Below are 57,671 nucleotides of genomic sequence, written 5' to 3' on the forward strand. Positions count from 1 at the left end.
GCCTACGGCTGGTCCCTGTGGGCCCTCTTCCTCGGCGACGCCGGCGCGCCCGGGGCGCGCCACGGCTTCGACCTCGCTGTGGACCGCGCCGACGGCACCTCCGCGATCTACCTGGAGGTCGCCGCCGGCGTCACCGTCTTCATCCTCCTCGGCCGCTACCTGGAGGCCCGCGCCAAGCGGAAGGCCGGCGCCGCCCTCCGCGCCCTGATGGAGCTCGGCGCGAAGGACGTGGCCGTCCTGCGAGGAGGGGTGGAGGTACGGGTGCCGGTGGCCGCGCTGCGGACCGGCGAGCTCTTCGTCGTACGCCCCGGGGAGAAGATCGCCACCGACGGCACCGCCACCGAGGGCGCCTCCGCCGTCGACACCTCGATGCTCACCGGCGAGTCCCTGCCCGTGGACGTCACCCCGGGCACCGCCGTCACCGGCGGCTGCCTCAACGTCTCCGGCCGGCTCGTCGTGCGGGCCGAGCGGGTCGGCGCCGACACCCTGCTCGCCCGGATGGCGAAGCTCGTCGAGGAGGCCCAGAGCGGCAAGGCCGAGGTGCAGCGGCTCGCCGACCGGGTCTCGGCCGTCTTCGTCCCGATCGTCATCGCGCTCGCACTCGGCACCCTCGGCTTCTGGCTCGGCACCGGCGCGGGCGCGACCGCCGCGTTCACCGCCGCCGTCGCCGTCCTGATCATCGCCTGCCCCTGCGCGCTCGGCCTCGCGACCCCGACCGCGCTGCTCGTCGGCACCGGCCGGGGCGCCCAGCTCGGCATCCTGATCAAGGGCCCCGAGGTCCTGGAGTCCACCCGCCGGGTCGACACCGTCGTCCTGGACAAGACCGGCACGGTCACCACCGGCCGGATGACCCTCCTGAAGGTCCACACCGCCGCCGGTACGGACGAGACCGACCTCCTGCGGCTCGCCGGCGCCCTGGAGCACTCCTCCGAGCACCCGGTCGCCCGGGCCGTCGCCACCGGCGCCGCCGAGCGCCTCGGGATCGCGGTCGGCGAGCTGCCCGTCCCCAAAGGCTTCGAGAACGTGCCCGGCCTCGGCGTGCGCGGCTCCGTCGACGGGCATCTCGTCCTCGTCGGCCGGGCCGCGCTGCTCGCCGCCGAGGACGTGGCGGTGCCGGCGGACGCGGAGGCCGGGGCCGTACTGGTCGCCTGGGACGGCGTCTTCCGCGGCTCCCTCGCCGTCGCCGACGCCGTCAAGGACACCAGCGCCGAGGCCGTCGCCCGGCTCCGCGCCCTCGGGCTGCGGCCCGTGCTGCTCACCGGCGACCGGCGGGCCGTCGCGGAGGCGGTGGCGGCCGAGGTCGGCATCGACGAGGTGATCGCCGAGGTGCTGCCGGAGGAGAAGGCGGGCGTGGTCCGGCGGCTCCGGGCCGAGGGCCGTACGGTCGCGATGGTCGGCGACGGCGTGAACGACGCCGCCGCCCTCGCCACCGCCGACCTGGGCCTGGCGATGGGCACCGGCACGGACGCGGCGATCGAGGCGGGCGACCTCACCCTCGTCCGGGGCGACCTGCGGGCCGCCGCCGACGCGATCCGGCTCTCCCGGCGGACCCTGGCGACGATCAAGGGCAATCTGGCGTGGGCCTTCGGCTACAACGTCGCCGCGCTGCCGCTGGCCGCGGCCGGTCTGCTCAACCCGATGATCGCGGGCCTGACCATGGCTTTCTCGTCCGTGTTCGTGGTGACGAACAGCCTGCGGCTGCGGCGGTTCCGTTGATTTCACCTACACGTGACGCACAAGTCCTTCACAAAGAGACCTAGATCACAGATATTGGGGGGTAACCATCTGGGCTGTTCGCGAGTCTAAGTGGGCGATGCCAGAACGTCTTGGGGGACGTTCGCCGGGAGGTCTTGGGGGACGTCCCGACAGGCAAGCGCGGCCGGGGCACGTGCACCGGGGAGCTTTGAGCGGCCCTCCCGTACGTACCCCGGCAGACCGCGCGCCAGACGCCCGGCCCGGATCCCGTGGGGGGAATCCGCACCGGGGATATGGGAAGCGCCCCGCTCGCCGACCCGTGGGGGGATCGGAGAGCGGGGCGCTTCTGTTTCGAGGCTCTCGCGGAACCTCCGAGGCTCTTACGAGACCGGCTCAGCGCTCGTCGACCGGGACGAAGTCGCGGAGGACCTCGCCGGTGTAGATCTGGCGCGGGCGGCCGATGCGGGAACCCGGCTCCTTGATCATCTCGTGCCACTGGGCGATCCAGCCCGGAAGGCGGCCGAGGGCGAAGAGCACGGTGAACATCTCGGTCGGGAAGCCCATCGCGCGGTAGATGAGGCCCGTGTAGAAGTCCACGTTCGGGTAGAGGTTGCGCGAGACGAAGTACTCGTCGGAGAGCGCGTGCTCCTCCAGCTTGAGCGCGATGTCCAGGAGCTCGTCGGACTTGCCGAGGGCCGAGAGGACGTCGTGCGCCGCCGCCTTGATGATCTTGGCGCGCGGGTCGAAGGACTTGTACACCCGGTGGCCGAAGCCCATCAGGCGGACGCCGTCCTCCTTGTTCTTCACCTTGCGGATGAAGGAGTCGACATCGCCGCCGTTGGCCTGGATGCCCTCCAGCATCTCCAGGACCGACTGGTTGGCGCCGCCGTGCAGGGGGCCCCAGAGCGCCGAGATGCCGGCCGAGATCGAGGCGAACATGTTCGCCTGCGAGGAGCCGACCAGACGCACGGTCGAGGTCGAGCAGTTCTGCTCGTGGTCCGCGTGCAGGATCAGCAGCTTGTCAAGGGCCGAGACAACGACCGGGTCGAGCTCGTAGTCCTGGGCCGGCACCGAGAACGTCATCCGCAGGAAGTTCTCGACGTAGCCGAGGTCGTTGCGCGGGTAGACGAACGGGTGGCCGACCGACTTCTTGTACGCGTACGCCGCGATCGTCGGCAGCTTCGCGAGCAGCCGGATCGTCGACAGGTGGCGCTGCCGCTCGTCGAACGGGTTGTGGCTGTCCTGGTAGAAGGTGGACAGCGCGGAGACCACCGAGGACAGCATCGCCATCGGGTGGGCGTCCCGCGGGAAGCCGCGGAAGAAGTTCTTGACGTCCTCGTGGACCAGCGTGTGCTGGGTGATCTCGTTCTGGAAGACGGCGAGCTCGTCCGCCTTCGGCAGCTCGCCGTTGATCAGCAGGTAGGCCACCTCCAGGAAGGTGGACTGCTCGGCCAGCTGCTCGATGGGGTAACCGCGGTACCGCAGGATGCCCTGCTCACCATCGAGGTAGGTGATGGCGGATTTGTAGGCGGCGGTGTTGCCGTATCCGCTGTCCAGGGTGACCAGACCGGTCTGGGCTCGCAGCTTTCCGATGTCGAAGCCCTTGTCGCCGACGGTGCTCTCGACCACCGGGTAGGTGTATTCACCGTCCGCGTACCGCAGTACTACAGAGTTGTCGCTCACGTCATCCCTCACCGACGTAGTGCCTCTTCTTCGAGGTGCCCTGACTGTCTCTACCATCCCTCACTTGGCTCAGGAGAGTGCACTCGGGGTCGCCATTGGGCCAATCGGCGGCACTCAGTGCCGCCAACCTGCTCATCCTGCCCCCTTCGCCCCGGTTCCGGTACCCCCTCGTGATCTTTCACACGAGGGCGCCCTCTGTCAGCCGGTGGGCCAGTGCGGTAAAGCGCCGGCCCGCCGAGACCGTACGGACCGCCTGGGCGATCGCGCGCCGCGAACCGACCAGGACGACGAGCTTCCGCGCCCGGGTCACGGCCGTGTAGAGCAGGTTGCGCTGGAGCATCATCCACGCACTCATGGTGACCGGGATCACCACCGCCGGATACTCACTGCCCTGCGAACGGTGGATGGTGACCGCGTACGCGTGGGACAGCTCGTCCAGCTCGTCGAAGCCGTACGGCACCTCCTCGTCCTCGTCCGTCCGGACGGTCAGGCGCTGCTCCACGAGGTCAAGCGCCGTCACCACGCCGACCGTGCCGTTGAAGACCCCGTTCGCCCCCTTCTCGTAGTTGTTCCGGATCTGGGTGACCTTGTCCCCGACGCGGAAGACCCGGCCGCCGAACCGCTTCTCCGGGAGGTCCGGGCGGGCGGGGGTGATCGCCTGCTGGAGCAGCCCGTTCAGCGCGCCCGCGCCGGCCGGGCCGCGGTGCATCGGGGCCAGGACCTGCACGTCCCGGCGCGGATCGAGGCCGAATCTGGCCGGAATGCGCCGGGCCGCGACCTCGACGGCGACCCGGGCGGCGTCCTCCGTCTCCTCCTCCGCGAAGAGGAAGAAGTCCGGCAGGCCCTCGGTCCTGGGCGGGGTGCCCGCGTTGATCCGGTGCGCGTTGGTCACGACGCCGGACTGCTGCGCCTGGCGGAAGATCCGGGTCAGCCGGACGGCGGGGACGGGGCTGCCGGGGGCCAGGAGATCGCCCAGGACCTCGCCGGCGCCGACCGAGGGCAGCTGGTCCACGTCCCCCACGAGGAGCAGGTGGGCGCCCGGGGCGACCGCCTTGACCAGCTTGTTCGCGAGCAGCAGGTCGAGCATGGACGCCTCGTCGACCACGACGAGGTCGGCGTCGAGCGGCCGGTCCCGGTCGTACGCCGCGTCCCCGCCCGGCTTCAGTTCGAGCAGCCGGTGCACGGTGGAGGCCTCGGCGCCGGTCAGCTCGGCGAGCCGCTTGGCGGCGCGGCCGGTGGGCGCCGCGAGCACCACCTTGGCCTTCTTGGCCCGGGCCAGCTCCACGACGGACCGGACGGTGAAGGACTTGCCGCAGCCGGGCCCGCCGGTGAGGACCGCGACCTTCTCCGTCAGCGCGAGCCGTACCGCCTGCTCCTGCTCGGGCGCCAGGGTCGCCCCCGTACGCTCCGCGAGCCACGCCAGCGCCCTGTCCCAGGGCACGTCGCGGAAGGCGGGCATGCGGTCCTCGGGCGTGCGCAGGAGGCGGCGGAGCTGCCCGGCGAGGGAGAGCTCCGCCCGGTGGAAGGGGATCAGGTAGACGGCGGTGACCGGCTGCCCCTCCGGCCCCGGGACCGTCTCCCGCACGACCCCCTCGGGGTCCTGGGCCAGTTCGGCGAGGCACTCGATGACGAGCCCGGTGTCCACCTGGAGGAGCTTCACGGCGTCGGCGATCAGCCGCTCCTCGGGGAGGAAGCAGTGCCCCTGGTCGGCGGACTGGGAGAGCGCGTACTGGAGCCCGGCCTTCACCCGGTCGGGGCTGTCGTGCGGGATGCCGACGGCCTGGGCGATCCGGTCGGCGGTGAGGAAGCCGATGCCCCAGACGTCGGAGGCGAGCCGGTAGGGCTGGTTCTTCACGACGGAGATCGAGGCGTCCCCGTACTGCTTGTAGATCCGCACGGCGATGGAGGTCGAGACGCCGACCTCCTGGAGGAAGACCATGACCTCCTTGATCGCCTTCTGCTCCTCCCACGCGGCCGTGATGTTCTTGGTCCGCTTGGGGCCGAGCCCCGGGACCTCGATCAGGCGGGCGGGCGCCTCGTCGAGGATGTCGAGGGTGTCGAGCCCGAAGTGCTGCGTGATGCGGTCGGCGAAGACGGGGCCGATGCCCTTGACGAGCCCGGAGCCGAGATAGCGCCGGATGCCCTGGATGGTGGCGGGCAGCACGGTCGTGTAGTTGTCGACGACGAACTGCCGCCCGTACTGCGGATGGGACCCCCAGCGCCCCTCCATCCGCAGCGACTCCCCCGGCTGGGCGCCGAGCAGCGCGCCGACGACGGTGAGCAGGTCCCCGGCGCCCCGGCCGGTGTCGACCCGGGCGACCGTGTACCCCGTCTCCTCGTTGGCGTACGTGATCCTCTCAAGCACCCCCTCGACGACGGCGGGACGGTGCGGCTGACCCTCGTTGGACATGCCTCGACCGTAGCGAAGAACACCGACAGTGCGGGCGGGGCTGTGGACAACTCCCGATCCGGGGCCTGGGCCAGGCGGGGCGGGGCCGGGTGGGGACGGGGCCGGGTGGGGCGGGGCCGCACGCCCCGGGTCCCTCCCGGCCCCGGCGGGAAGAAGGGCCGCACCCCTTCGGGCTCAGATCTTGAGGAAGGCGTTCACCGTCTCCTCCAGGACCTCGACGCCGTCCCTCGCCCACAGGGCGTCGTTGAAGAGTTCGACCTCGACCGGGCCCGTGTAGCCGGCCCCGTCCAGGAGGGACGCCCACCAGGAGAGGTCGATGGCGCCGGTGCCGAGCTGGCCCCGGCCGTTGAGGACGCCTTCCGGGAGGGGGGTGGTCCAGTCGGCGAGCTGGAAGGAGTGGACGCGGCCCTCCGCACCCGCGCGTTCCACCGCCGCCGGGGCCCGGTCGTCCCACCAGAGGTGGTACGTGTCGACGGTGACGCCGACCTGGTCGGCCGGGAAGCGTTCGGCGATGTCCAGGGCCTGGTCCAGGGTGGAGATCGCGCAGCGGTCGGAGGCGTACATGGGGTGGAGGGGCTCGATGGCGAGGCGGATCCCGCGCGCGCCCGCGTAGGGGGCGAGCACGCCGATCGCGTCCGCTATGCGCGCGCGTGCCCCGGGCAGGTCGCGGCTGCCGGGGGGCAGGCCGCCGGAGACCAGGACCAGGGTGTCGGTGCCGAGGGCCGCCGCCTCGTCGATGGCCGCGCGGTTGTCGGCCTCCCAGCCGTCGGTGGTGAAGAAGCCGCCCCGGCAGAGGGTGGTGACCTTCAGGCCGGCCTCCTGGACCAGGGCCGCGGTCTCCTCGACGCCGTACTCCTTGACCGGGTCGCGCCACAGGCCGATGCCGGGGACGCCCAGGCGTACGCACTCCGCCACCAGGACGGGGAGGGGGAGTTGACGGACCGTCATCTGGTTGATGCTGAAGCGGTCTGGGTTCACTGGGGGACTCCGTGAACGGTGAGGAGGGCGCGCATGCGGGCCTCCGCACGGGCAGGGTCCGGGAACAGGCCGAGGCCGTCGGCGAGTTCGTAGGCGCGGGCCAGGTGCGGCAGGGAGCGGGCGGAGTGGAGGCCGCCGACCATCGTGAAGTGGTCCTGGTGGCCCGCGAGCCAGGCGAGGAGGACCACGCCCGTCTTGTAGTAGCGGGTGGGGGGCTCGAAGAGGTGGCGGGAGAGTCCGACCGTCGGGTCGAGCGTCTTCCGGAAGCCGGCCGTGTCGCCGGTGTCGAGGGTGCGTACCGCCTCGGCCGCCAGCGGGCCCAGCGGGTCGAAGACGCCGAGCAGGGCGTGGCTGAAGCCCTGGTCGTCGCCCGCGATCAGCTCCGGGTAGTGGAAGTCGTCGCCGGTGTAGCAGCGGACGCCTTCCGGGAGGCGGCGGCGGAGCGCGATCTCGCGGCCCGCGTCGAGGAGGGAGACCTTGACGCCGTCGACCTTGTCGGGGTGGGCGGCGATGACCTCCAGGAAGGTCTCGGTGGCCGCGTCGAGGTCGGCCGAGCCCCAGTAGCCCTCCAGGGCCGGGTCGAACATGGGGCCGAGCCAGTGGAGGATCACCGGTTCGGCGGCCTGGCGGAGGAGGTGGCCGTAGAGGTCGAGGTACTCCTCGGGCCCTGTGGCAGTGGCGGCGAGGGCGCGGGAGGCCATGAGGACGGCCCGGGCGCCGGACTCCTCGACGACGGCGAACTGCTCCTCGTACGCCGCGCGGATCGCGGCGGGGGTGGCGGGGCCGGTGAGCTGGTCGGTGCCGGCGCCGCAGGCGATCCGGCCGCCGACGGCCTTCGCCTCGGCGCCCGACCTGCGGATCAGTTCGGCCGCGCCCGTCCAGTCGAGGCCCATGCCGCGCTGGGCGGTGTCCATGGCCTCCGCGACGCCGAGGCCGTGGGACCACAGGTGGCGGCGGAAGGCGAGGGTGGCGTCCCAGTCGACGGCGGCGGGGCCGTCGGGGGTGGAGTCGGCGTACGGGTCGGCGACGACGTGTGCGGCGGAGAAGACCGTACGGGAGGCCGGCGGGCGGCCGGTCGTGGAGAGCGCGAGCGGTTCGGTACGGGGGTCGTACGCGCGCGTGCCGCCGCCGGGGATCGGGAGGCGGAGGGTCACAGGGTCACCTCCGGCACGTCCAGGCGGCGGCCCTCCGCGGCGGACCTCAGGCCCAGTTCGGCGAGCTGGACGCCGCGGGCGCCGGCGAGGAGGTCCCAGTGGTACGGCTCGTCGAGGACCACATGGCGCAGGAACAGCTCCCACTGGGCCTTGAAGCCGTTGTCGAACTCGGTGTTGTCGGGGACCTCCTGCCACTGGTCGCGGAAGGAGTAGGTGGCGGGGATGTCCGGGTTCCAGACCGGCTTGGGGGTGGCGCTGCGGTGCTGGACGCGGCAGTTGCGCAGGCCCGCCACGGCGGAGCCCTCGGTGCCGTCGACCTGGAACTCGACGAGCTCGTCGCGGTGGACGCGTACCGTCCAGGAGGAGTTGATCTGGGCGACGGCGCCGCCCTCCAGCTCGAAGGTGCCGTAGGCGGCGTCGTCGGCGGTCGCCTCGTACGGCTTGCCCTGCTCGTCCCAGCGGCGCGGGACGTGGGTGGCGGTCTGGGCGGAGACCGAGGTGACCCGGCCGAAGAGCTCGTGGAGCACGTACTCCCAGTGCGGGAACATGTCGACGACGATGCCGCCGCCGTCCTCGGAGCGGTAGTTCCAGCTGGGGCGCTGGGCCTCCTGCCAGTCGCCCTCGAAGACCCAGTAGCCGAACTCGCCGCGCACGGAGAGGATCTCGCCGAAGAAGCCGCCGTCGACGAGCCGCTTGAGCTTGAGCAGGCCCGGCAGGAAGAGCTTGTCCTGGACGACGCCGTGCTTGACGCCCTTCTCGGTGGCGAGGCGGGCGAGGCCGAGGGCGCCGGCGAAGTCGGCGGCGGTGGGCTTCTCGGTGTAGACGTGCCTGCCGGCGGCGATCGCCTTGGTGAGGGCGTCGGCGCGGGCCGAGGTGACCTGGGCGTCGAAGTAGACGTCGATCGAGTCGTCGGCGAGGACGGCGTCGAGGCCGGTGGACCACTCGGTGAGGCCGTGCTTCTCGGCGAGGGCGCGCAGGGCGTGCTCGCGGCGGCCGACAAGGACGGGTTCGGGCCACAGGACCCGGCCGTCGCCGAGGTCGAGGCCGCCCTGCTCGCGCAGCGCGAGGATCGAGCGGACGAGGTGCTGGCGGTAGCCCATGCGTCCGGTGACGCCGTTCATGGCGATGCGGATGGTCCTGCGTGTCACGGAATGGTCCTCTCCCCGACGGGCCTGGGCCCTCGTTCGCTGCGTGGAAGCACGGCAGGAAAGCGCCTTCGCGATGGAGATAGAAAGCGCTTTCTGTCATGGATGACGCTAGCCTGCCGACAACACGCCGGACAAGGGCCTTGGAGGTACGTACGCGATGACGGAGGTACGCACGCGATGACCGTCACCCTGGCGGACGTGGCCGCCCGCGCCCAGGTCTCCCCCGCGACCGTCTCCCGCGTCCTGAACGGCAACTACCCGGTCGCCGCCTCGACCCGCGAGCGGGTCCTCAGGGCGGTCGAGGAGCTGGACTACGTCCTCAACGGGCCCGCCAGCTCACTCGCCGCCGCCACATCCGACCTGGTCGGGGTGCTGGTCAACGACATCGCGGACCCCTTCTTCGGGATCATGGCGAGCGCGGCGCAGAGCGCGATCGGCGAGGGCGGGTCGGGCCGGGCGGGCGGCGAGAAGCTCGCCGTCGTCTGCAACACCGGCGGCTCCCCCGAGCGCGAGCTCACCTACCTCACGCTGCTCCAGCGGCAGCGCGCCGCCGCCGTGATCCTCATGGGCGGCTCCCTGGAGGACCCCGAGCACCTGGCGGCGACGGCCGCGAAGCTCTCCCGGATGGCCGAGGCGGGGACGCGGGTCGTGCTGTGCGGCCGGCCGCCCGCGCCCGGCGACGCGCACACCGCCGCGCTCGTCTTCGACAACCGCACCGGGGGCCGCCGGCTCACCGAGCACCTGCTCGGCCTCGGCCACCGGCGGATCGGTTACGTCGCGGGCCCCGCCGACCGCACCACCACCCGGCACCGCCTGGAGGGCCACCGGGAGGCCCTGGCGGCGGCGGGCGTCCCCGAGGGCCCGACCGTGCACGGCCTCTACGACCGCGCCTCCGGCCACGCCGCCGTCACGGACCTCCTCGCCCGCGACCCCGGCCTCACGGCGATCGTCGCCGCCAACGACACGGTGGCCCTCGGTGTCTGCGCGGCCCTGCGGGAACGGGGCCTGTCGATCCCCGGCGACGTCTCGGTCGCCGGCTTCGACGGCCTCCCCTTCTCGATCGACGCGGTCCCCGCCCTCACCACCGTCCACCTCCCCCTCCACGAGTCCGGCATCCGCGCGGGCCGTCTGGCGATGGGTACGGAGGAGGCCCCGGAGGGTGGTCTGGAGACGGTCCGGGGCGAGCTGGTGGTACGGGATTCGACGGCGGCACCGCGGGGGTAAAGGCGGCTATCGTGGGAATCGACGGCATACGGAGGTCCTCATGACGACGACAGAGATGGACGTTCGGAGCGCATGGGACGCGCTGGAGGACGCCAAGCTGCCCAGCGGTTACCACGTCGAGATCACAGACGGGAAGATCATCATGACGCCGCAGGGCAGGGATCAGTGGAAGGTGATCCTCAAGGCCGCGCCCCAGATCGAGCAGCAGCTCGCAGGCCACGGCGAGATCCTCTCGGACGTCATGATCGACTTTCCGTCGAGCCTGTACGGTTACGCGCCCGACCTCGCCGTCGTCGCACCCGGCTCCGAGCTCAACAGCCGCGGCCGCTTCGAGTGGCACGACCTCGAAGCCGTCCTGGAAGTGATCTCTGAGAGCACGCGGGACAACGACTTCGAGAAGAAGTTCTGGATGTACGCCCGGTGCGCGATCCCGCTCTACGTGATCATCGACCCGTCTGACCAGACCTGCACCATCCATAGCCGCCCCACTGACGCCGGCACCTACACCCAGCAGGAGAAGATCGCCTTCGGCGAGGACCTGGTCCTCCCCCTCGAAGGCCGCGAGATCGTCGTGAAGACGGACGGGTTCCCGCGCGCGGAGGGCTGAGGCTCAGGAAGGCGTGAGACCCGTCGCGGCGAGGACCGCGTCGACCGTCTCGGCCACCGTCTGGTCGGCGTTGTCGATCCAGACGGCCTGGTCGGCGAGTTCGGCGCGCATGGCTTCGTCGAGGAAGGCCCAGTTGGTGGTGAGGCGCTTGTGGCGGGCGTTGTTGCGCTCCCATGCCTTGTCGGGGCCGGGGGCCAGGACCACCACGTGGAGCGGGACCGTGGTGAGCCGGGCGCGGTAGTGGTCCAGGTGGGAGCGGCGTACGACGACGTCGTCCATGACCGGGAGGAAGCCGGCGGCGGCGAAACTGCCCGCCAGGAGACAGGCGTTGCGGGCGCGGAGGAGGATCTGGCGGTCCGCCTCCGGGTCGCCGTCGGGGGTGGGCCAGTGGCCGCCGCTGACGATCAGCTCCTGGAGGCGGTCGACCTCGATGTGCGCGGCGCGGGGGAAGCGGGCGGCGAGGGCGGCCGAGACCGTCGACTTGCCGCTGCCGGGGATTCCGGCGAGGAGCAGGGCGCCGGGCGCGGGGACGGGGGCGTCGACGGTCACGTTCTCGAAGGTCATGCGGGCCTTTCCTCGCCGGTGGGACCCATGGACGATACGGGGGCCGGGGCCTCCCGCACCAGGGATTTCGGGGTCCCCCCGGTGCGCCGCGGGGTCAGGGACGTGAGGGCCACCCCGCCGACGAGGAGCACCGCCGCCGCCCACCGCGGCGGGCTCACCGACTCGCCGAGGAAGAGCGCCGCCGAGGACATGCCGAAGACGGGGACGAGGAGGGAGAAGGGGGCGACGGAGGAGGCGGGATGGCGGCGGAGCAGCCAGCCCCAGGCGCCGAAGCCGAAGACGGTGGTGATCCAGGCGACGTAGACGATGACCCCGGCGCCGGTCCAGTCGAGGGCGCGCAGCGCGGCCAGGTCCCGCTCGGGGCCCTCCAGGAGGAGGGAGAGGGCGAGCAGCGGCAGGACGGGCACGGTGCTGACCCAGACCATCCAGTTGAGCGGGTCGGGCGGGGCGGCCTTGCGGGTGAGGACGTTGGAGACGCCCCAGCAGGCGGCGGCCGCGACGACCAGGACGAAGCCGGTGACCGGCCCCGAGGTCCCCTCGTCGACGGCGGCGACGCCGATGCCCGCGAGGGCCACGCCCATGCCGAGCACGGCGCGCCGGGACGGGCGTTCGCCGAGGGCGGCGAAGGCGAAGAGGGCGGTGAAGACGGCCTGCACCTGGAGGACGAGGGAGGAGAGCCCGGCCGGGGCGCCGAGGTCCATGCCGGTGAAGAGGAGCCCGAACTTGGCCACGCCCAGGGCGAGTCCGACGGCGACGATCCACTTCCAGGCGACCTTGGGGCGGCCGACGAGGAAGACGGCGGGGAGGGCCGCGACGAGGAAGCGGAGGGCGGAGAAGAGCAGCGGGGGGAAGTGGTCGAGACCGATCTCGATGACGACGAAGTTGACCCCCCAGACCGCGGCGACGAGCGCGGCGAGGGCGATGTGTGCGGGGCGCATGCGGACGAGCATGGCGGGCCCCGACCGTGTAGCACCAGCACAGGTCTCTTCATGGTTGGATGAAGCAACACTGAATCCATGGGGGTTCCCGTGCTCGATCTCGGCCGTCTGCGTGCCCTGCACGCCGTCTCCGTCCACGGCAGCGTGGGCGCCGCCGCGGCGGCCCTCGGCTACACCCCGTCGGCGGTCTCCCAGCAGATCGCGAAGCTGGAGCGGGAGACCCGTACGACCCTGCTCGAACGGAGCGGGCGGGGTGTCCGACTCACCGACGAGGCCCACCAGCTCGCCGTCACCGCACGCCAGTTGCTCGCACTGGTGGAGGAGGCGGAGGTACGGCTCGAAGAGCGGCGGGGGCTGCCCGCCGGGCGGCTCTCGATCGGCTGCTTCGCGAGCGCGGCGCGCGGTCTGATGCCTCGGGTGCTCGCGGACCTGGCGCTGCGCCACCCCGGCCTGGACGCCCGGCTGACCGAGGTGGACCCGCACCTGTCGGTGGACCTGGTGGCGCGCGGGGTGCTCGACCTGGCGGTGGCGCACGACTGGGACATCGCGCCGCTGCCGGCGCCGCCCGGGGTGGAGCAGGCGGTGATCGGCGACGACGGCTGCGACATCCTGGTCCACCGGGACCATCCGCTGGCGGCGCGGCGGTCGGTGCGGCGGGAGGAGCTCGCGGACGAGCGGTGGATCTCGCAGCCGCCGGGGACGGTGTGCCACGACTGGCTGGCGCGGACCCTGCGGGCGACCGGCGTCGAGCCGCTGATCGTCCATCAGGCGGAGGAGAACCACACGCAGGTCGCGCTGGTAGCGGCCGGTCTCGGCATCGCGCTCGTCCCCCGCCTCGGGCGCGGCGCGCTGCCGCCGGAGGTGGCGCCGCTGCGGCTCGACCCGGCACCGACGCGGCGGCTGCACGCGCTGTGGCGGACGGGTGCGGCGCGCCGCCCGGCGATCGTGGAGACGGTCCGTACGCTCCAGGAACTGTGGCCCTCGATCGCGGCGGGGACCTGAGGCCGGGGCGGGCGGCGACCTTCGGAGCCGTACCCCCGAACCGAACCACCCTTCTCGGCGATTCGTGCGGGAGTCCTTGACCTGGCAGTTACTTTCAGGCTATCCGTGCACCTTGGCAGTTTCCTTCACCCCTGCGTGACCGGAAGGAGAACCAGTGCCCCACCCCACCCGCCGCACCCTCCTCACCGCCGCGGCCGCCGCGGCCGTCACCGGCGCCGCCGCCCCCGCCGCCCTCGCCTCCCCCGCCACCGACGCCCGGACCGACGCCCGGACCGAGGAGCGGCTGCGCCGGATCGTCCGGCGGATGTCGCTGGAGGAGAAGGTCGGCCAGCTCTTCGTCACGCGGGTGTACGGCCATTCGGCCACCTCCCCCGACCAGGCCGACGCCGACGCCAACCTCCGCGAGTTCGGCGTCCGCACCGCCGCCGAGCTGGTCGAGCGCTACCACGTCGGCGGGATCATCTACTTCTCCTGGGCGCACAACACCCGCGATCCGCACCAGATCGCCGGGCTGTCCGACGGCATCCAGGCCGCCGCGCTCGCCTCCCGCACCCCGGTCCCCGTCCTGATCTCCACCGACCAGGAGCACGGCATCGTCTGCCGGGTCGGCAGGCCCGCCACCCTCCTGCCGGGCGCGATGGCGCTCGGCGCGGGCGGCTCCCCGGCCGACACCCGCAAGGCGGCGCGGATCGCGGGCGCCGAGCTGGCCGCCCTTGGCATCCGGCAGAACTACGCGCCGGTCGCCGACGTCAACGTCAACCCGGCCAACCCGGTCATCGGCATCCGCTCCTTCGGTTCGGACCCGGGCGCGGTGTCCGAGCTCGTCACCGCGCAGATCCGCGGCTACCAGGGCGCCGGGGTCGCGGCCACCGCCAAGCACTTCCCCGGCCACGGCGACACCGCCGTGGACAGCCACTACGGCCTGCCGGTCATCACCCACACCCGCGAGCAGTGGGCCGAGCTGGACGCCCCGCCGTTCCGGGCCGCGATCGCCGCCGGCATCGACGCGATCATGACGGCGCACCTCGTCGTCCCGGCGCTCGACCCGTCCGAGGACCCGGCGACGCTCTCCCGCCCGATCCTCACCGGTGTGCTGCGCGAACAGCTCGGCTACGACGGGGTGGTGGTGACGGACGCCCTCGACATGCAGGGCGTGCGCACCAAGTACGGCGACGACCGGGTGCCGGTGCTCGCCCTCAAGGCCGGTGTGGACCAGCTGCTCAACCCGCCGAAGCTCGACCTCGCCTGGAACGCGGTGCTCGGAGCCGTACGGGGCGGGGAGCTGACGGAGGAGCGGATCGACGAGTCGGTCCTGCGGATCCTGCGGCTGAAGGCCCGGCGGGGCCTGTTCTCCGCTCCGTACACGAGCCGGGAGGAGGTGGCCGGGACCGTCGGCGCCGCCCGGCACCTCGCCGAGGCCGACCGGATCGCCGAGCGGACCACGACCCTGCTGGTCGACGAGGGCGGTCTCCTGCCGCTGAGCCCGGTCTCGCACGGCAGGGTCCTGGTCGTCGGCGCCGACCCGGTCTCCCCGTCCGGTACGACGGGACCGCCGACGGCCACCCTCGGCGGGGCCCTGCGCGAACTGGGCTTCACCGCCACCGTGCTGTCCACCGGCATCTCCCCGACGGCCGCCCGCATCGACGAGGCGGTGGCCGCCGCCGAGGGTCAGGACGTGGTCGTGGTGGGCACGTACAACCTCTCCGCGGCCAGTCCCCAGCGAACGCTGGTGGCGCGGCTCGTGGCGACCGGGGTGCCGGTGGTGACGGTCGCGATCCGCAACCCGTACGACGTCGCCCATGTCACCGGGCAGCGGGCCACGCTCGCCGCCTACTCCTGGACCGACGTCGAACTCCGCGCCGCCGTCCGGGTGATGGCCGGACTCGCGGAGCCGCGCGGACGCCTTCCGGTGCCGGTGCGGAGCGCGGAGGACCCGTCGGTGACGCTCTACCCGGTCGGGTACGGGCTCTCGTACGCCTGACGGGTGGGGGTGCGCCCGGTCGGGCGCACCCCCCGGGGGTCACGGCCGCAGGCCGTGCTCCCGCGTCACGTCCTCGTCCACCGGCCGGTCGAGGCGGGCGTCGAAGCGGGCGAGCGGCTTGGCCGCGTCGACGGCGGGGGCGTCGACACCGGCCCAGGCCAGGATGCGGGCGGTGGCCTTCTCCCGGTCGGCGTCGGTGAGTCCGGCGACGTTGGCGCCGTGGTTGCCGCCGGGCGCGACGAAGACGTGGCTGTCGCGGGCGCCCTTGCCGAGGCGGAAGGGCTCGGCACCCCACGGGTCGTTCTCTCCGTAGACGAAGAGCATCTGGTTCGCGTTCTTGCGGACCCAGTTGTCGACGTCCCGCATCACCTGCGGCTTGAACTTCATGGGGATCTCGCGCGGCACGAAGCTGCTGGCCGGCTGGTAGCCGTAGCGGCTGAGGCCGTCGAGGTGCGGCTGCCTGATGGTGGGCGAGCCGAGTTCGGTGGCCGCCTGGTAGTAGTACGGCGTGTAGTACTCCAGGCCCTGGTCGGTGTAGAAGGACCAGCCGGAGTACTCGTCGATCGTGTTGTAGACCTCGTCGTCGCTCGCGGTCGCCGCGTTCGGGATCTTGTCGCAGACGGACTCGCCGTAGTACTGCCAGAAGCCCCACACGAAGTCGAGGACGACGGCCTCGTACGCCTTGTCGAGCGAACCGACCGTGTTGAAGGTGGCGCCCTCGGTCTCGGCCCACTCCTCGTACTTCTTCTGCAGCGGCTCGCGGCGGATCAGGGCCTCGCGCTGGAGGGAGTTGAGGCGGTCGCGGCACTCCTTGGTGCCGACGTTCTCGAAGAACCGGTCGTAGGCCGAGTCCTCCTTGTTCACCACGTCGTTGGGGGCCACGTAGGCGACGACGCCGTCCATGTCGCGCGGGTAGAAGCGCTCGTAGTAGGTGGCGGTCATGCCGCCCTTCGAGCCGCCGGTGGAGAGCCAGTTCTTGCCGTAGATCTTCTTCAGGGCGGTGAAGATGCGGTGCTGGTCGCTGGCGGCCTGCCAGATGTCGAGCTTGGACCAGTCGGCGGGCTGCGGCCGCGACGGCGTGAAGAAGCGGTACTCCATGGAGATCTGGTTGCCGTCGACGATCCGGGTCGGCTCCGACCGGCCGGGGTTGGTGCTCAGGCCGTAGCCGCTGGTCCGGAAGACGGTGGGGCGGTCGGTGCCCTTGTGGAGGACCGAGATCCGCTGCTGGAACGTGCCGGCCCACGGGCGCCGGTGGTCGACCGGCTGCGCGTAGTTCAGGACGAAGAAGCGGTAGCCGGCGTACGGCTTCTCCTCGATCAGGCTCATCCCCGGGATCGCCAGGAGGCGGTCCTTGATGTCCGAGCTCTGCGCGTCCGCGACCGTGCTGCGGGACTCCGTGTCGGCGGCGGTGGCGGTGGCCACGCCGGTGGAGCCCACGGTGCCTATGAGCACCGAAAGCGACAGCATCAGTCTCAGCGACTTACGCATGCACCCTCCCCATGATTCACAACGGTGTCGTGAACCTAGCGGGGTCAACGTGCGGGCCGCCAGACCCGGTTGGGCCTTACCTCCGTATCAGCACAGGATCCAGCCGGTGGCGGCCGACCGTCCGGAGACCGTCGCGGTGGCGCGGACGCACCGGTTGAGCGCGTGCACGGTCACCGGTCCGGCCTGCCGCCCCCATGTCCCGCCGACGACCGCGGCCCGCCCGCCGCGCGGCTGCAGCGTGACCTTCATGGGCCGCGGCGCGCCCGGCCGCTTGGCGAGGACCAGCGCGCAGGCGTACTGCCGGGTCCGGTAGACACGCAGCTCGCCGGTGGCGAAGGAGACCGTACGGGCGGGCCGCCCCTGGCAGACCGAGACCGCGTCGGCGCTGCCGGTCCCCGGGCCGGCCAGGACGAGCAGCCCGGCGGTGCAGGCGAGGACGAGGGCGTACGCGACGGGGTGCACGCGCGCGCGTGCGAGGAACCGGCGGAGGACCCCTTGGCCGTACGCGCGCGTGCGCGAGGGGCTCTGGTCGTACGCGCGCGTGCGCCCGGTGAACCGTCGGACCGCCGTACCTCCGGGCATGCCCGTTCCTCCCCCGCTCTCCCCTGCCGACCTTCCGCCGGTCTTCCCCCGGCCCGTACAGGCTTACGACGCCTCCGACGCCCGTACGGTTGCCTCCGTGAGGCGGGTCACCCGGCGGGGCACCCCCGTGTTCAGAGGGTGACGGGCGCCTCCTCCGGCTCCGCCTCCGGGTCCGCCTCGCCGATGAAGGTGCGCCACAGGGCCGCGTACCGGCCGTCCAGGGCGAGGAGCTCGTCGTGGCTGCCGTCCTCGGCGATCCGGCCGTGGTCCATGACGACGACCCGGTCGGCGCGGGCCGCCGTGGTGAGGCGGTGGGCCACGATCAGGGTCGTACGGCGGCCGGAGAGGCGGTCGGTGGCGGCGTTCACCTGGGCCTCGGTGGCCAGGTCGAGGGCGGCGGTGGCCTCGTCGAGGAGCAGGACGTCCGGGCCGACCAGCTCGGCGCGGGCCAGGGCGATCAGCTGGCGCTGGCCCGCCGACAGGTTCCGGCCTCGTTCGGCGACCTCGTGGAGGTAGCCGCCGTCGAGGGTGGCGATCATGTCGTGGGCGCCGGCCGCGCGGGCCGCCGCCTCCACCTCGGCGTCGGTCGCGTCCGGGCGCCCGTACGCGATGGCGTCGCGGATCGTCCCGGCGAAGAGGTACGCCTCCTGGGGGACGACGCCGAGCCGGTGCCGGTACGCGGTGAGGTCGAGCTCCCGCAGGTCGGTGCCGTCCGCCGTGACCCGGCCCGAGGTCGGGTCGTAGAACCGGGCGACCAGCTTGACCAGGGTGGACTTGCCGGCGCCGGTCTCGCCGACGAAGGCGACGGTCTGCCCGGCCGGGATGCGCAGGTCGATGCCGCTGAGGGCCGCCTCCTCCGTGCCGTAGGCGAAGGACACGTCCTCGAAGGCGATCTCGCCGCGCAGGGACGGCACCGCGCGGGGCTCGTCGGCGGCGGCCGTGGAGGCCGGCTCCCGGAGCAGTTCCTGCATGCGGCCGAGGGAGACGGCGGCCTGCTGGTAGCCGTCGAAGACCTGGGAGAGCTGCTGGACGGGGGCGAAGAACAGCTCGATGTAGAGGAGGTAGGCGACGAGGGCGCCGGTGGTGAGGGTGCCCGCCTCGATCCGGTTCGCGCCGACGATCATGACGGCCGCGGCGGCGCCCGAGGACAGCAGGGTGACGAACGGGAAGTAGACGGAGATCAGCCACTGGCCGTGCACGCGCGCGTCCCGGTAGGCGTCGCCCCGCTCCGCGAACCGCGCGGCCCCCGCCCGCTGCCGGCCGAAGGCCTGCACGATCCGCAGCCCGGCGACGGACTCCTGGAGGTCGGCGTTGACGACGCCGATCCGCTCGCGGGCCAGCTCGTACGCCTTCACGCTGGAGCGGCGGAAGTAGTACGTGGCGACGGCGAGGACCGGCAGGGTCGCGAAGACCACCAGGGCCAGCTGGAGGTCGAGGACGAGCAGCGCCACCATGATCCCGAAGAAGGTGACGACCGAGACGAAGGCGGTGACCAAACCCGTCTGGAGGAAGGTCGACATGGCGTCGACGTCCGTCGTCATCCGGGTCATGATCCGGCCGGTCAGCTCGCGCTCGTAGTAGTCCAGGCCGAGCCGCTGGAGCTGGGCGAAGATCTTCAGGCGGAGCGCGTAGAGCACCCGCTCGCCGGTGCGGCCGGTCATCCGGATCTCGGCGGTCTGCGCCACCCACTGCACGAGGACGGTGACCAGCGCGAGCGCGGAGGCGGCCCAGACGGCGCCGATCGCCAGCTGGTTCACGCCCTCGTCGATGCCGTGCCGGATGAGGACCGGGAGCAGCAGACCCGCGCCGGCGTCGAGGGCGACCAGGCCGAGGCTGATGAGGAGCGGCAGGCCGAAGCCGCGCAGCAGCCTGCGCAGCCCGTAGCTGTCCTCCGGCCGCACGGCCCGCCTCTCGTCGACGTCCGGGGTGTCGGCGGCGGGCGGCAGGGCGGCGACGGCGGCGAGCAGCTCGGGGGTGGCACCGGCCGCCTTCGCCTCGCCGCGGCCGGCGGTCTCGTCCCGCACCCACAGGGCGGGGGTGATGCCCCGCTCGGCGTCGAACTCGGCGTCCAGCTCGGCCCGCAGTCCGTCGTCCCCCTCGGGGGCCTCGGCGGTCTTCAGGAGGTGGCCCGGCGAGACGCCGCCCAGCTCGTCAGGGTCGGTGAGGAGACGGCGGTAGAGCGCGGAACGTTCCTGGAGCTCCTCGTGGGTGCCGAGGTCGGCGAGCCGGCCGCCGTCGAGGACGGCGATCCGGTCGGCGAGCCCGAGGGTGGAGCGGCGGTGGGCGATGAGCAGGGTCGTGCGGCCCGCCATGACGGCCTTCAGGGCCTCGTGGATCTCGTGCTCGACCTTGGCGTCCACGGCGGAGGTGGCGTCGTCGAGGACGAGGAGCCGGGGGTCGGTGAGGATCGCGCGGGCCAGGGCGATCCGCTGGCGCTGCCCGCCGGAGAGGGTGAGGCCGTGCTCGCCGACCTTGGTGGCGTAGCCGTCCGGCAGCTCGGCGATGAACCGGTCGGCGCGGGCGGCCCGGGCGGCGGCCTCGATCTGCTCGTCGGTGGCGTCGGGGAGCCCGTACGCGATGTTGGCGCGGACGGTGTCGGAGAAGAGGAAGGAGTCCTCGGGGACGAGCCCGATCGCGGCCCGCAGCGACTCCAGGGTCAGCTCGCGCACGTCGTGGCCGCCGACGAGGACGGCGCCGCGGGACACGTCGTAGAAGCGGGGCAGGAGGAGGGAGACGGTGGACTTCCCGGAGCCGGAGGAGCCGACGAGGGCGACGGTCTCCCCGGCCCGCAGCTCCAGCGAGAACCCGTCGAGGACGGGCTTCCCGCCGCCGTCCCCGTACGCGAACGACACGTCGTCGAACTCGACGGTCGCGGGCGCGTCGGCGGGCAGCTCCTTCGTGCCGTCCTCGATGGCCGGCTCGGTGTCGATCAGCTCGACGACCCGCTCCACGCCCGCGCGTGCCTGCTGGCCGACGGTGAGGACCATGGCGAGCATCCGGACGGGGCCGACGAGGGAGGCCAGGTAGGCGGAGAAGGCGACGAAGGTGCCGAGGGTGATCTGGCCCCGGGCGGCGAGCCAGCCGCCGAGCGCGAGGACGCCGACCTGCCCGAGGGCGGGGACGGCCTGGAGGGCGGGGGTGTAGAGGGAGTTCAGACGGATGGTCCGCAGCCGGGCGGCGAACAGCTTCCGCCCCGCCTCCCGGATCTTCCCGGTCTCCTGCTCCTCCTGCCCGAAGCCCTTCACGACCCGGACCCCGGTGACGGCCCCGTCGACGACCCCGGCGACCCCGGCGGCCTCCTGCTGGGCGGCCCAGGTGGCCGGGTGCAGCCGGGTACGGCTGCGCTTGGCGATCCACCAGAGGGCGGGCGCGACGGCGAGGGCGACGAGCGTCAGCGGGATCGACAGCCAGGCCATGACGGCCAGCGAGATGAGGAACAGCAGGACGTTCCCGATGGTCATCGGGAGCATGAAGAGCAGGCCCTGGATGAGCTGGAGGTCGCTGGTGGCCCGCCCGACGACCTGCCCGGTGGAGAGCTCGTCCTGCCGCCGCCCGTCGAGCCGCAGGATCGTGCCGTACATGTCCTCCCGGAGGTCCCGCTGCACGTCGAGCGCGAGCCGCCCGCCGTAGTAGCGCCGGATGTACGTGAGGACGTACACGAGCACGGCGGCGCCGAGCAGCAGCCCGGTCCACACGGCGAGGGACCGCGAACCGGTCCCGATCACGTCGTCGATGATCACCTTGGTGATCAGCGGCACCAGGGCGAGCAGCGCCATGCCGGCCAGCGAAGAGCCCAGCGCGAGCACGACGTCCGCCTTGTACCGCCAGGCGTACGCCCACAAGCGCCGCGCCCACCCCTGTTCCCGCTGCTGCCCCACCACCGCCACGTGGCGCCTCCCGTTCGTCCTGCCTGGTCTACCGGAAGGCTGCAACGTGTCCGACGTGGGTTTTCATCCCGGGGCGGGGATCCGGGGCAGAGATCGGTCCGAGGTCGTAGGACCTCGGACCGGGGGCAGCAGGTGCCCTACAAGGTCGTGGAGACGCCGTTGGTGACGTCGGTGACCACGATGTTGCTCCACACCAGCTTCATGGACTTGGTGCAGTCGGGCTGGAGGTTGGCGGTGACCGTGACGCTGAAGTTGGCCTTGCCGTTCTGGGCGGGCACGTCCTCGCCCGCGCCGAAGGACTGCTTGTTGTCGGCCTGCGGCTTGTTACCGCCCTTGTTGACGCACTGGGCGTCGGCGGTGACCTCGATGCGGACCTGGTCCAGGTTGCCGAGACCGGCTTCCTTTCCCGTGACGGTCAGGGTGTTGCCGGAGGTACTGGCCGACACCGTGACGAAGTGCGCGCTCCCCGCCTGGGCTGCGGGAGCGAGGAACCCGACGAGACCGAGTGCCACCCCCGCGGGCAGCAGGAATGCGGAGTGACGACGACGCATGAGAGTTCGCCTCTTCGGGTACATGTTGAGCGTATGCGGGCGGTTATCCGAGAGAGCGTGCGTACTTTCCTCAGGCTATGCCCGCATATGCCAATATGCCCACGCCTACTGATGAGTCGGTGCGAACATGCGTACCCGGGCGGGGAGCACCAGCAGGGAAGGCCCCGGCGTCCCCAGGGCCTTCTTCAGGTCCGTGACCAGCGTTTCCGGGCTCGTGCGGACCGCCGGGACGCCGAAGGACTCCGCGAGGGCGGCGAAGTCGGGGCGGGTGAGTTCCGTGGCCGCGGCCGTGGTCTCGCCGTACGCGTCGGTCATGTACTCGCGGAGGATGCCGTAGCCGCCGTCGTCCACGACGAGCCAGGTGACGTCGAGGTCGTACTGCTTCGCCGTGGCCAGTTCCGCGAGGCCGTACATGGCGCCGCCGTCGCCTGACACCGCGAGGACCGGGGTGCCCGGTTCGGCGACGGCCGCGCCGAGGGCGGCCGGGAAGGCGTAGCCGAGGCCGCCGGCGCCCTGGGCGGAGTGCATGGTGTTGGGGTGGCGGGCGTCGAAGGCGGCCCAGGCCCAGTAGCCGAGGATCGTCATGTCCCAGAAGGACGGCGACCTGGCCGGCAGGGCGGCGCGGACGGCGGCGAGCAGGTTCTGCTCCAGCTCTCTCCCCTGGGAGTCGATGCGGGCCCGTACCTTCGCAAGGACTTCCCCGACCCGCTCCGCCGCCTTCTCGTCCTCGCGCTCCCCCGCCGTCTCCAGGAGGGCCTGCAGGGCCAGGCGGGCGTCCGCGTGGATGCCGAGGGCCGGGTGGTTGGCCTCCAGCTTGCCGGGGTCCGCCTCGATCTGCACGATCCGGCCGCGCGGGGCGAAGGTGTGGTAGTTCGAGGACAGCTCGCCCAGGCCGCTGCCCACCACCAACAGGACGTCCGCGTCCTCCAGGAAGTCCGTGACGTGGCGGTCCTCCATCCAGGACTGGAGGGAGAGCGGGTGCGTCCACGGGAACGCGCCCTTCCCGCCGTACGTGGTGACCACGGGCGCGTCAAGGCGTTCCGCCAGCTGCCGCAGCTTGCCCGCCGCGTCGGCGCGGACCACCCCGCCGCCCGCGACGATCACCGGCCGCTCCGCCGTGGTGAGCCAGTGCGCGGCGAGGGCGGTCAGCTCGGGGCGCGGCGGCAGCTCGGGCGGGGTCGCGTCCATGCCCGTGACCTGCGGCAGCATCGTCTCCGCGCGCAGCACGTCCTCGGGGATCTCCACCCAGACCGGCCCGTGCGGGGCCGTCAGCGCCGACTGCCAGGCGGCGGCGATCGCGGACGGGATCTGGGAGGGCGTACGGGCCGTGTGGACGGACTTCACGACGTCCCGGAACGACGCCTGCTGGTCCCGCAGCTCGTGGAGGTAGCCGTGCCGGCCGCCGCCGAGCCCGGCGGCGGGGACCTGGCTGCCGATGGCGAGGACCGGCGCGGAGGCGGCGGCCGCCTCCTGGAGCGCGGCGAGCGACATGAGGGCGCCGGGGCCGGTGGAGAGCAGGAGGGGGGCGGCCTCGCCGGTGACGCGGCCGTACGCGTCGGCGGCGAAGCCCGCGTTGTTCTCGACGCGCAGGCCGACGTACCGCAGCGTCGAGCGGCGCAGGGCGTCGAACATGCCGAGGGCGTGCTGGCCGGGGAGGCCGAAGACCGTGGTGGCGCCGAGTCCGGCGAGGGTCTCGACGACGAGGTCGCCTCCGGTGCGGCCCGCGGGCGGGTTCAGCGCGGCCTCGGTCTGCGCGGCGGTCGGTCGCAGGACCAGGTCGTGGTCGTGGGTCATGGGCCGGCTTCCTCCGGGCGTCGACGGTCGGGCGTGTACGGTCTCGTACGGTCCCGTACGGTCCCGTACACGAGAATGCCCGGCCCGCCCCGTGCGGGCGGACCGGGCACCCCCGGGAATTATCGGCCCGGGATCAGCGGCTCGCCGCGATCTGGCGGGACATGATCGTCGTCAGCTCGTACGCCGTGTGGGAGGCGGCGACCGAGGTGATCTCGGCGTGGTCGTAGGCGGGGGCGACCTCGACGACGTCGGCGGAGACCAGGTTGCAGGAGGAGAGGCCGCGCAGGATCTCCAGGAGCTCGCGGGAGGTCATGCCGCCCGCCTCGGGGGTGCCGGTGCCGGGGGCGTGGGCCGGGTCGAGGCAGTCGATGTCGATGGAGATGTACAGCGGGCGGTCGCCGATGCGCTGGCGGAGCTGGTCGGCGACCTCGTCGGCGCCGCGGCGGTAGACGTCCGCCGAGGTGACGATGCCGAAGCCCATCTTCTCGTCGTCGGTCAGGTCCTGCTTGCCGTAGAGCGGGCCGCGGGTGCCGACGTGCGACAGGGCCTCGGTGTCGAGGATGCCCTCCTCGACGGCGCGGCGGAACGGGGTGCCGTGGGTGTACTCGGCGCCGAAGTAGGTGTCCCAGGTGTCGAGGTGGGCGTCGAAGTGGAGCAGGGCGACCGGGCCGTGCTTCTTGGCGACCGAGCGGAGCAGCGGGAGGGCGATGGTGTGGTCGCCGCCGAGGGTCATCATGCGGGCGCCGGTGCCGAGGAGCTCGTCGGCGGCGGCCTCGATGGTCTCCACGGCCTCGTTGATGTTGAAGGGGTTGACGGCGATGTCGCCGCCGTCGGCGACCTGGGCGAGGGCGAACGGGGAGGCGTCCTGCGCCGGGTTGTACGGGCGGAGCAGGCGGGAGGCCTCGCGGATCGCGTTGCCGCCGAAGCGGGCGCCGGGCCGGTAGGAGACGCCGGAGTCGAAGGGGACGCCGACCACGGCGATGTCGGCGGTGCCGACCTCGTCGAGCCGCGGCAGCCGCGCGAACGTCGCGGGACCGGCGTACCGCGGGACGCGGGACGAGTCGATCGGGCCGCGCGGGGTGCTCTGGTCGCTGCTGCTCATGGTCGGTGCCTCCTGGGGGGTGTCGTCGGTCCGACCTCGGGGTCGGGCATCGGGGTGCGGCTCGACCGTAAGTCGCCCGAAAGCCACATTGAAGTGTACGTTTCCTCCACTGTCGGGGCGCGAGATGTACGAAGGGACCACACCCGTGACGCTCTCGGAACCGGGCTCCACTCCCCCGACCCCTCCGACTCCCCCGGTCCCGCTCGCCGCGCTGCTCGCCCGCCGGGAGCTGGGCCTGCGGCTGCTCACCGGCCCGGACGAGGTGGCGCTGCACTGGGTGCACACCTCGGAGATGGCCGACCCGTACCCGTACCTGCTCGGCGGCGAGCTGCTGCTGACGGCGGGCGTGCAGCTGACGGACCCGGCGCGGTTCGTGGAGCGGGTGGTGGAGGCGGGGGCGGCGGCGCTCGGCTTCGGGGTGACGCCGGTGTACGACACGGTGCCGGCGGAGCTGGTGGAGGCGTGCGCGCGGTACGGGCTGCCGCTGATCGAGGTGCCGCCCGAGACGCCGTTCACGGCGGTGGCGCGGGCGCTGTGGCGGCTGATGGCGGAGGCCCGCCTGTACGAGCTGCGCCGGGTGACGGAGGCCCAGCAGTCCCTCGCCACGGCCGCCGCCCGCCCGGCGCCGGTCCCGGCGGTCCTCGGCGCGCTGGCCTCCCGGCTCGGCGGCCGGGCGGTCCTCTTCGGCGCGGACGGCACCGAGTCGGCGGCGGCGGGCCGCGCGATCCCGCAGGAGGCGGCCCGGGCACTCGCGGACCTCGCCGGGATCGTCGGCCCCCGGCCGGGCGGCCCGGCCTCGGCGAGCGGCGAGGGCGGCGGGCTGCGGCTCGCGGCGTACGCGCTCGGCGGCGGCGACGGCCTCGCCCTCGGGGTGGCCACGGAGCGGCGCGACCCCGGCGACCACACGGTCGCCGGGGTCGCGGTGGTGCTGCTCTCCCTGCTGACCGCCCCGCACCGGGCCGCCGACGTGTCGCTGCGGGACGGCGCCCTGACCCGGCTGCTGCTCGGCGCGCCCCCGGCGGAGGCGGCGGCCTCCCTCTCCCCCGGCCCGTGGACGGTGGTCCACGCCCGGGGCGGCGACGGCACCCCCTTCGCGGCGGCGACCCTGGCGGCGGCCCTGGGCACGGCCCTGGTGGACGACGGCGAGACGGTACGGCTCCTGCTGCCGCCGGACGCGACGCCGACCGCCCGCCCCGGCTGGACGCTCGGCGTGAGCGCCCCCGCCGCCCCCGACGCCCTCCCCGCGGCGGACGCCCAGGCGGCGAGGGCGCTGCGCCGGGCGGAGGCGACCCGCACCCCCCTGGTCCGCCACCACGCGAACGGCCTCGCCGGGCTCGTCGACCCGGACGAGGCCGCCGCCCACGCGCGCGTGCTGCTCGCTCCCCTCAGCGAGCCCCAGGCCGAGACCCTCCGCACCTGGCTCTCCCTGCACGGCAGCTGGGACCGCACCGCCACCGCCCTCGGCGTCCACCGCAACACGGTCCGCCAGCGGATCGCCCGCTGCGCGGTCCTCCTCGACCGGGACCTGGACGACCCGGACGTGCGGATGGAGCTGTGGTTCGCCCTCAGGTGAGGACGGGTCAGTACAGCTTGTTGACGGCGGTCTTCGTCGTGGTGCGGAAGGCGGTCAGCGGGGCGTCCTTCAGGTCGCCCATCTGGCCCCAGCGGACGAGGGTGACGGTGCGGCCGTCGCGGCCGACGGAGAAGAGGTGGATGTCGGTGTTGCCGATCTGCGTGTCGGCGGTGTCCAGGCTGTAGACCCAGGCGCCCTCCTCGACGGCGAGCTTGCCGTGGTAGGCGCTGACGGCCTTCAGGCCCGGGTTCTGCCGCTCAAGGAGGGGGCCGCAGCCGGCGAGGGCCTTGCGGAGGGTGTCGACCAGCTTCACGGCGTCGGCCTCGGTGCGGGCGACGGTGGTGACCTGGACGCCGTTGGTGTCGAGCTCGGTGTGGAACTCGCGGTAGCGGGTGTTCTGCGCCGGGATCTTGTACGGGGCGCAGAGGACGCCGCCGTTCTCCGGGACGCCGGTGAAGATCCGGGTGGCGGTCCACGGCGTCGACGACGGCGGCATCTGGGAGGCGGCGAGGAAGGCCGGCTGGGCGGCGGCCTGCGCCGGGGCCGTGGCGAGGGCCGCGAGGCCCAGGGCGGCAGCGGCGGCGGTGGCGAGTGCGGTGCGGAGCTTGTTCATGGTGGTGGATCCCCCGTCGGGTCGTTCGGTCAGTGCTCGACCAGCGTCGGGGCCGGCGCCCGCCGTCCGCAACGGTGACGCGCCCACCATCCGTCCCGGAACCATTCCACCCCCGCTGACGTGCAGGGATGTGAAGGGTGGGACGCAGGGTCGAGGGGGATGGAATGCCGAAGGACGCCGCCGTCGAGGAGTTCGCGCGGCTCGTGCGCGCGCTGAAGGCGCGGGACGGGAGGAGTTACGAGGCGCTGGGCCGGCGCCTGAGCGTCAGCGCGTCCACCCTCCACCGCTACTGCTCCGGCGCGACCGTCCCGGAGGAGTTCGCCGTGGTCGACCGCCTCGCCCTGCTGTGCGGGGCGGACGAGGAGGAGCGGCGGGCCCTGGAGGCGGCCTGGACCCGAGCGGACGGCGCCCGCCGCCCTCCGGCACCGGAGCCCGGCGGGGAGCCGGCGCCCGCGCCCGGCCCGAAGTCGGCGCCCGAACCCGGCGCGGCGCCCGCGCCCGGTCCGGAGCCGGAGCCGGCTCAGGAGCCCGCGCCGGTCCCGGAGGCGGCGCCCGAGCCCGAGCCGGTAACCGAGCTGGCACCCGTGCACGCGCGCGTGCCGGGCCTCCCGTCCGAGCGGCGGCGGCGCCGGTGGGGGTGGGCGGGCGTGGTCGGAGGGGCGCTGGCGGTCGTGGTGACGATGACGCTCGGAGCCGTACTCCTGCCCGGAAAGAGCCGGGAGGGGGCCGCCGAACCACCGGCGCCGCTGACGTGGACGGTCGCCTCGCACATCTGGAAGAACGGGTGTGGGCACACCTACCTCGTGGAGCGGACGCCCCCTCCCCCGCCGGAGGCGGCCGACGCGCGGAGCTGGGCGGCGGCGCAGGGGGCCGTGGACGGCGGGGAGACGCTGGTGCGGGTGTCGGTGCAGGGGAAGGGCGCGGCGGCGGTGGTGCTCCAGGCGCTGCACGTGCGGGTGGTGGAGCGGGGCGCGCCGCTGCCGTGGGCGGCGTACCGGACGGACGACGGGTGCGGCGGGGCGGTGACGCCGCGCAGTTTCGAGGTGGACCTGGACCGGCCGCGGCCGGTGGCGCGGGCGCTGGACGGGTACGACGCCTCCGGACAGGAGGGGCGGACGATCCCGGCGGTCTCCTTCCCGTACGCGGTCACCGCCGCCGAGCCGGAGGAGCTGCTGGTGTCGGCGCGGACGGCGGGCTGCGACTGCCGCTGGTACCTGGAGCTGGAGTGGAGCTCGGAGGGGCACCGGGGCACGGTGCGGATCGGGGACGAGGACGGGGAACCCTTTCGGACGAGCGGGGCGAAGGGGCGGGCGGTGTACGGGTACGACTCCGGGGGACGGGCCTGGATCACAGGCCCGGAGTCTGGACAGGGCGGGTGACCGCTGGGTAACTTCGACCCGGACAGGGCTGAGCAAGCGCTTAGACAACTGGCAGCAGACACCCGGCAGCAGACGACCGACAGTCGGACGACCGGCAGCGACGAAGGAGGCGGCTCGTGCGCCGTACCGTATTCAACGAGGACCACGAGGCGTTCCGGGAGACCATCCGGGCCTTCATCGAGGCCGAGGTCGTGCCCGTCTACGACGAGTGGTTCGCGGCCGGCCAGGCGCCGCGCGACTTCTACTACAAGCTCGGCGAGCTGGGCATCTTCGGCATCAACGTGCCGGAGGAGTTCGGCGGCGCCGGTCTCGACACCCACAAGTTCGAGGCCGTCCTGTACGAGGAGACCTCCCGCGCCGGCGTGCAGTTCGGCGGCTCCGGCGTGCACGTGCTGCTCGCCCTGCCGTACATCAAGATGCTCGCCACCCAGGACCAGAAGAAGCGCTACCTGCCGAAGTTCGTCTCCGGCGAGGAGATGTGGGCCCTGGCGATGACCGAGCCGGGCACCGGCTCCGACGTCGCGGGCATGAAGACCACCGCCAAGCTCTCCGAGGACGGCACCCACTACGTCCTCAACGGCGCCAAGACCTTCATCACCGGCGGCGTCCACGCCGACCGCGTGATCGTCTGCGCCCGCACCTCCGCCCCGTCCGAGGACGACCGCCGCTTCGGCATCTCGCTCTTCGCCGTCGACACCAAGTCCGAGGGCTACTCCATCGGCCGCAAGCTCGACAAGCTCGGCCTGAAGACCTCCGACACCGCCGAGCTCGCCTTCGTCGACGTCAAGGTCCCCGTCGAGGACCTCCTCGGCGAGGAGGGCAAGGGCTTCTCCTACCTCGGCCACAACCTCGCCTCCGAGCGCTGGGGCATCGCCTTCGGCGCCTACGCGCAGGCCAAGGCCGCGGTCCGGTTCGCCAAGCAGTACGTGCAGGAGCGCACCGTCTTCGGCAAGCCGGTCGCGCACTTCCAGAACACCAAGTTCGAGCTGGCCGCCTGCCAGGCCGAGGTGGACGCCGCCGAGGCCGTCGCCGACCGCGCCCTGGAGGCCCTGGACGCGGGCGAGCTGACCCCGGCCGAGGCCGCCTCCGCCAAGCTCTTCTGCACCGAGGTCGCGCACCGCGTCATCGACCGCTGCCTCCAGCTGCACGGCGGCTACGGCTACATGAACGAGTACCCGATCGCCCGCCTGTACGCCGACAACCGCGTCAACCGCATCTACGGCGGCACCAGCGAGATCATGAAGTCGATCATCGCGAAGTCGATGGGCCTCTAAGTGCCCGAAGCGCACTCCGCACTGGATGACCTGCTCGCCCTGCTCGACCTGGAGCGGATCGAGCAGGACATCTTCCGGGGCGAGTCCCGGTCCGCGATCGTCCCCCGCGTCTTCGGCGGCCAGGTGGCCGCCCAGGCGCTGGTGGCCGCGGGCCGGACCGTCCCCGGTGACAGGCTCGCCCACTCGCTCCACGCGTACTTCCTGGTGCCCGGCGACCCGGGCGCGCCGATCGTCTACGAGGTCGACCGGATCCGGGACGGCCGCTCCTTCACCACCCGCCGGGTGGTGGCGATCCAGCACGGGCAGCCGATCTTCCACCTCTCCGCCTCCTTCCAGGCGTACGAGGAGGGGCTCGACCACCAGGCCGACATGCCGGCCGCACCCGACCCGGAGTCGCTGCCGACCGCCGAGGAGATGCTGCCCCGGCACCTCCCGGAGCACATCGCCCGGCGCCTGATCGAGGCCCGCGCGGCCGTCGACCTGCGGTACGCCGAGGCTCCGCCGTGGGGTTCCGTCGGGGAGCCGCGCGAGCCGCGCTCGCAGGTGTGGTTCCGCACCAACGGCAAACTCGCCGACGACCCGCTGCTGCACGTCGTGCTCGCCACGTACGTCTCCGACATGACGCTGCTCGACTCGGTGCTGCTCGCCCACGGGCGGGGCGGCTGGGCCGTCGGGGACGTGGTCGGCGCCTCGCTCGACCACGCCATGTGGTTCCACCGCCCCTTCCGGGCCGACGAGTGGCTCCTGTACGACCAGGAGTCCCCGTCCTCCTCCGGCGGCCGCGGCCTCGGCCAGGCCCGGATCTGGACCCAGGACAGCCGGCTCGCGATCTCCGTCATCCAGGAGGGCGTGGTCCGCGTCCCGCGCGGCTGAGGTCAGCCCGTACAGCCGAGGCCGGCCGCGGCCAGCAGGTACGCCGTCACCGGCTCGTAGAAGCGCGGGTCGACGACGTGGTCGTCGAGCGGGACCGCGACCTTCAGCGTCCCCTCCGCCTCGGCGAGGAAGAGCGCCGGGTCGTTGCAGTCCGCGTAGCCGACGGAGTCGATCCCGCGCTGCGCGGCGCGCCCGGCCCAGCCGTGGTCGGCGACGACGAGGTCCGGCGCGGGCTCGCCGAGCAGCCGGAGCCCGTCGAGGATCGCGTTCATCGGCTCCGGCGAGTGCGTGTGCCAGAGGCTCGCGCCCCGCTCGAACACGGCGACGTCCGCGAACTGCACGACGTACCCCTCGTCGGCGGTCAGCCCGCCCGGGATCCGCACGATGTCGCAGCCCTGCGCCCGGAGCGCGGCGGCGACCCGGCTGTGCGCGTCGATCAGCGAACCGGGGTGCCCGGTCGCGAACAGCACCCGCTCCCGCCCGGCCGCCGCCTGCTTCAGCCGCTCCGCCATCCGGTCGAGGGCGTCGACGGTCAGCTCGGGGTCGATGGTGTCCTGCCCGGCCCGGTGCGCGGGATCGTCGACGACCCCGCACCGCTCGGCCATCACCGCCAGCACGTCCTGCTCGTCCGCCCACCGGTCGCCGAGTTCGAGCCCGAGCCAGTAGTACCGGTCGCCGTTGGCGAGCTTCCGGTAGTGGTCCAGGTTGTTCTCGCGGGGCGTGGCCACGTCCCCCGCGATCCGGCTGCGGAGGAGGTGCTCGACGAGGGCGTCACGGCTGAGTATCGGCATGGGGCTCATTCTGCCGGGCCCGGGGTGCCGAGGGAGGGGTGTCTCAGGAGAGGTGTCCCGGGAGGGGTGCCTCGGAGGCCAGGGCGCCCAGGGCGCCGTGGGCCAGGTTCCTCAGCAGGCGTTCCATCTCGGTGCGGCCCAGGGGGGCGCCGAGGTGGGGGGTGGAGTTGAGGAGGCCGAAGACGGCGTGGACGGCGGCCCGGACCTCCGGTTCGGCGGCTTCCGGGTGCAGTTCCCGGACCACGGAGACCCACAGTTCGACGTACTGGCGCTGGAGCTGGCGGACCCGCTTGCGGTCCTCGTCCTTGAGGCGGTCGAGCTCGCGGTCGTGGAGGGTGATGAGCGGGCGGTCGTCCAGGGCGAAGTCGATGTGGCCGTCGATGAGGGAGCCGAGCAGGGCCCTCGGGTCACCGTCGGACTCGGCGGCCCGCAGCCGTCCGCCGTCGAGGAGCCGCTCGCTGATGCCGACGAGGAGCTCCGCGAGCATCGCGTCCTTGCCGGGGAAGTGGCGGTAGAGGCCGGGGCCGCTGATGCCGACGGCGGCTCCTATCTCGTCCACGCCCACGCCGTGGAACCCGCGCTCGGCGAAGAGGCGCGCGGCCTCCCTGAGAATCTGCTCGCGACGCGTCGAGGCATCGGTTCTGCCGAAAGCGGTCGGGGTCGTGGCCATGGATTCGATTCTAAGACTCGTCCCGTCCGCCCGAAGGGCGGGCTGCGGGCTGCGGCCGGGACGGTGACCTGGCTTTCCGGCGTGGTCGCGCGGGCGTGACTCATCCGGGATCGCTCGGTGCCGTCGTCCGGCGGTTCGGGGAGCAGAGGTCTCACGGCGTCGCCGTGACACTGCCACGTGACCCGCCCGCCGGAGCGGTGTCGGGCCCGGTGTGGTTGACTCCCGCAGCGCTTCTTCCAGCGCTTGCGCGTAGGTGATCTGAGCGTTCCTGGAAGCGTCGGTGTCCAGGAACGCGGTCTTCGGGTCGTCCACGTCGTGGAAGCGGACGAAGGTGGCCAGGGCGGCGGATACGAGGTCGCGCTTGCCGACGAGGCCGCAGGCGGAGCACTTGTGCTCTCGGTCACGCAGGGCCTTGTTGACGCGCGCCCCGCACAGGCAATGCTGGGACAGTGCCGTCGACCGGGTGGAGACCCTCACGAGACTGCCCCCGGCCGCCTCACATTCTGCCGCGAGCGCGGAGATCAGCATGCCGGGTGTGGCCTGAGGGAGACGCCTACCCCACAGCCGGTACCAGGTGCGGATGTCGCAGTCCTCGACCACGAGCACAGGACCATGGGCGGCAATGATCTCTCGAGCCACTCGGCGGGCTCGATGGCGGCGGCGCTCAGCGATCGAGGCAGCATGCTCGGCTTGACGGGCGCGCTGCTCACGGTAGTTGGCGGAGAGCCGGTCACAGCGGAACGCTTGCTTCGGTACCCCATCCGTACGGGCTTCCCGGGCGCCACCGGGAACGATCACCGTCTTGGGCGGGAGTGCTTTGTCGGCGCGCCGAGCGGCACGCACGGCCTGCTTCTTCGACAACCTGTACTGCGCTGCGTTCGTCGCCCGGCGGGAACGCTCCAGCGCCCTGGCACGGTCCCGCCGCTTCTTCGCTTCCTTCTCCAGCCAAGCGCGTTCGGTTTCAGTGAGCGTGATCTCGGTGGAGACAGGCGTACCGGTGGCGGGGTCGGCGGGGAAGGAGACGATCGAGAGATTGGAGACGTTGGCGTCCACACCGCCGACGCGGTCGAGCTGGGCGGAGCGCTCACGCATGGCCCGTACGGTCGGAGACGAGTATCCCGGGCCGAGAATCATGAGGTGTGCCTCGTAGACCCAGCCGCCCGGAGCGGATGCCTTCCGGCGGCGCACGAGATCCACCTTGTGCCAGCGGCCGGAATCTCCGAGGAAATGCCGCACTCGTGCCCACTGACCAGGCTGCTGGGGGATACGGACGGGGAGTACAAGGTCACCGCGCTTGCCGGTGGGACCGCCGGTGAACACCACGGCGAGTGGGCCGGCATGGTCCCACCACGTCGCCTTGCGCATGCTCATCACGCCCGAGGCCGTCACCTTCCCCGACGGCACCCGCCCCTCGGGCGCAGTGGGCTTCGGCATCCGCCGCGGCTGCGCCAGCGGGTGCCGACCACCGTCGGTGTAAGCCATGGAGTGACCGGTCAAGGTGCCGACGAGGCGGAAGGTCTCCCACTTGTTGGCAGTGGTGTGCGAGCGGGCACGTCCGGGGATGCGGGTGAAGTCGTACCAGTTGCCGACCTTGGGGCAGCCGGACCGGCGGCCGGTCGAATCGGGAAACAGGTGGAGGGAGACTCCGTTCCACACTTCGTCGGCGATATGCATGGCCAGGGCCTTGGAGGCGTGGTGCTTGAGGTGTCCGGAGGATTCGAGATGCTTGTACGCACAGCGTTCCAGCCCCTCACGGGACAGGCCCAGGCGCTGCCGCACCGCCTTCGCCCCCTGCGCCTCCCGCTCACGCCTCGCGATCCGACAGGCGCCCACCTTGGCGTATGCGTCACGCTGGACGGCCCGCTTGATCGACCACATCGCCCTGTACAAGCGGCTCAGACGGGCGAGATCGGCAGGATCGGTGACGGCCAGGGGCAGCACCATGACCGACACGATCCCGTCGCCGGGCTTCGTCCACTTCGGAACTCTGCCCTTACCACGAGACCTGCGGGTATTCCCCATGACCATCACCTCCTTCGAGGCAGCGACTTCCCGCAAGACATCACAGGAAGTCAGTTCCCGTAACTCCGATACGGTTTCACTCATGACAGCGACGATGCCCGGATATCTCACCGCTCGGCAGGCCGCCGACCTGCTCGGCGTCAGCATCAAGACCATCTACAACCTCAACGTCCAGCGGAACGACTTCCCCACCGCGTTTTACGTGGGCCGAACCCCACTCTGGCCGGCCGACCGGCTGGACGCCTGGCGAGAGCGTCACCCTGCGCGCAGAAAGCCGTAACGTTCCGCCACCCACTCCCTCCTTGCCACCTCCCCCCGAAGGAAGCCGCCTCACAGGGATCGAAGCCACCCCGGCCTGCGCCTCTCCTCGAACCTGGACGATGGACAACCCGGTTAGCGGTCGTTAACCTGAGAGGCGTACGTTAACGCTCATTAACCGGACAAGGGAGATCGGTCGATGCAGCAGGCACCTGTGCTGTCGAGTGCGGCGGATCCCGCCTCGCCGGCCTGGCGGGCCAACGAGGCGGCGCATCAGGAGCTGGCGGCCACCCTGCGCGCCAAGCTGGCCGAGGCCGCGCTCGGGGGCGGTGAGAAGGCCCGGGCCCGGCACACCGCGCGCGGGAAGCTGCTGCCGCGCGACCGGGTGGACACCCTCCTGGACCCGGGGTCGCCGTTCCTGGAGCTGGCGCCGCTGGCGGCGCACGGGATGTACGACGGGCAGGCCCCGGCGGCCGGTGTGATCGCGGGCGTCGGGCGGGTGAGCGGGCGCGAGTGCGTGATCGTCGCCAACGACGCGACCGTCAAGGGCGGCACCTACTACCCGATGACGGTGAAGAAGCACCTCCGGGCCCAGGAGGTGGCGCTGGAGAACCGTCTCCCCTGCCTCTACCTCGTCGACTCCGGCGGCGCCTTCCTGCCCCTCCAGGACGAGGTCTTCCCGGACCGCGAGCACTTCGGGCGCATCTTCTTCAACCAGGCCCGCATGTCCGGCGCCGGCATCCCGCAGATCGCGGCGGTCATGGGCTCCTGCACGGCCGGCGGCGCGTACGTGCCGGCGATGAGCGACGAGGCCGTGATCGTCCGGAACCAGGGGACGATCTTCCTCGGCGGGCCGCCGCTGGTGAAGGCGGCGACCGGCGAGGTCGTCACGGCCGAGGAGCTGGGCGGCGGCGAGGTCCACTCGCGGATCTCCGGCGTCACCGACCACCTCGCGGAGGACGACGCGCACGCGCTGCGGATCGTGCGGAACATCGTGGCGACCCTGCCCGAGCGGGGCCCGCTGCCGTGGTCCGTCGAGCCGGTCGAGGAGCCGAAGGTCGACCCGTACGGCCTGTACGGCGCGGTGCCGGTGGACTCCCGCACCCCGTACGACGTGCGCGAGGTGATCGCCCGCGTGGTGGACGGCTCCCGGTTCCAGGAGTTCAAGTCCGAGTACGGGCAGACGCTGGTCACCGGATTCGCCCGGATCCACGGCCACCCGGTCGGGATCGTCGCCAACAACGGCATCCTGTTCGCCGAGTCCGCCCAGAAGGGCGCGCACTTCATCGAGCTGTGCGACCAGCGCGGCATCCCGCTGGTCTTCCTCCAGAACATCACCGGCTTCATGGTCGGCAAGGCGTACGAGCACGGCGGCATCGCCAAGCACGGCGCGAAGATGGTCACGGCGGTCGCCACCACGCGCGTGCCGAAGCTGACGGTCGTCGTCGGCGGCTCCTTCGGCGCGGGCAACTACTCGATGTGCGGCCGGGCCTACTCCCCCCGCTTCCTGTGGATGTGGCCCAACGCCAAGATCTCCGTCATGGGCGGCGAGCAGGCCGCCTCGGTGCTCGCCACGGTCAAGCGCGACCAGCTCGGCGACGCGTGGAGCGCCGAGGAGGAAGAGGCGTTCAAGGCGCCGATCCGCGAGCAGTACGAGACGCAGGGCAGCGCGTACCACGCGACCGCCCGGCTCTGGGACGACGGGGTGATCGACCCGCTGGAGACCCGGCAGGTGCTGGGCCTCGCGCTGACCGCCTGTGCCAACGCGCCCCTGGGTGACCCCCAGTTCGGCGTCTTCCGGATGTGAGGACCCTGACGATGCAGCAGATGTTCGACACCGTCCTGGTCGCCAACCGGGGCGAGATCGCGGTCCGGGTCATCCGGACCCTGCGGGCGCTCGGCGTCCGCTCGGTGGCGGTGTACAGCGACGCGGACGCCGACGCCCGGCACGTGCGGGAGGCGGACACGGCGGTACGGATCGGGCCCGCGCCGGCCTCGGAGTCGTACCTCTCCGTCCCCGCCCTCCTGGACGCGGCCCACCGCACCGGCGCCCAGGCCGTCCACCCTGGCTACGGCTTCCTCGCGGAGAACGCGGCCTTCGCGCGCGCCTGCGCCGAGGCGGGGCTCGTCTTCATCGGGCCGTCCGCCGAGGCGATCGCCCTGATGGGCGACAAGATCCGGGCGAAGGAGACCGTGAAGGCGGCGGGCGTGCCCGTCGTCCCTGGCGACGCCGACCCCCGGGTGGCCGAGGCCGCGCGGGAGATGGGCGCTCCGGTCCTCCTCAAGCCCAGCGCGGGCGGCGGCGGCAAGGGCATGCGTCTGGTGCGGGACCTGGCGGTCCTGGACGAGGAGATCGCGGCGGCCCGCCGGGAGGCGCGCGCCTCCTTCGGGGACGACACGCTGCTCGTGGAGCGGTGGATCGACCGGCCCCGGCACATCGAGATCCAGGTCCTGGCCGACGCCCACGGGAACGTGGTGCACCTGGGCGAGCGCGAGTGCTCGCTCCAGCGCCGCCACCAGAAGATCATCGAGGAGGCGCCGAGCGTCCTCCTCGACGAGGCGACCCGGGCGGCGATGGGCGCGGCGGCCGTGGAGGCGGCCCGGTCCTGCGGCTATGTCGGCGCGGGCACGGTCGAGTTCATCGTGCCGGGCGGCGACCCGTCGGCGTACTACTTCATGGAGATGAACACCCGTCTCCAGGTCGAGCACCCGGTGACCGAACTGATCACCGGCCTGGACCTGGTGGAGTGGCAGCTGCGGGTCGCGGCCGGCGAGCCGCTCTCCTTCGGTCAGGACGACGTCCGGCTCGACGGCTGGGCGGTCGAGGCGCGGATCTGCGCGGAGGACCCCTCCCGCGGCTTCCTGCCGTCCGGCGGCACGGTGCTCGCCCTGAACGAGCCGAGCGGTGACGGCGTACGGACGGACTCGGGCCTGCTCGAAGGCAGCGAGGTCTCCTCCCTCTACGACCCGATGCTGTCGAAGGTCATCGTCCACGCGGCCGACCGCCCCACGGCCCTGCGGAAGCTCCGCGCGGCCCTCGCCGACCTGGTCACCCTCGGCGTCCCCACCAACGCGGGCTTCCTGCGCCGTCTGTTGGCCCACCCGGACGTGGTCTCCGGGGCCATGGACACGGGCCTGGTGGAGCGGGACGCGGAGTCCCTGGTCGACGCGACGGTCCCGGACGAGGTGTACGCGGCGGCGGCCGCCGTGCGCCGGGCGGAGCTGGCGCCCCGGCCGCGGGACGGCTGGACGGATCCGTTCGACGTGCCGAGCGGCTTCCGCCTCGGCGGTGCGCCGAAGCCGCTCGCCTTCCCGCTGCGGGTGGCGGGGCTCGAACCCGTCACGGTCGAGGCCCCCGCCGGGGGGCGGGTCACGGACACCGGTGTGACCGTGACGGTGGACGGGGTCACCCACCGCTTCCACCGCGCCGGCGACTGGCTGGGCCGGGACGGCCACTCCTGGCACGTCATGGACCACGACCCCGTCGCCGCCGCCCTGTCCGGCGCCCGGCACGGCGGCGCCGACACGCTCGCCGCGCCGATGCCCGGCACCGTCACCGTCGTGAAGGTGGCGGTCGGGGACGAGGTGGAGGCCGGGCAGAGCCTGCTGGTGGTCGAGGCGATGAAGATGGAGCACGTCATCTCCGCCCCGCACGCCGGCACCGTCACCGAGCTGGACGTCACGCCCGGCACGACCGTCGCCATGGACCAGGTCCTGGCCGTGGTGACGCCCCGCGAGGAGGCCACGGAATGACGCTGCCCATGACCGTCCCTGATCCGTCCCTGCCCTCCCGGGTGCGGATCCACGAGGTGGGGCCCCGGGACGGGCTGCAGAACGAGAAGACGGCCGTCCCGACCGCGGTGAAGGCGGAGTTCATCCGCCGGCTCGCCGCCGCCGGGCTCTCCACCGTCGAGGCGACCAGCTTCGTGCACCCCAGGTGGGTGCCCCAACTGGCCGACGCCGAGGAGCTGTTCCCCCTCGTCAAGGACCTGCCGGTACGTCTGCCGGTCCTGGTGCCGAACGAGCGGGGGCTCGACCGGGCGCTCGCGCTCGGCGCCCGCGAGGTCGCCGTCTTCGCCTCCGCCACCGAGTCCTTCGCGAAGGCCAACCTCAACCGGACCGTCGACGAGGCGCTCGCCATGTTCGAGCCGGTCGTCGTCCGGGCCGTAGAGGCGGGTCTGAAGGTCCGCGGCTATCTGTCGATGTGCTTCGGCGACCCGTGGGAGGGCGCCGTCCCCGTCGAGCAGGTCGTCCGCGTCACCAAGGCCCTCGCCGACATGGGCTGCGACGAGCTGAGCCTCGGCGACACCATCGGCGTCGCCACCCCCGGCCACGTCGGCGCGCTCCTGGACGGCCTCGACGCGGCCGGGGTGCCGGTCTCCCGGATCGCCGTGCACTTCCACGACACCTACGGGCAGGCGCTCTCCAACACGCTGGCCGCGCTGCGGCACGGCGTGACCGTCGTGGACGCCTCCGCGGGCGGCCTCGGCGGCTGCCCCTACGCCAAGTCCGCCACCGGCAACCTCGCCACCGAGGACCTGGTGTGGATGCTCGACGGCCTCGGCATCGAGACCGGGGTCGACCTGGCCGCCCTCACCGCCACGAGCGGATGGATGGCCGAACAACTGGGCCGCCCGAGCCCGTCTCGTACCGTCCGTGCCCTCTCCCACAAGGAGTGACGAAAGACATGTCCCTCGACCACCGGCTCTCCGAAGAGCACGAGGAACTCCGCCGCACCGTCGAGGAGTTCGCGCACGACGTCGTCGCGCCGAAGATCGGCGACTACTACGAGCGGCACGAGTTCCCGTACGAGATCGTCGCCGAGATGGGCCGCATGGGCCTGTTCGGCCTGCCGTTCCCCGAGGAGTACGGGGGCATGGGCGGCGACTACCTGGCCCTCGGCATCGCCCTGGAGGAGCTGGCCCGGGTCGACTCCTCCGTGGCCATCACCCTGGAGGCGGGCGTCTCGCTCGGCGCCATGCCGGTCTACCGCTTCGGCACCGAGGAGCAGAAGCGCGAGTGGCTGCCGAAGCTCTGCTCCGGCGAGATGCTCGGCGCCTTCGGCCTGACCGAGCCGGGCGCCGGCTCGGACGCGGGCGGCACCCGCACGACGGCCGTCCGCGACGGCGACCACTGGGTCATCAACGGCTCGAAGTGCTTCATCACCAACTCCGGTACGGACATCACGGGTCTGGTGACGGTCACGGCGGTCACCGGCCGCAAGCCCGACGGCCGTCCGCTGATCTCCTCGATCATCGTCCCCTCCGGTACGCCGGGCTTCACGGTCGCCGCCCCGTACTCGAAGGTCGGCTGGAACGCCTCGGACACCCGCGAGCTCTCCTTCGACGACGTGCGCGTCCCGGTGGAGAACCTGCTGGGTGAGGAGGGCCGCGGCTACGCGCAGTTCCTGCGGATCCTCGACGAGGGCCGCGTCGCGATCGCGGCCCTGGCGACGGGCCTCGCGCAGGGCTGTGTCGACGAGTCGGTCAAGTACGCGAAGGAACGTCACGCCTTCGGCTCGCCGATCGGCACGTACCAGGCGATCCAGTTCAAGATCGCGGACATGGAGACGCGGGCCCACATGGCCCGCATCGGCTGGCGCGACGCCGCCTCGCGGCTCGTGCTCGGCGAGCCGTTCAAGAAGGAGGCCGCGGTGGCGAAGCTGTACTCCTCCACCGTGGCCGTCGACAACGCCCGCGACGCCACCCAGATCCACGGCGGCTACGGCTTCATGAACGAGTACCCGGTGGCCCGCATGTGGCGCGACTCGAAGATCCTGGAGATCGGCGAGGGCACCAGCGAGGTCCAGCGGATGCTGATCGCCCGGGAGTTGGGCCTCCCGGCCTGAGCCCTCCCACCGGCTCCGCGCGCCCGCCGCACCGAACGTGTGCGGCGGGCGCGCCGCGTTCGTGGTCCGCCTGGATGTCAGCCGGCGCTCGGGGAGACGTACGCGTCGAGAAGGGGCCAGCCGGGGGCGGACGGGAGGCGGGTGGCGGGCCAGGTGGCGGCGTAGGAGGGCGGGGCTTTGCCGGCGTGGACGACGACGGTGAGGGGCCGGTGGCGGGCGGCCTCGGCGAGGCCGGCCTCGGTGATGCTGCCGTCGTGGCCGCGCGGCTGGCGGGAGGAGCAGCCCGTGTAGTAGCCGATCGGCACGTACTCGCGGCCGGTCACCGTGCAGGGCGGGCGGACGCCGAGGCCGTGCAGGGCGGCGGCGATGCCGGTGAACTGGACGCGTACGGAACGGCTGTAGCCGACGGTCCGGTCCAGGACGGCGTACTGCACGGCGAGATGGGCGAGGAAGCCGGCGGCCAGCAGCCCCGCGACCAGCGGGCGGCGGGCCGGGCGCACGGCGCCGGCCAGGGCGAGGACGCACTCGGCGGCGGGCACGGCGAGCAGGGCGTAGGCGGGCAGCAGGAAGCGGGGGGCCGCGTAGCCGATCGTGAAGAGGTACGGGAACGCCAGCGAGGCGGCGGTGACGGTGGCGAGGACGGCGGGGGCGCCCCGGCCCGCCCGGACGGCGGCGGCCAGGCCGCCGAGCACCGCGAGCGGCAGCACGAACCACCACAGCGCCGTCAGCGGGTTCTCCCAGGGCACCTCGCACGGCCGGCACAGGGTGCGGCCGGCGAGCGCCCGCACGTGGTCGTCGACGGAGAAGTACCAGCCCATGGTGCCCTGGATCTCCCCGGCGCGGTGCAGCCGGGCGGCGAGGCCGCCGTAGGAGGTGTACGCCTCCACCACCCAGGGCACGGCGCCGAGCACAAGCCCGGCGACGGCCGCGGCCGGCACGGCGGGGCGGCGCCAGGCGGGGACGAGGAGCGCGGCGGCGACGAGCGGCAGCGTGAGCCAGAGGCCGTCGGCCGGGCGGAGGAGAGTCACGGCGGCGACGGCGGCGCCCAGGCCGGGGAGTGCCCGGCGGCCCCGCCGGCCCTGGGCGTCCCACCGGTCCCGGGCCGCGCGAACAGTGGCCGCCCGGGTGGCGGTCGCGCGCAGGAAGCAGCCGACGGCCACCAGCGCCCCGAACGCGCACCACAAGTTGGGCATCACACGCGGCCCGTAGAAGAGGGTGACCCACAGCCCCGCGAAGAGGGTGCCCGCGACGGCGAGCAGGCGGGTGGGCAGGATCGGCCGCCACACCCACAGCGCGCCGAGGAGCGCGGCGCCGGAGAGCAGGGCGAGGTAGAGGCGGAGGGCGCCGGTGGAGGCGGTGAACGCGGCGACGGGGGCGACGAGATAGGTGATGCCGCGGGCGCGGGGCGCGCTGAAGTAGGCGGGCGGGGCGTTGCCGCCGACCTGGCTGACGTACACCGCCTCGTCCCAGCCGAGTCCGGTTCCCGGTACGGCCAGGGCCAGTTGGGCGAGGACGAAGGCCACGGCGACGGCGACCAGGAGCCGCGGCCCGCTCGCGGACCGGGGGTCGCTCGGGGGCCACAGGCCGCTCGGGCGCCACGGGGACCGCGGTCGGGCTCTCGCTTCGGGGGGCGTCATCCCGTCAACCCTGCGGCGGGGGGCGGGGGCGGGCGGGGCGGCGCGCCGCTCGGCGGGCGCCCGGCACCCCGTCAGGAGTAGCGCGAGGGCGCCGGAGCCGGCCGGAGTAGCCCGCGTCACACCGCGGAGACGAGACCGGCACTGTCGAGCGGAGCAAGGTTAGGCTAACCTACCCTCGACTTGCCCAGGCCGACCCCGGCACGTACCGAAAGCGACTTCGCCATGCCCAGCAACGTCCGAGCCACCTCCCTCACCCGCCGCGGCATCCTCGCCGCGGGCGGCGCCCTCGGGCTCGGCGCCGTGCTCGCCGCCTGCGGCGACGGCGACGGCGGCAAAAAGGGGTCCGAGCCGTCCGGCTCCGCCTCCGCCAAGTCCGGCTCCTGGGAGTTCAAGGACGACCGCGGCCAGACCGTGAAGGCCAAGGCGACACCGAAGAACATCGTCGCCTTCACCGGCACGGCCGCCGCCCTCAAGGACTTCGGCGTCGAGGTCACCGGCGTCTTCGGCCCGACCTACGTCGAGGACCCGAAGACCAAGGAGCGCAAGCCCGACGTCCAGGCCGGCGACCTCGACATCACCAAGGTGAAGGTCATCGGCAACGTCTGGGGCGAGTTCAACATCGAGGAGTACCTCAAGCTCCAGCCCGAGGTCCTCATCACCGACATGTGGGAGAAGGACGCCCTCTGGTACGTGCCGGAGGAGCAGAAGGAGAAGATCCTCAAGATCGCCCCGAGCGTCGCCCTGTGGGCCGCCGGCACGTCGATGCCGTCCGTCCTCCAGCGCCACGCCGACCTGGCCGCCTCCCTCGGCGCCGACGTGCAGAGCGAGCAGGTGAAGAAGGACAAGGCCCGCTTCGAGGCCGCCGCCGAGCGCCTGCGCAAGGTCGCCCAGGGCAAGAAGGACATCAAGGTCCTCATCGGCTCCGGCGCCCCGGACACCTTCTACGTCTCCACCCCGGTCCGTCCGACCGACACGCTCTTCTTCCAGGAGCTCGGCATCAACCTCGTCGTCCCGACCAAGCTGGACCCGTCCGGCTGGTTCGAGCTCCTCAGCTGGGAGAACGTCGACAAGTACAAGGCCGACGTCATCCTGCTCGACAACCGCACCGGCACCCTCCAGCCCGAGCAGCTGAAGGCCAAGCCGACCTGGGCCGCGCTGCCCGCCGTCAAGGCCGGCCAGGTCTTCCCGCGCGTGACGGAGCCGGTCTACTCCTACGCCAAGTGCGCCCCGCTCCTGGAGGACCTGGCGACCGCCCTGGAGAACGCGAAGAAGGTGGCCTGACCCGATGACGCACGCCGAGACCGCCCCGTTCCAGTTCTTCTCCCTCCAGGTCGACCGGACGCGGCGGCTCGGCCCGTCGCTGGTCCGCGTCACCTTCACGGGAGCCGACGGCGAGGAGCTCAAGGGCTTCGCCGCCGGGGGCCGCGACCAGTCGCTGTCCCTGTTCCTGCCGCACCCCGGCCAGGACGCCCCCGTCCTGCCGCCGCTGGACAACCCGGACATGTACGCGATCCTCGGCGCCTGGCGGGCCATGCCCGACGACGTCAGGGCCGTGATGCGCTCGTACACCGTCCGCGAGCAGCGCACCGAGCCGACCCATGAGGTCGACATCGACTTCGCCGTCCACGAGGACGGCGGCCCGGCCTGCCGCTGGGCGCAGCGCGCGAAGCCCGGCGACCGGGTGGTCGTGCTCGGCCCGGCGGTCGCCGACAACACCGGGGTGCGCTTCCGGCTGCCGGAGGACGCCGACTCGGTGCTGATCTGGGCGGACGAGACGGCGCTGCCCGCCGCCTCCGCGATCCTGGAGTGGCTGCCGGCCGAGACCCGCGCCCGGGTCTTCCTCGAAGTGCCGTACTCCGGCGACCGGACGGAGCTCGCGACGGAGGCGGACGCCACCGTCACCTGGCTGGTGCGGGAGGAGGGCGCGCCGTCGGCCCTGGAGGCGATCGCGGGCGCGGAGCTGCCCGGGGAGTCGCCGTACGTGTGGATCGCGGGCGAGTCCGGCGCGGTGAAGGCGCTGCGGCGGCACTTCGTACGCGAACGCGGGCTCGACCGGCGCCGGGTGACGTTCGTGGGCTACTGGCGCAAGGGCCTGTCGGAGGACGCCCTGCGCGAGGTGCCGGACGAGACGGCACAGGACGACGCATAGCCGAATATTCACCCCATGGCCCCTCAATCCGCCCGGATTGGGGGGCCATTGCCGTTTGAAATTAGGTTAGGCTAACCTTACTTAAGCACCAACGGTTGCGTGTTCCGCGTCCCCGTCCCGGAAGGGCCCCCACATGCGTTCGCACCTGCTAAACGACACCACGGCGGAGAGCTACCGGCGCTCCGTCACCGAAGGAGTCGAGCGGGTGGCGAGGAAACTCGCCACGACGCGCGGCCCGTTCACGGGTGTCACCCCCGCCGAACTGGCGCCCGTGATCGACGCCGTGGACCTCGACCGCCCCCTCGGGGACGCCTCCGCCGCCCTCGACGAGCTGGAGGACGTCTACCTCCGCGACGCGGTCTACTTCCACCACCCTCGCTACCTGGGCCACCTCAACTGCCCGGTCGTCATCCCCGCCGTCCTCGGTGAGGCCGTCCTCTCGGCGGTCAACTCCTCCCTCGACACCTGGGACCAGTCCGCCGGCGGCACCCTCATCGAGCGCAAGCTCATCGCCTGGACCGCCGCCCGCATCGGCCTCGGCCCCCTCGCCGACGGCGTCTTCACCAGCGGCGGCACCCAGTCCAACCTCCAGGCGCTGCTCCTCGCCCGCGAGGAGTCCGGCACCGCCGACCTGTCGAAACTGCGCATCTTCTCCTCCGAGTGCAGCCACTTCTCCGTCCAGAAGTCGGCCACCCTCCTCGGCCTCGGCCGCGACGCGGTCATCTCGATCCCGGTCGACCGCAACAAGCGGATGCAGTCCGTCGTCCTCGCCGCCGAGCTGGAGACCTGCCGCGCCGAGGGCCTGATCCCGATGGCGATCGTCGCCACCGCCGGCACCACCGACTTCGGCTCCATCGACCCGCTGCCCGAGATCGCCGCCCTCGCCGAGGAGTACGGCGCCTGGATGCACGTCGACGCCGCCTACGGCTGCGGCCTGCTCGCCTCCCTCAAGCGCCGCCACCTCCTCGACGGCATCGAGCGCGCCGACTCGGTCACCGTGGACTACCACAAGTCCTTCTTCCAGCCGGTCAGTTCGTCCGCCGTCCTGGTCCGCGACGGCTCGGCCCTGCGCCACGCCACGTACCACGCCGACTACCTCAACCCCCGGCGCACGGTGGCCGAGCAGATCCCCAACCAGGTGGACAAGTCGCTCCAGACCACCCGCCGCTTCGACGCCCTCAAACTGTGGATGACCCTGCGCGTCATGGGCGCCGACGGCATCGGCGAACTCTTCGACGAGGTCTGCGACCTGGCCGCCGCCGGGTACGAGCTGCTCGCCGCCGACCCGCGCTACGACGTGGTCGTCGAGCCGCAGCTGTCCACCCTCGTCTACCGCTACGTCCCCGAGGCCGTGACCTCGCCCGCCGAGATCGACCGCGCCAACCTCTACGCCCGCAAGGCGCTCTTCGCCTCCGGCGAGGCCGTCGTCGCCGGCACCAAGGTCGACGGCCGCCAGTACCTCAAGTTCACCCTGCTCAACCCCGAGACCACGGTGTCCGACATCGCCGCCGTCCTCGATCTGATCGCCGGCCACGCCGAGCAGTACCTGGGAGAGAACCTTGTCCACGCCTGAGATCACTGAGATCCACGACTTCATCGGGATCGGTCTCGGTCCGTTCAATCTCGGACTGGCCTGCCTGACCGAGCCCATCGCCGAACTGAACGGCCTCTTCCTGGAGTCCAAGCCGGACTTCGAGTGGCACTCCGGGATGTTCCTCGACGGCGCCCACCTCCAGACGCCGTTCATGTCGGACCTGGTGACGCTCGCCGACCCGACCTCGCCGTACTCCTTCCTCAACTACCTGAAGGAGAAGGGCCGGCTGTACTCGTTCTACATCCGCGAGAACTTCTACCCGCTGCGCGCCGAGTACGACGACTACTGCCGCTGGGCCGCCGCCCAGGTCTCCTCGATCCGCTTCTCGACCACCGTCGCCTCCGTCGCGTACGACGAGGCCCGCGAGGTGTACGTGGTCGCCACCGAGGCCGGAGAAACGTTCCTGGCCCGCCGGATCGTCCTCGGCACCGGCACCCCGCCGTACCTCCCCGAGCCCTGCCGGGAGCTCGGCGGCGACCTGGTCCACACCTCGCGCTACATGCCGAACAAGGAAGCCCTCCAGCGCAAGAAGTCGATCACGATCGTCGGCAGCGGCCAGTCCGCCGCCGAGATCTACTACGACCTCCTGTCGGAGATCGACGTCCACGGCTACAAGCTCAACTGGGTGACCCGCTCCCCGCGCTTCTTCCCCCTTGAGTACACCAAGCTCACCCTGGAGATGACCTCCCCCGAGTACGTGGACTACTTCCACACGCTCCCCGAGGAGACCCGCTACCGCCTGGAGTCCCAGCAGAAGGGCCTCTTCAAGGGCATCAACGGCGACCTCATCGACTCCATCTTCGACCTGCTCTACCAGAAGAACTTCGCCGGCCCGGTCCCCACCCGCCTCCTCACCAACTCCGCGCTGCACACCGCCTCGTACGACGAGGCAAGCGGCACGTACACCCTCGGCTTCCGCCAGGAGGAGCAGGAGAAGGAGTACGAGATCGAGACCGAGGGCCTGGTCCTCGCCACCGGCTACAAGTACACGGCCCCCGCCTTCCTGGAGCCGCTCCGCGACCGGCTGCGCTTCGACGGGCAGGGCCGCTTCGACGTCGCCCGCAACTACGCGGTCGACACCACGGGCCGCGAGGTCTTCCTCCAGAACGCCGGCGTCCACACCCACTCGATCACCTCGCCGGACCTGGGCATGGGCCCGTACCGCAACGCGTACATCATCCGGGAGATGCTGGGCTCCGAGTACTACCCCGTAGAGAAGACCATCGCTTTCCAGGAGTTCGCGGTATGACCGTCCAGATCCGTCCCCTCGACCCGCTGAAGGACGCGGAGCTGATCCACCCCTGGGTCACCCACCCCAAGGCCGCCTTCTGGATGATGCAGGACGCGAAGCTCCAGGACGTGGAGCGCGCCTACATGGAGATCGCCGCCCACCCGCACCACGACGCCTTCATCGGCCTCGTGGACGGCGAGCCCGCCTTCCTCATGGAGCGGTACGACCCCGCTCACGTCGAGCTGGTCGGCCTCTACGAGCCGCAGCCGGGCGACGTCGGCATGCACTTCCTGGTCGCCCCCACCGACACCCCGGTCCACGGCTTCACCCGCAAGGTGATCACCGCCGTGATGGCGGAGCTGTTCGCCGACCCGGCGACCGCCCGCGTGGTCGTCGAGCCCGACGTCCGCAACAAGGCCGTGCACGCGCTCAACGAGGCCGTCGGCTTCGTGCCGGAGCGCGAGATCCAGAAGCCGGAGAAGAAGGCCCTGCTGAGCTTCTGCACCCGCGCCCAGTTCGAGACCGCCGTCGGAGCGACGATATGAGCCTTCCGGACGCCACCGACCCCGTGGCCCACCTCACCCCCGAGCGCTGGGCCGCCGCCAACCGCGCGCTGATCCGCAAGGCCCTCGCCGAGTTCGCCCACGAGCGGCTGCTCAACCCGCAGGAGCTGGGCGAGTCCCGCTACCGGGTGCTCAGCGACGACGGCGCGACCGAGTACCGCTTCACGGCGGACCGCTTCGCCCTCGACCACTGGCAGGTCTACCCCGAGTCGATCAGCCGCCACCGGGGAGACGAACAACTCCCTCTGGACGCCCTCCAGTTCATCACGGAGCTGCGCGGCGCGCTGGGCCTGAGCGACGAGATCCTCCCGGTCTACCTGGAGGAGATCTCCTCCACCCTGGCCGGCACCGCCTACAAGTCGACGAAGCCGCCGGTGGCCGCCGCCGAGCTGGCCCAGGCCGGCTTCCAGGCGATCGAGACCGGCATGACCGAGGGCCACCCCTGCTTCGTCGCCAACAACGGCCGCCTCGGCTTCGGCGTCGACGAATACCGCGCCTACGCCCCCGAGGCCGCGGCCCCGATCCACCTGATCTGGCTGGCCGCCCGCCGCGACCGCGCCACCTTCACGGCCGGCGCGGACGTGGAGTACGAGACCTTCATCCGCGCGGAGCTGGGCGACGCGGCGGTGGACGGTTTCGCCGCGATCCTCGCGGAACGGGGCCTGGACCTGGCCGACTACCTCCTCATGCCGGCCCACCCCTGGCAGTGGTGGAACAAGCTGTCGGTGACCTTCGCCGCCGAGGTGGCCCAGCAGCGCCTGGTGTACCTGGGCGAGGGCGAGGACGCCTACCTGGCACAGCAGTCGATCCGCACCTTCTTCAACACCACCGACCCCGCCAAGCACTACGTGAAGACGGCCCTGTCGGTCCTCAACATGGGCTTCATGCGCGGCCTCTCGGCGGCGTACATGGAGGCCACCCCGGCGATCAACGACTGGCTGCACACCCTGATCGAGGCGGACCCGACCCTCCAGGCGGCCCGCTTCTCGATCATCCGCGAGCGCGCGGCGGTCGGCTACCGCCACCTGGAGTACGAAGCGGCGACGGACCGCTACTCCCCCTACCGCAAGATGCTGGCGGCCCTGTGGCGCGAGTCCCCGGTCCCGCGCCTGGCGGAGGGCGAACGCCTGGCGACGATGGCGTCCCTGCTGCACGTGGACCACGCGGGCGCGTCCTTCGCGGGAGCCCTGATCAAGAACTCGGGCCTGACCCCTGAGACATGGCTCCGGAAATACCTGGACGCCTACCTCCTCCCGGTCTTGCACAGCTTCTACGCCTACGACCTGGCGTACATGCCGCACGGCGAGAACGTGATCCTGGTCCTCGACGCCTCGGGCGCGGTGGACCGGGCGATCTTCAAGGACATCGCCGAGGAGATCGTCGTCATGGACCCGGCCGCGGTCCTCCCCCCGGCGGTGGAACGCATCCGCGCCGAGGTCCCCGAGGACATGAAGCTCCTCTCGGTCTTCACGGACGTCTTCGACTGCTTCTTCCGCTTCCTCTCCGCGACGCTGGCGGCGGAGGGTGTGGTGGACGAGGACACCTTCTGGCGGACGGTGGCCGAGTCGGTGAAGGTCTACCAGGCCTCGAAGCCGGAACTGTCCGACCGCTTCGCGCAGTACGACATGTTCACGGAGACCTTCGCCCTCTCCGCCCTCAACCGCCTCCAGCTCCGCAACAACAAGCAGATGGTCGACCTGGCGGACCCCTCGGCGGCCCTCCAGCTGGTGGGCGACCTGACGAACCCGATCGCGCGGTTCGCCTGACGGGCACACCCCCGAGACCGGTGCGGGCCCCGGCGGAGTACGGTCCTCCGCCGGGGCCCGCATCCATGCCGCCCCGTAGGGGCAGGAGCCCTCTTCCTGGCCGCGGCCCGGCGCCTCGCCACTGTCCGGGCTCCTTTCTCCGTTCCCCTCACCGAGGGATGGAGCCCTGAGGCATCGCCCGGGGAGGGACACACGGAGTCGTTCGCAGGTCACCCGCTGACCAGGGCGACGTACTCGACGGTGACGGCGAACGTCCCGTGACCGGTCGCGACCGCGTGCGCCAGGCACGCGACGTTCGCGGCCTGCGGGTCGGCCGTGGGCCGCGTCTCCCACACGCACGCCCCGTCCAGGCAGGAGGCCGTGACGGTCGTCTCCCCCTGCGGGTGCGGGCCGATCCGGTGGGCGACGGCCACGTCCGGCAGCGCCGTCACGGCGCCTCGATCCGCATCTTCGGCGGGTCGTGCGGGTGGTTGCGTACCTCCACCACACAGTCCACGGCGGCGGATTCGTCGTGCAGAGGCCCCGTGCCCATGTACAGGTCGAACCAGCGCACCAGATACGCGCACAGCGTGCAGTCCGGCACCGGCTCGGGCCGGGGCCGGAGCTCGTGATCGGCGGAGAGGACCATCGCCGGCGGCACGGGCGTCGTGAGGACGTGGATGCTCGCCCGCTCCCCCTCGGTCGGCTCCCGCAGCGCCTCGGGCGACGCGGCCCACTCGGCACCGCCGCCCGGCGGAGTCAGGTGGACGCGCCCACCGGCGTGGCGCGAGACCCGCCCGAGCCGGGTCCTTCCGCCACTGGTGTCGGCCACGTAGGCGCCGACGGCGGGGAAGGGTGGGGGAACACTGCACGCAGGCATGACCACTCCTCTCTGTAGCTGTTCCACTACCAGGGGTCGTCAGCGTGGCGTAGAGTCGGGATCCCTTCAACTGGGCAATTCCGAAGGAAGAGTTGTGGTCAATCGCAAGGAATTACACCCGGAGGACGGCCCGCGCGCGGCCTACGGCGCACATCTGCGCAGGCTGCGGGAGCGCCGGGGCTGGACCCAGGACGAGCTGGCGGCGCAGACGGGCTACTCCAGCCAGCACGTCTCGGCGGTGGAAACCGCCCGGAAGCCGCCGACCCTCCCGTTCTCGCGGGAAGCCGACCAGGCTCTCGGCACGGCCGGGACGGCCGATTCGCTCGAACGCCTATGGAACGAGATACGGTACGGCAGCCTGCTGGAGGGCTTCCCGGAGTACGTCGGGTACGAGGGGCGCGCCGTCGAGATCCGGCTGTTCCAAGTCGGGATCATCCCAGGGCTGTTGCAGACGGCGGAGTACGCGCAGGCGCTCGCCAACAGCCATGTGCGGCGCGGCTCCATCACGCAACAGCAGGCGGACGAACGGGTCGCATTCCTCACGGAGCGCCAAGCGGCGCTGGTGAAGGATCGCCCGCCCATGCTGCTCGTGGTGATGGACGAGAGCTGCATCCGTCGTCCCGTCGGAGGCTCCGCCGTCATGAACGCACAGCTGGAGCGGCTGGCCGAGTTCGCCGAGCTGCCGAACAGCATGCTCCAGGTGGCGCCGTACGAGATAGGCGAACGTCGCCCGTTCGACCTTCCGGTCAACCTGCTCACACTGGCCGACCGGTCCATGGTTGCGTACACGGAGACCCATGCGCAGGGGTATGTGGAGCGCGAACGCACCGCCGTCGCGTCCCTCCTGACGGGCTACCATCAACTCCAGGCGGAATGCCTCTCCCAGGCAGACTCCGTGGCCATGGTCGAGAAGGTACGAAAGGGCATGCCGTGACGACCGAATCCCCCCGCTGGTACAAGTCTTCCTACAGCAACAACGGCGGTGACTGCGTCGAGGTCGCCACCAACCTCGTCACCCCCCACGGCATCGTCCCCGTCCGCGACTCCAAGCGCCCCACCGGCCCCACCCTCGCCCTCCCCGCCCCCGCCTTCGCGGTCTTCGTGGCGGGCGTGAAGGCCGGCGACCTCGGGAACGCCTGACCCACGTACGTGCAGCACGGAACGCCCGGCCTGGCAGCTCCCGGCCGGGCGTTCCGTGCGCGACGGGCCTGTTCTGCGGGCCGCTCCTACTGCGGAACGCCCGCGTCGTCGTACGCGCCCTGGAAAGCGCCGACGGTCATCGCGACCACCATGGCGATGAGGGCGAGGCCGAAACAGAGAAGGCCCAGCGCGAAGGTGGCGTCCCAGGCCGTCCGGGGCCGCGACTGGCGGACGATCGCCCTCATGGGGTTCCGGGGGTCGTAGGCGACCTGGACCGTCTCTGATCTGGCCTTGCTGTACAGGGTGCGGCTCACGCCCGTGGAGTCCGTGTACATGTGCGTTCCGGACCCGCCCAACAGGCGGCTCCTGTCGGCGATCCTCCGTGCGGTCACGGTGATGCCGTACCGGGGCAGGTGCCACTGGAGGTAGGCCAGCCACAGCCACCCAGCACCACCCCCGGCGGCTGCCAGCCCCATGCCGCCGACAAGGGGGGAGATGACGCCGAGGAACACTCCCGGGAGCCCGCCCGCGGCGACCCCGGTCGCAACGCCGTTGGCGACGAGCACCAGGGCGGCCGCCCACCCCAGCAGAACGGGCATGCCGGTCTTCTTCCCGGCCCCGGACAGGACGCGCACGGTGACGAGGCTCGAGCCGTCGGCCCTCGCGTCGTCCTCACCGCGCTCGGGCAGCGCCGCGTTCACGAGGTCGGCGAAGACGGTGGCGGCGACCTCGCTCACCCCCTCGACCCGGTGGACGACCGCCGTCGCCCCGGCCGGAGCGGTCAGCTCGACGGCGACGGACCGGCCCTCGGCGCGCACCCGTTCGATCGCCGCCAGCGGGATGTCCAGTTCCTCGTGCGGACGGCTCAGGATCAGCGACTCGCCCTCCGACCGGAGAGCGGCGCCCTTGTTGCCCTGCAGGACGGGTATGGGCGAGGTGAGTGACATGAGCGCGATCATAGGGAGACGTGCGGCCGACGATCCACTGTGACTTCGCGACCCTGTGCGGCCCGCCGGAGCCGCGGGTGACGGCCCGCACTTCAAGGAGTTCCGGCGGGCGGGAGAGTCGATTCCGTTCGTACGGTTCGAACCGCACGAACGGAGTGCGCCTGTCCCCGACGGATCGCGATCGAAGCCGTACGCGGATCGCCACGACTCCGACGCGGTCCCGGCCGCGAGCAACCGCGCCGCCTGCCCGCCCGGGCGGCCCATCACCCCCGCTGCCCCACAAGCAGACGAGTATCACCCTGCACACCGTCACCCCCACACAGAGTCAAGGTCTGGACCAACAACCCTCTCCAGATCGATGATCATGTGACCTCTGCCCGATTTCGGGCAGGATTCTTGCGGAAGACGGGGGGTGCCCCTCAATATTCATGGGTGCTCGAACGCCGCCCGTCCCATGACGACCTCATCGACCACCTGGTCCGGAGCACCGCGCTCCAGCGTGGTGAGGCCGCCCGGGTGGTGCTCGACGTGCTGGCGTACTTCGACGAGACGACCGAGGAGTTCGTCCGGCGGCGCCACCGCGAGCTGCAGTCCGGCGGGGCGGTGAACGCGGAGATCTTCGAGCGGATCTCGGGCGAGCTGCCGCACCGGGCCGTCGCTCCGCCGGAGCTCTCGCTCCGGCAGCTGCGTCGGATCGTCTACGGGTAGTCCGGCCCTCTCGTCGAGGCCGAGCACCACCATCACCTATCGGAGGGGTTTCCTTTATGTGCGGAATTGTCGGTTACATCGGTAAGCGCGACGTGGCGCCGCTGCTCCTGGAGGGCCTGGCCCGCCTGGAGTACCGCGGGTACGACTCCGCCGGTCTCGTCATCAACAGCCCGAAGAGCGCGGCGCTGAAGATGGTCAAGGCCAAGGGACGGGTCCGGGACCTGGAGGCCCGGGTCCCCAAGCGCTTCTCCGGCACCACCGGCATCGCGCACACCCGCTGGGCCACGCACGGCGCGCCCAGCGACCACAACTCGCACCCCCACCTGGACCCGGAGAACAAGGTCGCCGTCGTCCACAACGGCATCGTCGACAACGCCGCCGAGCTCCGCGCCAAGCTGGAGGCCGACGGGGTCGTCTTCGCCTCCGAGACCGACACCGAGGTCATCACCCACCTCGTCGCCCGCTCCCAGGCCGAGACGCTTGAGGACAAGGTCCGCGACGCGCTCAAGGTCATCGAGGGCACCTACGGCATCGCCGTGATGCACGCCGACTTCAACGACCGCATCGTCGTCGCCCGCAACGGCTCGCCGGTCATCCTCGGCATCGGAGAGAAGGAGATGCTGGTCGCCTCCGACGTGGCCGCGCTCATCGCCCACACCCGCCAGGTCGTCACCCTCGACGACGGTGAGATGGCCACCCTCAAGGCCGACGACTTCCGCACCTACACGGTCACCGGCGCCTCCACCACCGCCACCCCCGAGACCGTCGAGTGGGAGGCCGCCTCGTACGACATGGGCGGCCACGACACGTACATGCACAAGGAGATCTCCGAGCAGCCCGACGCGGTCGACCGCGTGCTGCGCGGCCGGATCGACGACCGCTTCTCCACCGTGCACCTCGGCGGCCTCAACCTCGACCCGCGCGAGGCCCGCACCATCCGCCGCATCAAGATCCTCGGCTGCGGCACCTCGTACCACGCCGGCATGATCGGCGCCTCCCTCATCGAGGGCATGGCCCGCATCCCGGCCGACGCCGAGCCGGCCTCCGAGTTCCGCTACCGCAACCCGGTCGTGGACCCCGACACCCTGTACATCGCCGTCTCCCAGTCCGGTGAGACGTACGACGTGCTCGCCGCCGTCCAGGAGCTCAAGCGCAAGGGCGCCCGCGTCCTCGGCGTGGTCAACGTGGTCGGCTCCGCCATCGCCCGCGAGGCCGACGGCGGCGTCTACGTGCACGCCGGTCCCGAGGTCTGCGTCGTCTCCACCAAGTGCTTCACCAACACGGTGGTCGCCTTCGCGCTGCTCGCCCTCCACCTCGGCCGCATCCGCGACCTGTCCGTCACCGACGGCAAGCGGATCATCGAGGGCCTGCGCAAGCTGCCCGCGCAGATCGAGGAGATCCTCAAGGACGAGGAGGAGATCAAGCGCCTCGCCGCCGAGTACGCCGGTGCCCAGTCGATGATGTTCATCGGCCGCGTCCGGGGCTACCCGGTCGCCCTGGAGGCCTCCCTCAAGCTGAAGGAGATCTCCTACATCCACGCCGAGGCGTACCCGGCCTCCGAGCTGAAGCACGGCCCGCTCGCCCTCATCGAGCCGGCCCTGCCGACGGTCGCGATCGTCCCCGACGACGACCTGCTGGAGAAGAACCGCGCCGCCCTGGAGGAGATCAAGGCCCGCTCCGGCCGCATCCTCGCGGTCGCCCACCAGCCGCAGGAGAAGGCCGACCACACCATCGTGGTCCCGAAGAACGAGGACGAGCTCGACCCGATCCTCATGGGCATCCCGCTCCAGCTCTTCGCGTACCACACCGCCCTCGCCATGGGCCGCGACATCGACAAGCCGCGCAACCTGGCCAAGTCCGTCACGGTCGAGTAGTCGCCCGGCGGGACCTGTCACCCGCCGAGCACACCACGGCCCCGGGCCTGTCCCCCGGGGCCGTACGCCGGGCCTGTCCCCGGCGGACCCGACCGGGTACGAAGAACGGCCCCCCACGCTTCCCAGGAGCGTGCGGGGCCGTTCTGCTTCTTTCCTTCGTCGCGTTACGCGGCTGCCGCCGTCGTGCCGCCGCTCGCCCGGCGCAGGGCCATCGGCCAGCCGGCCAGCGCCGCCGTGGCGCCGTACCAGGCCGCGAGGCCCGCGAGCGCGGCCACCCAGCCGCCCGCCCTGCCCAGGCCCTCGTTGCCCGCCATCGCGGCGATGCCCGAGAGCAGCAGCGCGAGGAACAGCAGGCCGTACACGCCCTGCCCGAAGACCCCGCCGCCCTTGGCGGCCAGCGTCAGGGTGAGCGCCAGGAGCGCCCACAGGAGCAGGAAGAGACCGGCCGCGTCCGCCGAGGCCCCGCCGCCCACTCCGGTCCCCCAGGTGAACCAGAAGGCGCCGAGCGCCGCGAAGGCCGTGCCGTCGCCGGTGCTGCCCGCGCGCAGGGCGAGCATGCCGACCAGGAAGAGCGCCACGCCGCCGACCCAGGTGGCGAGGCCCGCGGCATCGGCTGCCGCGACGTTGTCGATGACCCCGGTGCCGCCCAGGCCGAAGGCCAGGAGGGTCAGTCCGAGTGCGAGGTTTCCGAGGGTGGAGGTGCCGTTCCCCGACGCGACGTCCTTGTTCACGACGGGCTCCCTTCGAACGAGCGGTGATGCCGCGTGAGCTGCTGTGTTCCGGTCCCCTTTAACTACCCTTCACAAGCGCACAAATCACCTGAGGGAGGAAGAAATTATCCCTGCCCCAAGGGAGTTGACGGGGTGTCGGGCGAGCGGTAGCGGGAGCGGTGCGCGGTGCGCGGTGGTGCGCGGTCAGGGAATGACGATCACGGGGCGCTGCGCGCGCCGCGCGAGACGGCCGGCGACCGAGCCGAAGATCCGGCCGACGATCCCGTGCGTCGAGCCGACCACGATCGCGTCGGCCGAGTACTCCCGGCCGACCTCCTCCAGCTCGTGGCAGATGTCCCCGCCGCGCTCGACGAGGATCCACGGCACCTCGGAGAGGTGCTCCGCGCAGGCCAGCTCAAGACCGAGGACCTCGGTGCGGTGGTCCGGCACGTCGACGAAGACCGGCGGCTCGCAGCCCGCCCACACCGTGGTGGGGAGCCGGTTGGCGACGTGCACGATGATCAGGCCGGAGCCGGAGCGCCGGGCCATGCCGATGGCGTACGCCAGGGCACGCTCGCTGGACGTGGAGCCGTCGAAGCCGACGACCACCCCGTGCCGGAAGGCCGGGTCGCAGGCGTGGCGTGGCTGTTCCACCGCGAGGGGGTCGACCGTGGAGTCGGCGACGCGCTTGCGGTCCGCGGGTTCGGGGAATTCGTGACCGGCCATCGGTGTCTCGGCTAGGGAAGTCCTCGTGGGAAGGGGCGGGAAACGGGGAGCGGCCAACGGGTGGCGGCGGAGCTGTGTCCGGGAATCATCTTCCCAAGCCCATACCCGCAAGGGTACGGCGACACTCCTCTCCTGCCCAGGGCCCGCCGTGCCACACCCGGCGCGCCCACCGCTCGCGCTCACCGCTCGTGCGCGACTCGGCGCGCGCGGTGTCCCCCGGAGCATGCACGAGGGGTTCACCATCTGGCAATGCCGGATGTGCCCTACAGGCACCCGCCGGACGGCCCTGCGCGGGTCGCATGCGGCCCTTGCGCGGGGCCGAACGGGCGTCACCCGGAGTGACCGGAGGGTTCCGCTTCTCGTTCCCCACAGGTCCGGATCACCGTCGCAGGGAGCCCGCCCGTGCCCGCACCGTCCACGCCTTCCTCCCCCGTCTCCGCCTCACCCGTCCCCTCCGCCCGTTCCCGCCGCCGCGCCCGGGTGCCGGGCCCGGCGGCGCCCGCCGCCCCGGGGACGGGCGAGTCCGCGCGGGCCGAGCCGGAGCCGGCCGGGGGTGCCGGGGACGTGGTCCGCTGGGCGGTGTTCTGCTGCGTCCTCGTCCCGCTGGTCCTCGTCGCCTTCGGGACCTCGCTGGGCGGGGCGGGCGGGACCGCGCTCGGGCTCGCCTCGGTGACGGCCGCGTGCCGGCTGCTGCTGCGCCGGGCGGAGCGCGGACTGCGCGCGGAGGGCGCGGGGAACAGGCACCGGGGCTGAGCGAAGAGCGCGGGCGCGGAGTCCTGAGGAGTCCTGAGGAGTCCTGAGGAGTCCTGAGGAGTCCTGAGGAGTCCTACGGAGGGTGGGAAACCCCTCCGGACCCCCGCGTCCCCCCGTCGAGTTGACAGGTTCGCACAGCCGATCCCATACGTTTTCAGCCAACTTGAAGTTTCCGGCGCGTCCTTGACGAAACGGTACGCCTGCCCTTCCCCGATCCCTCGGGAAAGCCCCGCGCCGGAGGGCCGTACCCTACGCGTACGGCCACTTCTCCACCGTGGGCGCCCGTACGGGCCCCCTCCGGCCGGCCTTCCGGCGATCGATCGCTTCACGCCAAGTTGCCATGTCGACAATGTGCCGGATGGAGAACTTGTCACGCCGGGTGCCGCGGAACCCAGTAGATTCGATCATGGGTACCGAAGACTGGGGTCTCGTGCAAAACCGAGGGGAAACGTGGCACAGCGACACGACCAGGGAGACGCGAACACCGAGGGGGGCTTAGCGCCATGAGCCAGGACTCCGCCGCACCGGAGGTCGCACGGAAATTGTCCGGACGACGCCGTCGCGAAGTCGTCGCGGTGCTGCTGTTCAGCGGCGGCCCCATCTTCGAGAGCTCCATCCCGCTCTCCGTGTTCGGCATCGACCGGCAGGACGCCGGGGTGCCCCGCTACCGGCTGCTGGTCTGCGCCGGTGAAGAGGGGCCCCTGCGCACCACGGGCGGGCTCGAACTGACCGCGCCGTACGGCCTGGAGGCGATCAGCCGCGCGGGGACGGTCGTCGTCCCCGCCTGGCGCTCGATCACCTCGCCGCCGCCTCCGGAGGCCCTTGAGGCGCTCCGCAGGGCGCACGAAGAAGGGGCCAGGATCGTCGGCCTGTGCACCGGGGCGTTCGTCCTCGCCGCGGCCGGCCTGCTGGACGGCCGCCCGGC

48 protein-coding genes (2 of these 48 running past the window's edge) are annotated in these 57,671 nt (G+C 72.2%); 26 read left to right on the forward strand and 22 right to left on the reverse strand.

The features are described from left to right. Window positions 1-1,716, forward strand: the 3' portion of a protein-coding gene (locus tag QK442_RS24730; protein WP_282696247.1) for a heavy metal translocating P-type ATPase. The gene continues 516 nt to the left of window position 1, outside the view; 1,716 of the gene's 2,232 nt are visible here — the last part of the coding sequence; its start codon lies off the left edge, out of view; it ends in the stop codon at window positions 1,714-1,716. A 372-nt stretch (window positions 1,717-2,088) separates the two neighbouring features. On the opposite strand, the gene QK442_RS24735 is transcribed toward QK442_RS24730, so the two are convergent. The 5 genes from QK442_RS24735 to QK442_RS24755 form a co-directional block, all read right to left on the reverse strand. Further along, window positions 2,089-3,378 carry a citrate synthase gene (locus tag QK442_RS24735; protein ID WP_282696248.1) on the reverse strand — a complete coding sequence of 430 codons (1,290 nt, stop codon included), beginning with the start codon at window positions 3,376-3,378 and terminating at the stop codon, window positions 2,089-2,091. A 178-nt stretch (window positions 3,379-3,556) separates the two neighbouring features. Next, the gene (locus QK442_RS24740) at window positions 3,557-5,788 is read right to left on the reverse strand and encodes an ATP-dependent RecD-like DNA helicase (RefSeq protein WP_282696249.1); all 2,232 of its coding nucleotides are present in this window, start codon (window positions 5,786-5,788) and stop codon (window positions 3,557-3,559) included. Between the two features lie 174 nt (window positions 5,789-5,962). Then, window positions 5,963-6,766 (reverse strand): sugar phosphate isomerase/epimerase family protein, encoded by an 804-nt coding sequence (locus QK442_RS24745; protein WP_282696250.1) that lies wholly within the window; start codon window positions 6,764-6,766, stop codon window positions 5,963-5,965. Next, the gene (locus QK442_RS24750) at window positions 6,763-7,920 is read right to left on the reverse strand and encodes a dihydrodipicolinate synthase family protein (protein WP_282696251.1); all 1,158 of its coding nucleotides are present in this window, start codon (window positions 7,918-7,920) and stop codon (window positions 6,763-6,765) included. The genes QK442_RS24745 and QK442_RS24750 overlap by 4 nt, the downstream gene beginning before the upstream one ends. Beyond that, window positions 7,917-9,068, reverse strand: a complete 1,152-nt coding sequence (locus QK442_RS24755) for a Gfo/Idh/MocA family oxidoreductase (protein WP_282696252.1) — start codon at window positions 9,066-9,068, stop codon at window positions 7,917-7,919. Before QK442_RS24755 ends, QK442_RS24750 begins: the two co-directional genes overlap by 4 nt. 177 nt (window positions 9,069-9,245) lie before the next feature. Between QK442_RS24755 and QK442_RS24760 the strand changes: the two genes are divergently transcribed. Together QK442_RS24760 and QK442_RS24765 are read left to right on the forward strand one after the other, a co-directional pair. Continuing rightward, window positions 9,246-10,292, forward strand: a complete 1,047-nt coding sequence (locus QK442_RS24760) for a LacI family DNA-binding transcriptional regulator (RefSeq protein ID WP_282696253.1) — start codon at window positions 9,246-9,248, stop codon at window positions 10,290-10,292. Between the two features lie 40 nt (window positions 10,293-10,332). Next, the gene (locus tag QK442_RS24765; protein WP_282696254.1) at window positions 10,333-10,899 is read left to right on the forward strand and encodes a Uma2 family endonuclease; all 567 of its coding nucleotides are present in this window, start codon (window positions 10,333-10,335) and stop codon (window positions 10,897-10,899) included. 3 nt (window positions 10,900-10,902) lie between these two features. On the opposite strand, the gene QK442_RS24770 is transcribed toward QK442_RS24765, so the two are convergent. Together QK442_RS24770 and QK442_RS24775 are read right to left on the reverse strand one after the other, a co-directional pair. After that, window positions 10,903-11,463, reverse strand: coding sequence for an AAA family ATPase (locus QK442_RS24770; protein WP_282696255.1), 561 nt, complete (start codon window positions 11,461-11,463; stop codon window positions 10,903-10,905). Continuing rightward, complete coding sequence (locus tag QK442_RS24775) at window positions 11,460-12,401, reverse strand: EamA family transporter (RefSeq protein WP_282696256.1); 942 nt, start codon at window positions 12,399-12,401, stop codon at window positions 11,460-11,462. Before QK442_RS24775 ends, QK442_RS24770 begins: the two co-directional genes overlap by 4 nt. 90 nt (window positions 12,402-12,491) lie before the next feature. Between QK442_RS24775 and QK442_RS24780 the strand changes: the two genes are divergently transcribed. Together QK442_RS24780 and QK442_RS24785 are read left to right on the forward strand one after the other, a co-directional pair. Then, the gene (locus tag QK442_RS24780; RefSeq protein ID WP_282696310.1) at window positions 12,492-13,403 is read left to right on the forward strand and encodes a LysR family transcriptional regulator; all 912 of its coding nucleotides are present in this window, start codon (window positions 12,492-12,494) and stop codon (window positions 13,401-13,403) included. Between the two features lie 154 nt (window positions 13,404-13,557). Then, window positions 13,558-15,384: a glycoside hydrolase family 3 protein gene (locus tag QK442_RS24785; RefSeq protein WP_282696257.1), complete on the forward strand. Its 1,827-nt coding sequence runs from the start codon at window positions 13,558-13,560 to the stop codon at window positions 15,382-15,384. A 39-nt stretch (window positions 15,385-15,423) separates the two neighbouring features. On the opposite strand, the gene QK442_RS24790 is transcribed toward QK442_RS24785, so the two are convergent. The 6 genes from QK442_RS24790 to speB form a co-directional block, all read right to left on the reverse strand. Further along, window positions 15,424-16,872 (reverse strand): S28 family serine protease, encoded by a 1,449-nt coding sequence (locus tag QK442_RS24790; protein ID WP_282696258.1) that lies wholly within the window; start codon window positions 16,870-16,872, stop codon window positions 15,424-15,426. Between the two features lie 87 nt (window positions 16,873-16,959). Then, window positions 16,960-17,454: a hypothetical protein gene (locus QK442_RS24795; RefSeq protein WP_282696259.1), complete on the reverse strand. Its 495-nt coding sequence runs from the start codon at window positions 17,452-17,454 to the stop codon at window positions 16,960-16,962. A 131-nt stretch (window positions 17,455-17,585) separates the two neighbouring features. Further along, the gene (locus QK442_RS24800) at window positions 17,586-21,335 is read right to left on the reverse strand and encodes an ABC transporter ATP-binding protein (RefSeq protein WP_282696311.1); all 3,750 of its coding nucleotides are present in this window, start codon (window positions 21,333-21,335) and stop codon (window positions 17,586-17,588) included. A 143-nt stretch (window positions 21,336-21,478) separates the two neighbouring features. Next, window positions 21,479-21,892, reverse strand: coding sequence for a hypothetical protein (locus QK442_RS24805; RefSeq protein ID WP_282696260.1), 414 nt, complete (start codon window positions 21,890-21,892; stop codon window positions 21,479-21,481). 105 nt (window positions 21,893-21,997) lie between these two features. Next, a complete protein-coding gene (locus tag QK442_RS24810; protein WP_282696261.1) occupies window positions 21,998-23,686 on the reverse strand; it encodes a thiamine pyrophosphate-binding protein in 1,689 nt (562 codons plus the stop codon). A 133-nt stretch (window positions 23,687-23,819) separates the two neighbouring features. Further along, a complete protein-coding gene (gene speB / locus QK442_RS24815; protein ID WP_282696262.1) occupies window positions 23,820-24,788 on the reverse strand; it encodes an agmatinase in 969 nt (322 codons plus the stop codon). Between the two features lie 124 nt (window positions 24,789-24,912). On the opposite strand from speB, the gene QK442_RS24820 reads away from it, so the two are divergent. Further along, window positions 24,913-26,361, forward strand: coding sequence for a PucR family transcriptional regulator (locus QK442_RS24820; protein WP_282696263.1), 1,449 nt, complete (start codon window positions 24,913-24,915; stop codon window positions 26,359-26,361). Window positions 26,362-26,368: 7 nt separating this feature from the next. On the opposite strand, the gene QK442_RS24825 is transcribed toward QK442_RS24820, so the two are convergent. After that, complete coding sequence (locus QK442_RS24825; RefSeq protein ID WP_282696264.1) at window positions 26,369-26,974, reverse strand: hypothetical protein; 606 nt, start codon at window positions 26,972-26,974, stop codon at window positions 26,369-26,371. Between the two features lie 164 nt (window positions 26,975-27,138). On the opposite strand from QK442_RS24825, the gene QK442_RS24830 reads away from it, so the two are divergent. The 3 genes from QK442_RS24830 to QK442_RS24840 all read left to right on the forward strand — a co-directional run bounded on the left by QK442_RS24830 (window position 27,139) and on the right by QK442_RS24840 (window position 30,500). Further along, a complete protein-coding gene (locus tag QK442_RS24830; protein WP_282696265.1) occupies window positions 27,139-28,353 on the forward strand; it encodes a helix-turn-helix transcriptional regulator in 1,215 nt (404 codons plus the stop codon). Between the two features lie 116 nt (window positions 28,354-28,469). After that, window positions 28,470-29,627, forward strand: coding sequence for an acyl-CoA dehydrogenase family protein (locus QK442_RS24835; protein WP_282696266.1), 1,158 nt, complete (start codon window positions 28,470-28,472; stop codon window positions 29,625-29,627). Then, window positions 29,628-30,500: an acyl-CoA thioesterase II gene (locus tag QK442_RS24840; protein ID WP_282696267.1), complete on the forward strand. Its 873-nt coding sequence runs from the start codon at window positions 29,628-29,630 to the stop codon at window positions 30,498-30,500. It begins immediately after the preceding gene. Between the two features lie 2 nt (window positions 30,501-30,502). Here QK442_RS24840 and QK442_RS24845 read toward each other — a convergent pair whose 3' ends face one another. After that, entirely contained in the window at window positions 30,503-31,291 is a 789-nt protein-coding gene (locus tag QK442_RS24845; protein ID WP_282696268.1) for a phosphatase, read from the reverse strand. A gap of 43 nt (window positions 31,292-31,334) precedes the next feature. Further along, a complete protein-coding gene (locus QK442_RS24850; protein ID WP_282696312.1) occupies window positions 31,335-31,961 on the reverse strand; it encodes a TetR/AcrR family transcriptional regulator in 627 nt (208 codons plus the stop codon). A gap of 1,942 nt (window positions 31,962-33,903) precedes the next feature. Here QK442_RS24850 and QK442_RS24855 point away from each other — a divergent pair. The 5 genes from QK442_RS24855 to QK442_RS24875 all read left to right on the forward strand — a co-directional run bounded on the left by QK442_RS24855 (window position 33,904) and on the right by QK442_RS24875 (window position 40,089). Further along, complete coding sequence (locus QK442_RS24855; protein WP_282696269.1) at window positions 33,904-34,263, forward strand: helix-turn-helix domain-containing protein; 360 nt, start codon at window positions 33,904-33,906, stop codon at window positions 34,261-34,263. A gap of 177 nt (window positions 34,264-34,440) precedes the next feature. Beyond that, window positions 34,441-36,048: a carboxyl transferase domain-containing protein gene (locus tag QK442_RS24860; RefSeq protein WP_282696270.1), complete on the forward strand. Its 1,608-nt coding sequence runs from the start codon at window positions 34,441-34,443 to the stop codon at window positions 36,046-36,048. 20 nt (window positions 36,049-36,068) lie between these two features. Continuing rightward, window positions 36,069-37,994, forward strand: a complete 1,926-nt coding sequence (locus QK442_RS24865) for a biotin carboxylase N-terminal domain-containing protein (RefSeq protein WP_282696313.1) — start codon at window positions 36,069-36,071, stop codon at window positions 37,992-37,994. Further along, window positions 37,991-38,920, forward strand: coding sequence for a hydroxymethylglutaryl-CoA lyase (locus tag QK442_RS24870; protein WP_282696271.1), 930 nt, complete (start codon window positions 37,991-37,993; stop codon window positions 38,918-38,920). The genes QK442_RS24865 and QK442_RS24870 overlap by 4 nt, the downstream gene beginning before the upstream one ends. 8 nt (window positions 38,921-38,928) lie before the next feature. Further along, complete coding sequence (locus QK442_RS24875; protein ID WP_282696272.1) at window positions 38,929-40,089, forward strand: acyl-CoA dehydrogenase family protein; 1,161 nt, start codon at window positions 38,929-38,931, stop codon at window positions 40,087-40,089. Between the two features lie 77 nt (window positions 40,090-40,166). Here QK442_RS24875 and QK442_RS24880 read toward each other — a convergent pair whose 3' ends face one another. After that, on the reverse strand, window positions 40,167-41,726 hold the full coding sequence (locus tag QK442_RS24880; protein ID WP_282696273.1) for a hypothetical protein: 1,560 nt from the start codon (window positions 41,724-41,726) through the stop codon (window positions 40,167-40,169). A 222-nt stretch (window positions 41,727-41,948) separates the two neighbouring features. On the opposite strand from QK442_RS24880, the gene QK442_RS24885 reads away from it, so the two are divergent. From QK442_RS24885 to QK442_RS24910, 6 genes are all read left to right on the forward strand, one after another. Then, complete coding sequence (locus QK442_RS24885) at window positions 41,949-43,007, forward strand: ABC transporter substrate-binding protein (protein WP_282696274.1); 1,059 nt, start codon at window positions 41,949-41,951, stop codon at window positions 43,005-43,007. A 4-nt stretch (window positions 43,008-43,011) separates the two neighbouring features. Then, on the forward strand, window positions 43,012-43,875 hold the full coding sequence (locus QK442_RS24890; protein WP_282696275.1) for a siderophore-interacting protein: 864 nt from the start codon (window positions 43,012-43,014) through the stop codon (window positions 43,873-43,875). 133 nt (window positions 43,876-44,008) lie between these two features. After that, window positions 44,009-45,448 (forward strand): aspartate aminotransferase family protein, encoded by a 1,440-nt coding sequence (locus tag QK442_RS24895; RefSeq protein ID WP_282696276.1) that lies wholly within the window; start codon window positions 44,009-44,011, stop codon window positions 45,446-45,448. Next, window positions 45,435-46,718 (forward strand): SidA/IucD/PvdA family monooxygenase, encoded by a 1,284-nt coding sequence (locus QK442_RS24900; protein WP_282696277.1) that lies wholly within the window; start codon window positions 45,435-45,437, stop codon window positions 46,716-46,718. Before QK442_RS24895 ends, QK442_RS24900 begins: the two co-directional genes overlap by 14 nt. Continuing rightward, entirely contained in the window at window positions 46,715-47,245 is a 531-nt protein-coding gene (locus QK442_RS24905) for a GNAT family N-acetyltransferase (RefSeq protein WP_282696278.1), read from the forward strand. Before QK442_RS24900 ends, QK442_RS24905 begins: the two co-directional genes overlap by 4 nt. Further along, complete coding sequence (locus tag QK442_RS24910; protein ID WP_282696279.1) at window positions 47,242-49,029, forward strand: IucA/IucC family siderophore biosynthesis protein; 1,788 nt, start codon at window positions 47,242-47,244, stop codon at window positions 49,027-49,029. Before QK442_RS24905 ends, QK442_RS24910 begins: the two co-directional genes overlap by 4 nt. A 209-nt stretch (window positions 49,030-49,238) precedes the next feature. On the opposite strand, the gene QK442_RS24915 is transcribed toward QK442_RS24910, so the two are convergent. After that, window positions 49,239-49,460: a hypothetical protein gene (locus QK442_RS24915; RefSeq protein ID WP_282696280.1), complete on the reverse strand. Its 222-nt coding sequence runs from the start codon at window positions 49,458-49,460 to the stop codon at window positions 49,239-49,241. Next, the gene (locus QK442_RS24920; protein ID WP_282696281.1) at window positions 49,457-49,888 is read right to left on the reverse strand and encodes a hypothetical protein; all 432 of its coding nucleotides are present in this window, start codon (window positions 49,886-49,888) and stop codon (window positions 49,457-49,459) included. Before QK442_RS24920 ends, QK442_RS24915 begins: the two co-directional genes overlap by 4 nt. A 94-nt stretch (window positions 49,889-49,982) precedes the next feature. On the opposite strand from QK442_RS24920, the gene QK442_RS24925 reads away from it, so the two are divergent. Both QK442_RS24925 and QK442_RS24930 read left to right on the forward strand, forming a co-directional pair. Continuing rightward, window positions 49,983-50,822: a helix-turn-helix transcriptional regulator gene (locus QK442_RS24925; protein WP_282696282.1), complete on the forward strand. Its 840-nt coding sequence runs from the start codon at window positions 49,983-49,985 to the stop codon at window positions 50,820-50,822. Then, window positions 50,819-51,028: a DUF397 domain-containing protein gene (locus tag QK442_RS24930; RefSeq protein WP_282696283.1), complete on the forward strand. Its 210-nt coding sequence runs from the start codon at window positions 50,819-50,821 to the stop codon at window positions 51,026-51,028. Before QK442_RS24925 ends, QK442_RS24930 begins: the two co-directional genes overlap by 4 nt. 86 nt (window positions 51,029-51,114) lie before the next feature. Here the strand turns inward: QK442_RS24930 and QK442_RS24935 are convergent, their stop codons facing one another. Next, entirely contained in the window at window positions 51,115-51,975 is an 861-nt protein-coding gene (locus QK442_RS24935) for a hypothetical protein (protein WP_282696284.1), read from the reverse strand. Between the two features lie 432 nt (window positions 51,976-52,407). Between QK442_RS24935 and QK442_RS24940 the strand changes: the two genes are divergently transcribed. Beyond that, complete coding sequence (locus tag QK442_RS24940) at window positions 52,408-52,683, forward strand: hypothetical protein (protein ID WP_030750007.1); 276 nt, start codon at window positions 52,408-52,410, stop codon at window positions 52,681-52,683. Between the two features lie 56 nt (window positions 52,684-52,739). Then, on the forward strand, window positions 52,740-54,557 hold the full coding sequence (gene glmS / locus QK442_RS24945) for a glutamine--fructose-6-phosphate transaminase (isomerizing) (RefSeq protein WP_282696285.1): 1,818 nt from the start codon (window positions 52,740-52,742) through the stop codon (window positions 54,555-54,557). A gap of 164 nt (window positions 54,558-54,721) precedes the next feature. Here glmS and QK442_RS24950 read toward each other — a convergent pair whose 3' ends face one another. Beyond that, window positions 54,722-55,288 carry a GPR1/FUN34/YaaH family transporter gene (locus QK442_RS24950; protein WP_282696286.1) on the reverse strand — a complete coding sequence of 189 codons (567 nt, stop codon included), beginning with the start codon at window positions 55,286-55,288 and terminating at the stop codon, window positions 54,722-54,724. Window positions 55,289-55,471: 183 nt separating this feature from the next. Then, on the reverse strand, window positions 55,472-55,993 hold the full coding sequence (locus tag QK442_RS24955) for a universal stress protein (protein ID WP_015033782.1): 522 nt from the start codon (window positions 55,991-55,993) through the stop codon (window positions 55,472-55,474). A 402-nt stretch (window positions 55,994-56,395) separates the two neighbouring features. Here QK442_RS24955 and QK442_RS36405 point away from each other — a divergent pair, with 402 nt between their 5' ends. Both QK442_RS36405 and QK442_RS24965 read left to right on the forward strand, forming a co-directional pair. After that, on the forward strand, window positions 56,396-56,746 hold the full coding sequence (locus QK442_RS36405) for a hypothetical protein (protein ID WP_349239680.1): 351 nt from the start codon (window positions 56,396-56,398) through the stop codon (window positions 56,744-56,746). Window positions 56,747-57,249: 503 nt separating this feature from the next. After that, a protein-coding gene (locus QK442_RS24965) for a helix-turn-helix domain-containing protein (RefSeq protein WP_282696287.1) crosses the window boundary here: on the forward strand, window positions 57,250-57,671 show its beginning. 748 nt of this gene lie beyond the right edge of the window; 422 of the gene's 1,170 nt are visible here — the first part of the coding sequence; its start codon is at window positions 57,250-57,252; its stop codon lies beyond the right edge, outside the window.

Origin of the sequence: Streptomyces sp. CC208A (assembly GCF_030010625.1) — a bacterium.
Lineage (GTDB): Bacteria > Actinomycetota > Actinomycetes > Streptomycetales > Streptomycetaceae > Streptomyces.

Coding starts and splice junctions, on each gene's coding strand:
- QK442_RS24935 (WP_282696284.1), bottom strand. CDS start 51,975: ATGTCACTCACCTCGCCCATACCCGTCCTGCAGGGCAACAAGGGCGCC.
- QK442_RS24895 (WP_282696276.1), top strand. CDS start 44,009: ATGCGTTCGCACCTGCTAAACGACACCACGGCGGAGAGCTACCGGCGC.
- QK442_RS24760 (WP_282696253.1), top strand. CDS start 9,246: ATGACCGTCACCCTGGCGGACGTGGCCGCCCGCGCCCAGGTCTCCCCC.
- QK442_RS24740 (WP_282696249.1), bottom strand. CDS start 5,788: ATGTCCAACGAGGGTCAGCCGCACCGTCCCGCCGTCGTCGAGGGGGTG.
- QK442_RS24805 (WP_282696260.1), bottom strand. CDS start 21,892: ATGCGTCGTCGTCACTCCGCATTCCTGCTGCCCGCGGGGGTGGCACTC.
- QK442_RS24855 (WP_282696269.1), top strand. CDS start 33,904: ATGACCGACACGATCCCGTCGCCGGGCTTCGTCCACTTCGGAACTCTG.
- QK442_RS24880 (WP_282696273.1), bottom strand. CDS start 41,726: ATGACGCCCCCCGAAGCGAGAGCCCGACCGCGGTCCCCGTGGCGCCCG.
- QK442_RS24890 (WP_282696275.1), top strand. CDS start 43,012: ATGACGCACGCCGAGACCGCCCCGTTCCAGTTCTTCTCCCTCCAGGTC.
- QK442_RS24850 (WP_282696312.1), bottom strand. CDS start 31,961: ATGGCCACGACCCCGACCGCTTTCGGCAGAACCGATGCCTCGACGCGT.
- QK442_RS24905 (WP_282696278.1), top strand. CDS start 46,715: ATGACCGTCCAGATCCGTCCCCTCGACCCGCTGAAGGACGCGGAGCTG.
- QK442_RS24865 (WP_282696313.1), top strand. CDS start 36,069: ATGTTCGACACCGTCCTGGTCGCCAACCGGGGCGAGATCGCGGTCCGG.
- QK442_RS24830 (WP_282696265.1), top strand. CDS start 27,139: ATGCCGAAGGACGCCGCCGTCGAGGAGTTCGCGCGGCTCGTGCGCGCG.
- glmS (WP_282696285.1), top strand. CDS start 52,740: ATGTGCGGAATTGTCGGTTACATCGGTAAGCGCGACGTGGCGCCGCTG.
- QK442_RS24920 (WP_282696281.1), bottom strand. CDS start 49,888: ATGCCTGCGTGCAGTGTTCCCCCACCCTTCCCCGCCGTCGGCGCCTAC.
- QK442_RS24790 (WP_282696258.1), bottom strand. CDS start 16,872: ATGCGTAAGTCGCTGAGACTGATGCTGTCGCTTTCGGTGCTCATAGGC.
- QK442_RS24825 (WP_282696264.1), bottom strand. CDS start 26,974: ATGAACAAGCTCCGCACCGCACTCGCCACCGCCGCCGCTGCCGCCCTG.
- QK442_RS24870 (WP_282696271.1), top strand. CDS start 37,991: ATGACGCTGCCCATGACCGTCCCTGATCCGTCCCTGCCCTCCCGGGTG.
- QK442_RS24860 (WP_282696270.1), top strand. CDS start 34,441: ATGCAGCAGGCACCTGTGCTGTCGAGTGCGGCGGATCCCGCCTCGCCG.
- QK442_RS24955 (WP_015033782.1), bottom strand. CDS start 55,993: ATGGCCGGTCACGAATTCCCCGAACCCGCGGACCGCAAGCGCGTCGCC.
- QK442_RS24795 (WP_282696259.1), bottom strand. CDS start 17,454: ATGCCCGGAGGTACGGCGGTCCGACGGTTCACCGGGCGCACGCGCGCG.
- QK442_RS24875 (WP_282696272.1), top strand. CDS start 38,929: ATGTCCCTCGACCACCGGCTCTCCGAAGAGCACGAGGAACTCCGCCGC.
- QK442_RS24770 (WP_282696255.1), bottom strand. CDS start 11,463: ATGACCTTCGAGAACGTGACCGTCGACGCCCCCGTCCCCGCGCCCGGC.
- QK442_RS24885 (WP_282696274.1), top strand. CDS start 41,949: ATGCCCAGCAACGTCCGAGCCACCTCCCTCACCCGCCGCGGCATCCTC.
- speB (WP_282696262.1), bottom strand. CDS start 24,788: ATGAGCAGCAGCGACCAGAGCACCCCGCGCGGCCCGATCGACTCGTCC.
- QK442_RS24810 (WP_282696261.1), bottom strand. CDS start 23,686: ATGACCCACGACCACGACCTGGTCCTGCGACCGACCGCCGCGCAGACC.
- QK442_RS24820 (WP_282696263.1), top strand. CDS start 24,913: ATGTACGAAGGGACCACACCCGTGACGCTCTCGGAACCGGGCTCCACT.
- QK442_RS24910 (WP_282696279.1), top strand. CDS start 47,242: ATGAGCCTTCCGGACGCCACCGACCCCGTGGCCCACCTCACCCCCGAG.
- QK442_RS24775 (WP_282696256.1), bottom strand. CDS start 12,401: ATGCGCCCCGCACACATCGCCCTCGCCGCGCTCGTCGCCGCGGTCTGG.
- QK442_RS24765 (WP_282696254.1), top strand. CDS start 10,333: ATGACGACGACAGAGATGGACGTTCGGAGCGCATGGGACGCGCTGGAG.
- QK442_RS24845 (WP_282696268.1), bottom strand. CDS start 31,291: ATGCCGATACTCAGCCGTGACGCCCTCGTCGAGCACCTCCTCCGCAGC.